This window comes from Pantoea sp. USMM079 (assembly GCF_037153115.1).
Taxonomy (GTDB): Bacteria; Pseudomonadota; Gammaproteobacteria; order Enterobacterales; family Enterobacteriaceae; genus Pantoea; species Pantoea communis.
This window is the reverse complement of the sequence record NZ_JBBCKX010000002.1, coordinates 345,373-402,365: the sequence shown is the minus strand read 5'-3', so window position 1 is coordinate 402,365 and position 56,993 is coordinate 345,373. Positions and strand designations below refer to the sequence as shown.

Here is a 56,993-nt window from a genome sequence, read left to right as displayed (position 1 = left end):
GGAGGTATCTTTCTGCGAGTTAATAACACGTTGAATGAAGTAGCGCGGACGAGCGCGGACGTCGTTGTAAATTCGGCCGATGTATTCGCCGAGTAAGCCCATGCCGATAAACTGCGCGCCGACAAAAATAAACAGCACCGCAAATAGCATGAACACCCCGTCTCCGGCCCAGTCGGCACCGAGGAACAGACGCAACACAATCAGCACTAGTGAGAAGGCAAAACCGGCCAGAGCGATCAGGCTGCCGACGATACTCAGCAGGCGCAGTGGCGTGGTGGTCAGGCATGTCACCAGGTCGTACATCAGGTTAATCAGCTTCATAAAGCTGTACTTCGAGTCACCAAATTCGCGCTCTGCATGAGCGACAGGCAGCTCAATCGTGCGGCGCGCAAAGGTGTTCGCAAGGATAGGAATAAAGGTACTGCGCTCGTGACAGTTGAGCATGGCATCGACAATGTGACGGCGATAAGCACGTAACATGCAGCCATAGTCACCCATCGCTTTACCGGTGACGCGTTGAATCAGCTGGTTGATGGTGCGGGAAGCGCGGCGGCGGAACCAACTGTCCTGACGATTTTGACGCACAGTACCGACCACGTCATAACCCTGCTGCGCCGCTTTTACCAGATTGGGGATCTCTTCTGGCGGGTTCTGCAAATCCGCATCCAGTGTGATGATCAAGTCGCCTGACACATGGTTAAAACCGGCCATGATTGCCGAGTGCTGCCCATAGTTGCGGTTCAGCAGTACGCCAACCACGTGGCTACCTGGCATATCAGCGGCATCGGCGATCATCTCACCTGAGCGGTCGCTGCTGCCGTCATCCACCAGCAAAATTTCGTAATCCAGATTCAGCACAGCACAAGCCGCATCGGTGCGACGCACCAACTCTGGCAGGCTCTCCTCTTCGTTATAAACCGGGATCACCACGGAGACTTTACGAATGTCTTTTTCTTCGAGCATGTCAATCAAACTCCAGCGATATGACGTAATGCGCCGATCACGCGGCTGACGTCTTCATCGCGCATATCAGGGAACAGCGGTATTGAGCAGATGCGATCGCTATTCCATTGCGTGTTTGGCAAGGAAAGTTGCGGATAACGTTCGCGGTAATACTTGTGGGTATGCGCAGCACGGAAATGCAGTCCGGTACCAATATCCTGTGCTTTCAAAGTTTCCATTAGTGCATCGCGGCTTATACCGCATGTGGCTTCATCGGCGCGGATGATAAACAGATGCCAGGCATGTTGATGCGACCACTCAGGTTGAGCGAGCGGCAAGAAAGGTGTATCCGCCAGCTCGGACAGATAACGCTGTGCAATCTCAGCACGACGCGTGTTAATGGCAGTCAGCTTGTTTAACTGCACCAGCGCAATCGCCGCACTGATATCTGGCAAGTTGTATTTGAAACCCGGCATGATGACTTCAGCCTGCGGTTTGCGTCCGTGGGTATGGCGGTCATAGGCGTCCACACCTAAACCATGGAATTTCAGGCTGCGCATACGATCGGCAAGTTCAGCGTCATCGGTGACGATCAAACCGCCCTCTGCACAGGTCATATTCTTGATGGCATGGAAGGAGAAAATGGCCGTACCTTGCTGGCCAACGTGCTGATCTTTGTAGTAACAACCCGCAGCATGTGCAGCATCTTCTATGACTGCAATGCCGTGACGCTCGCCAATAGCGCGAATTGCATCAATATCCGCAGGTGCCCCCGCATAATGCACCGGAATAATGGCACGGGTGCGAGGCGTAATCGCTGCTTCAATTTGCTCAGGAGTGACCATCAGCGTATCGCGATCAATATCAATCATCACCGGGGTTGCGCCAAGCAACGTGATGATATTAATCGTCGACACCCACGTCAGCGAAGGGGTAATAACCTCATCACCGGGTTGAATATTTAACGCAAGAAGCGTGACGTGCATTCCAGCAGTCGCTGAGCTAACGGCAATCGCATGTTGATTACCCGTTAGCTGGCAAAAGGCTTGTTCCAGTTCCGCATTTTTAGGGCCAGTAGTGATCCAGCCAGATTCAAATACCGCTTTTACCGCTGCTAACTCTTCCTCGCCTAATGAGGGACGCGAGAATGGAAGAAAAGTCATAAGTTTACCTTACCGTTTCAAACCCAAAGTTGCCTGCAATAGGGCCAGTTGCAGTGTGCAATCATAAAGTTTCTCAACAACATCCAGTAACTTGCTGTTTAAACGTAGATTAAGCGGAACCAATTCGGTAGCACGAACTGTTAATTTTTAATCTGGCGCAAAAAACTTAAGCACACCTGTCATATTGCCTCGTAGAACAAAATACGGAGGAAAACTTAACGGAACATTAAATGACAGTAAGACAAGTTGAGTTATTTCTTAAATGTTGATGATCGGTAGAGGAATCTGGCGGGGAATGTCCTCACGATATGAATATTCATCAATTTTTCATCAAATATTCAAAATGGTTTAATCAACGCAAGGCGGCAGAAAAGAGGATTAGGAAGTTTCTATTTAAATCAATGATAAACATAACGATAAAAAATTAACCTATACTGTTCTTAAGGTTAAATTAATATTCAAATCTTACTCTATGTTGGGAAATCTAACGGCATATAAATGGAGGAGGATACGCAATGAATACAGGAGCCGACAGACTCGCTCAGGCAGCGCTGCGCCGCCATCATATCGGGGTGAAAACCAAAGGATTGCGATTCCGCGGTGATTTGTATGTGTTTCGCTACAACGCAGGCCATTATGACGTGTTTCTCAATAATGACCGCGTGATGTCACTGGCCACCAGCAATGTGCAAGAAGCCATTCAAATGTTCAAACAGCAGTCCTCTCTCTGACTGCTGTTCTCAAGCGCTACGCTCTTCGTCTTTCGGTGTGTGCATCCAAAGCCGCTTCAAATTCTGCTGAACTCCAGCCCGCCTCTTCACATATCAATATCATCACGCACTTCTATATACGGTTGAATCGTTGAAACCGCTCTGAAATCGGAGTGAAAGCTGATGAAACTGCCGGTTCAAACTCGCTCCTTTATCCATTCAAGCGTAGCGTCTCTTACCTCATGCAAAGGGATCGCCGAGGTCAATCATGGAGTGGATGTTGTGGATAGTCGTTTGGATGTGTGGGGCAAGCGTCGGAAGTTTTATCAATGTTGTGGTGTACCGTCTTCCCAGACAATGGCAGCACCCGGAAGAGCGGATGAGTTTGTGGCGACCCGCTTCACACTGCCCGAAATGCAAACAGGCGCTGCGCTGGCGGGATTTGTTGCCCGTGATCAGCTGGCTGCTTTTACAAGGAAGATGTCGGAATTGTCACGCTGCAATCAGTGCGCGTTACCCCGTGATAGAATTTTTCAGCGCATCTGTCAGCCTGATCCTCGTCTTATCGTTTCCTGCCGATGGACTTTTCGTAATCACACTTCTGCTGTTCTGGGCGCTGCTAACCCTATCGCTAATTGATATTGACCATTATTTGTTGCCAGATGTGATCACCCTGCCATTGCTGTGGTTTGGGCTATTATTAAAAGCAGTTAGATGGCTATCAGGCTCACTCAATGATGCCGTGTTTGGGGCGATAATAGGTTATAGCGCACTTTGGGTAATCAGCCATTTATATCAATGCCTTAGTGGTAAATTAGCACTGGGCATGGGAGACGCAAAGTTAGTGGCAGCATTAGGCGCATGGCTGGGTTGGGCCCTTTTACCCTCAGTGCTTTTACTGGCTTGTAGCGGCGCAATTTGCGCACTATTTTTCGCCAAAATTTGCTGGCAACGTGACCTCTCTCAACCCCTTGCTTTCGGTCCCTGGATTGCTCTGGCGGGCATAAGTCTTTTTATTAACACGATTATTTAATAACCACTTCATCTGCTGGCGCTAAAATAGCCGGCCAATTAGTGGCCAACGCCCTGATTCCTATATGAAAAGAATAAACAAATCTAAACAAAATAAATCATTGTGATGTACGTCAAAAGGCTCTATATTGGCCGCGTTTTTTAAACCACTGATACTTTTTTGTTCAACTAGTCAATCGGCCAGCCATCACGAGCCCCGGTTGAAGGAGAGATATGATGACGGATAAAGTCCGTATTGATAATTTTGGTGCCAACGCATTCAATGGAAACAACGACGCTTTCTTAGCCCGTCAGGCTGAGTTTGAATCAAACGTCAGGAGCTACCCGCGCAAGTTGCCTTTAGCGATTGCCAAAGCCAACGGCGTGTGGATCACAGATGTCGAGAATAAACAATATCTTGACTGCCTGGCTGGCGCAGGGACGCTGGCACTTGGTCATAACCATCCTGATGTTCTGCAGAGCATCCAAAATGTCATTACCAGCGGCTTGCCGTTACATACTCTTGATCTGACAACACCTCTGAAAGATCAATTCTCAGAATCTCTGCTCTCGCTGCTGCCTGGCCAGGGTAAAGAATATTGCCTGCAGTTCACCGGTCCTTCCGGTGCGGATGCGGTTGAAGCAGCACTGAAGCTGGCGAAGAAAGTCACTGGCCGTAGCGGCGTGATCAGCTTCTCTGGTGGTTACCATGGTATGACTCATGGTGCGCTGGCTGTGACTGGCAACCTGTCACCGAAAGAAGCCGTTAACGGCATGATGCCAGAAGTGCAGTTCATGCCTTACCCGCATCTGTATCGTTGCCCACTGGGTCTCGGCGGTGAAGCGGGTGTGAAAGCCCTGACTTACTACTTCGAAAACCTGATCAACGACGTGGAAAGCGGCGTGCGCAAGCCTGCAGCCGTTATCCTGGAAGCCGTTCAGGGTGAAGGCGGTGTGAACCCTGCTCCGGTCGAGTGGCTGCAGCGCATCCGTAAAGTCACTCAGGAACACGGTATTCTGCTGATTCTTGATGAAGTTCAGGCAGGCTTTGCCCGTACCGGCAAATTCTTTGCCTTCGAACACGCAGGCATTGAGCCAGACATTATCGTGATGTCTAAAGCAGTAGGCGGTGGTCTGCCACTGGCTGTTCTGGGTATCAAAAAGCAGTTCGACGCCTGGTCTCCAGGTCACCACACCGGTACCTTCCGCGGCAACCAGCTGGCGATGGCAACCGGTCTGGCCACCTTGAAAGTCCTGACCGAGCAGAACATCGCCGGTAAAGTGGCTGAACAAGGTGAATGGCTGAAAGCACAGCTGGCTGAGATGCAGAAACGCTTCCCGGTTATCGGCCACATCCGCGGTCTGGGCATGATGATCGGTATCGAGATCGTTAAACCAAACGAAGCGGCTGACCATATGGGTAGCCTGCCGGCTGATGGTGAACTTTCTGCACTGCTGCAGAAGAAGTGCTTCGAAGCAGGTCTGATTCTGGAGCGTGGCGGTCGTCACGGTGCAGTACTGCGTCTGTTGCCGTCACTGCTGATCACCAACGAAGAGCTGGCGATTTTCCTGGATAAATTTGAGCAGGCGCTGATTGGCGCTGGCGTCAAACCTGTTTGATTGGAAGAGTAAATGTCTGAAGTAAACCCGATTCTGGCCGCCTCTGCACAAAGCATTGAGGCGTACCAGCAGGCGATTGCCCAAAGCAGCGCCGCGGTTGTGCAGTGGCTGCAACAGCCTGAGATGTATCAAGGCAAAAGCGTTGCCGAACTGCGCGAGCGTATCACGCTCGACTTCAATCCAAACGGCCTGGGTAACCAGGCCGCGATTGAACGCGCGATTGAGTATTTCCTGAAAGACAGCCTGTCAGTGCACCACCCACAATGTGTGGCGCACCTGCACTGCCCTAGCCTGGTCGTTAGCCAGGCTGCAGAAGTGTTGATCAACGCCACCAACCAGAGTATGGACTCATGGGATCAGAGCCCTTCTGCCACCATCATTGAGGTCAAACTGATCGAATGGTTGCGTGCACAGGTGGGTTACCCAGCAGGCGATGCTGGCGTGTTCACCAGTGGTGGCACACAAAGCAACCTGATGGGTCTGATGCTGGCGCGTGATGCGTTTTATCAGCGTCAAGGTCATTCAGTGCAGTTGGACGGCATCACTGGCGATCTGCGTAAGATCAAAGTGTTGTGTTCTGAGAACGCGCACTTCTCGGTACAGAAAAACATGGCGCTGCTTGGCCACGGCTACAATTCTGTGGTGCAGGTGAAGTCTGATCAGTTCGCACGCATGGACGTTAACGACCTGAAAGCCAAACTGGCGCAGGCCGAAGCCAATGGCGAGCAGATTCTGGCGATTGTCGCGACGGCTGGTACTACCGATGCGGGTGCGATTGATCCACTTCGCGAAATCGCGGGCATCGCGGCTGAGCACAACATTTGGATGCATGTCGATGCAGCCTGGGGCGGTGCACTGCTGCTGTCTGAAAAGTATCGTGACTACCTGGACGGCCTGGAGTTAGTGGATTCGGTGACTCTCGACTTCCACAAACAGTATTTCCAGACCATCAGCTGTGGCGCATTCCTGTTGAAAGACGAGCGTCACTATGAGCTGATGCGTTATCAGGCGGCTTACCTGAACTCTGAGTTCGATGAAGAAGCCGGTGTTCCTAACCTGGTTTCAAAATCTCTACAGACCACGCGTCGTTTCGATGCATTGAAACTGTGGATGGGTCTGGAAGCGTTGGGCCAGAAACAGTATGCCGCGATCATCGACCACGGTGTGACGCTGGCACAGGAAGTGGCGAAGTTTGTTGCGTCAGAACCACGCCTTGAGCTGGTGATGCAACCACAGCTGGCAAGCGTACTGTTCCGCTACCGTCCAGAGCAACTGACCGATACCGCGCAGATTGCTCTGTTCAACCAGCGCATCGGCGATGCTCTGCTGGATTCAGGCCGCGCTAACGTTGGCGTGACTGAAAACCAGGGCGTTACCTGCCTGAAACTGACGCTGCTGAATCCAACCGTGACGCTGGAAGACATCAAAGTCCTGCTGGCGCTGGTGGAGAAAACCGCGAATCAGTTGCTGAACGCGTAATTTCGCTTCAAACGAAAAGCCGATAACTGGCAACAGTCATCGGCTTTTTTATTGCCTGTCGATTGCCCAGCCCGTTCATTTTTGCTCACTCATCCCTCTCGAATAACAACCCATTTGGTTGATTGGCAGATAACGTTAGCACGATCAATGACGGTGCAAGTTGCACCGTCATAAGGCTCGTTCACGTGGAAAACTGCCTATCAGGTGTTGAAACACTCTCATTTACCCTCTGGCACGGTAATTGCTTATTACTGTCTACCGCATCCTGCACGTCAGGAACAGGCGCCGTAGTCTGGTAAGCGGTTTGTGGCACTCTGCCACTCCAATACATCGAATTCAGGCGAAGAAGCCCCACCGGCAATGCTGTCGGCGGGGCTTTTTTTATTGGAGTAAAATTATGAGCAAGTTAAAAGCGTGGTTTCAGGGACCTCAAGACATCACCGAAGCGGAAGCCGTGGAAGATTATGCCGTTGGGCGTGTTCCCTCCCACTATCGCTGGCCGATCCCGGCCATCATTTTAGTGTTACTGGGAAACTCGACCGCCATGTTTTGGTTCAGCCTCGGCGCGGATATGAGCTATCAGGTCGGCTGGCCGCTGCTGCTGTTACCTATCGCCTATATGGTGGTGTTTGCCACCATAATCGGTTCCTGCATTATGAAAATGGCCAGTAAAGAGGGCCTGTCGCTCAATCTGATGACGCGAGGCCTGGGCTTCGGATATATGGGGTCGGCTTTTACCTCGCTAATCTATGCCATCAACTTCATCTTTTACTTCTTGTTCGAAGGCACCATCGTGTCGCATGCCATTGCGAACTACGCGGGCGTCCCGGTTAACTCCTTCACGGGTATTGCGATTTTTGCATTAATGGGATTGGCGGCAATCTGGTTTGTGTGGAAAGGCATGTCGTCAATGCAGTTCCTGCAAACCTGGGGCGTGCCGATCTTCATCTTGCTGTTCGGTTTCTGCATCTGGCAACTCACGCACCATTATCCGTCTGTGGGCTTCAGTAGCTGGCAGCCTAAAGCTGAAGTCGACAGCAATGCGCTGTGGCTGGTGATGAACATGGCCAATGGACAGATTGTGTTTCAGGGCCTGATGGCCACCGATTATGGCCGCTTCGCTCGTCCTGGTATCAGCCATAAAGGCACGGCGACCATTATGCTGGGGATGCTGATTCCGATTGTGGTGGTGATGCTGTTCGGCGCCTTTATGGCCTATACCCTGATGCCACACATTCAGGGAGAGGATGTCTGGTCACTGGCATTAGATCCAGGCTTCGTCTTCCCGCTGATTATTGGGCTGACCGGCGTGCTGTTTGCTGTGATTACACAGATTCGTATTAACGTGCTGAACCTCTACTCCGGATCCATCGCATTGTCGAATACCATGGATATGGCGTTTAACTATCGTCCAGGCCGTCAATGGTGGATGCTGCTGGTCTGGCTGCTCGGCGTGGTGTTCTACGTCTGCAACATTCTGCAGTACACCGGCACTTTCCTGTCGATTACCGGCATTCTGACCAATACCTGGGTGTTCATTATCCTCGCTGACTATTATGTCTGCCGCAAAGTGTTGCACCTTGCGCCGTCTGATTTTGTCGAATTCCGCAAAGAGTATCTGTGGATGTGGAACCCCAGCGGCGTCATTGCCCTTTGCGTTGCGGTGGCCATTGGTGCCGCTGGCGTACTCGGTGTTTATCCTATGGTGTACGCGTCGTTCATCGCCATGCTGGTGGGGCCTCTGCTGCACGTTGCAATCAGCGTCGCTACGCGCGGTCGCTATTACTTCAAGACGTTCCCGCAAGATATGCAGACCAACTGGAAACCTTCTGATGCCTATCAGGGACCAAAGCCCGTCTTCAATCCATTGCTGAGTAAGGAGGCTGAATAATGAACGTTAAGGTTGCCACAATTCAGTTTGAACCCACGCAATTTCGCAAAGATGAAAACGTCACTCATCTGCTGCAACTTGCCAGCCAGGCGGCCCGTGATGGCGCGCGATTGATTGTCATGCCGGAAATGGCTACCACCGGTTATTGCTGGCAGGATCGTGCGGAAGTTGCACCTTTTGTAGAAACCGCTGATGGCGTGACCAGTCAGGCTTTCGCTGCTATCGCACGGGAGTTCCAATGTTATCTGGTGTTTGGTATGCCGGAGCGTGACCCTGTCACAGAAATCTATTACAACAGTGCTGTTTTAGTCGGCCCGCAAGGTGTGATTGGCGTTCATCGCAAAACCCACCCTTATATTTCTGAACCCAAGTGGGCTGCCAACGGTGATGCCGGGCATCAGGTCTTTGCCACCGAAATTGGTAATATCGCCTTGCTGATTTGCATGGATATCCATTTTATCGAAACCGCTCGCCTGGCGGCGTTAGGCGGCGCGCAAATTATCTGTCATATCAGTAACTGGTTGGCTGAACGGACACCCGCGCCCTACTGGTTAAATCGCGGTTGGGAGAATGGCTGCGCCTTAATTGAAAGTAATCGTTGGGGCTGGGAGCGCGGCGTACAGTTCAGCGGCGGCAGCTGTATCGTTGACCAGAATGGCATCGTTCTGGCTAGCCGTGATAGCGGCGATGGCGTGATAGCAGCCGAGTTAACGCTGTCTGCGGAGAATCCTTCACTGCGCAAACGACGCCCTGAGCTGTATCAGCGCCTGATGACCAATACCTTTATGTGGAATCCGCAGGATTTCTTTGGCTTGTACGGCGGCGATCCCCTGCCTGCCGCCAAAGATTCACGTATCGCTGTAGCGCAGTTTCATCCGGCCAATAACATTGCTGAAAATCTTTCGGTGATCCGTCATTGGGCCGAACAGGCAAAATCACGCGGTGCTGAACTGCTGATTTTGCCAGAACGAGCGCTGACAGGGGGCGAAGGTAAGAATAATGCGCTTACGCTAAACGATGCGCCAATTCAGAGCCTGCTGAAACTGGCGATTGAACTGGATATCGCGTTGTTAACTGGATTTGCCGAGTGCGAAGGTCAGCAATTTTATAACAGTGCGCTGCTGGTAAGCAGCGCGGGGTTGAACGCGCACTATCGACAAATTCACCTTAGCGAAAACGATAAGCAATGGGCCAGTGCAGGCAATCAATGGGTGACCTGCGATCTACCCTGTGGACGCGTGGGAATTCTGCTGGGTGAAGATTTGCTGGTACCAGAGGCAGCACGCATTCTGGCACTGGAAGGGTGCGACATCATCGCCTGTCCCGCCCTGCTCAACACGCCGATCCCGCTGGCGCATACGGGGACGGAGATCCCGCACGCCTGGCCGATTCCGCGCGGTGCCGACCCGTATCACTGGCTATTACCTCGCGTACGCGCGGGCGAGAATAATGTCTGGCTGGCCTTTGCCAACTGGACGCCAGCGACCGGCATGAGTTTTGGGCTGAGCGGTGTGTTTGGCCCGGATACGTTTGCGTTTCCACGTACCGAAATCAAAGTGCCGGGCACGGATGGCTTGGCGGTGCTGGATATGACTACCGGGTCAGCGGAAACCGCATATCCTAATCATGTAGTGAGACGAAAGGATTTGGTATTGATGCGCCAGCCGCACTATTACACCCCACTGGTCATGCCGTCCAGCCAGTAAACACAAGGAGCGGCCTGTTATGACTGTCGTGGTCTTCAACGGTGCAACAGTCGCTCTTATTAAAGCTGATGTAAGTCGTTATGTTCTGGCGGCCACCCTGCCGCCAGAACAGGAAAGACGTTTAATCACCAGGAGACTCTATGTCTGCCACACCCCCGCCAAAGAGTGTCATTCCGATTGGCATCCTTTACTCCGTATCCGGCGATTATGCCGTGATCGGCCGCGAAATGCTCAACGGCATCCTGCTGGCGATTGAAGAGATCAACGCCAACCCTGATTATCACTTCACCCTCGCGCCAGTGGTGCGTGACCCTGGCGGTTCGCTGGATAAATATTATGACGACTGCCACGACTTACTTTATCGCCACGGTGTACGTCATGTGATTGGTTGCTACACGTCAGCGGCCCGCAAAACCATTCTCCCGCTCATCGAATCTGCCAACGCTCTGCTGTGGCACTCCGCACGCTATGAAGGTTTTGAAAGCAGTAACAGCGTAATTTATCTGGGGGCGACGCCCAATCAGCATGTGTTGCCGCTTCTGAACTGGCTGTTGCAGCAGCAGGATGTCGCGATGTATCACGTGGGGTCGAATTACGTCTGGTCATGGGAGATGGATCGCATCACGCGTGAAGCGGTCATCCCGGCTGGTGGCAAAGTATTAGCCAGCAAGTTACTGCCGCTCGGTGAAGAGAATGTCGATGAGCTGATTACCGATATTATCGCGCAGCGGCCCAGGGTGCTACTCAACACCATGGTGGGAAAAAGTGCGTACAGTTTCTACCGTGCCTGGCATCGGGCCAGCCAACAGCAGCCCTGGCTCAACGACGTCTTAAAGTTAAGCCTGACGCTGTGCGAGCCGGAAGTGAACATGATTGGCGCAGAAGCTCTTGAAGGATATCTGGTCTCAGCGAGTTGGTTTCAGTCCATCGACAGTGCCGCCAACCACGATTTTTTACGCTGCTACCGCCAGCGTTTTGGCGAAGACGTGTCCCCCTCCGTTGACAGCCAAAGTGCCTGGTTGGCGGGACACCTGCTGGCGCGCGCTATCAACCGTCAAGGTGATGCTGACGTTGAGGCCGTGCGTGCTGCCGTGCTTAAAGATGAGATGGATTCCCCCGCCGGACCGATCCGAATTGATGCCGATAATAATCACAGCTGGCTGACGCCGCATCTGGCGCGCTGTCATGATGGCAAGCTAGAAAGTTTTTGGCAGGCACCACAACCGGTAAAGCCTGATCCCTGGTTAGCCTGGACCGATCTCGATAATCTGAATCAGGATGGAGAGCGCACATGAGCCGAAAAAACGTGCAAATGCGCGGACTCAAAGTGTGCGTGATGGGCTGTGCGGATCGTGATAATCATCACCTGGAGCAACAATTTTCCCGTATGGGCATTCGGGGAGAATTTTTCCCGGCCTTCCCAGATGAAGAGCAGCTCGTCGGGCAACAGTTACTGGTGTTCGATGGCGACAACCCAGCGCTGTTTCATCCCACCAACAAATTGCCCTGGCCGCCCTTACCTAAAATTGCGCTCACCGCGATGGAAACACCTTCGCGACTGCAGTGGATCACTGAGCAGAAAATTGACAGCTATATGCGTAAACCGGTGCGCTTCGACGGCGTGATGACTGCCTTCACGCTGGCGCTTGAGAGTGCAGCGCGTTTTGCCCAACTGGAACAACAACTTAAGCGTCAGGAGGAACGTCTGCGCGCGCGCAGGTACCTGTTCTCCGCGCAAATACAGGTGATGCAAGCGTTTCAGTTAGGGGAAGATGATGCTTACAACCTACTACGTCTTGCGGCCATGGCGCAGCATATGACGATTGAGAATCTCAGCTGCGAATTTTTGAACAACAAAACATCCTGGCTAAATCTGCTTAAAGCACTAGCATTTGAAAAACGCTAACGTTGTATTTTCACAAATTGGGAAGAGTGTGAAATAGAATGAAAATTGTGATTTTTCTGACGATTCTAATCGCTGGCCTATTGCTTATACCCGATAGTCTGGTCGGCCAATCAGTGAGCGCACACGGTGATGGTGAAGCCGCGATGGATCAATACGATTTCACCCTACTGTTGATTAAGGCAGCCATTTCTGCACTCATTGCCCTGGCGGTATTGCAGATTATGCGCCGGGTGCGCTGATTCAACAGACACACCTCCCTGTGCGGCACGCTGAACTATTGAGGAATTCGCGCGATCACCTTGATTTCAAAATCAAACCCCGCCAACCAGTTGACCCCCACTGCCGTCCAGTTTGGGTACAGCGCTTCACCAAAATGCCGTAAACGTACCTCATTCACGATGGCAAATTGGTTTTCAGGATCGGTATGAAAACTGGTGACATCCACCACATCACCCAGCGTACATCCCGCTGCTTTCAGCACGGCCTGCAGGTTTTCAAACGCCAGATTAACCTGACCTGCAAAATCAGGTTCCGCAGAACCGTCCTCCCGACTTCCTACCTGCCCCGAAACAAATAACAGGTCTCCGGAACGTATTGCGGCAGAATATTGGTTAATTTCATACAGCGCCTGACGTCCCGCTGGAAAAATGGCATTGCGTTTGTTCATAATCGCACTCCTGATGGAAAAAAAGGGTGAAACCGGGTAGCTAAGCCGGTTATCGCTTTAACATACGCCGCGTATGTATTAATATGGATAACATACGCATCGTATGTCAATGCAAATTTTGGGAGTTGCTATGGCAGCCAAACGGCGAACAGAACAGGTAGAAGAAACGCGGGCAAAATTGATTGAGGCTGCTCGAAGGGCCTTCGCAGAGAAAGGATATAACGCCGCATCAATGGATGATTTGACCGCTGAAGCAGGGCTGACGCGGGGAGCGCTTTATCACAATTTCGGCGATAAAAAGGGCCTATTACAAGCCGTTATCGACCAGATCGACGCAGAGATTTTGGTGCAGATGCATGCCGCTGGGCAGCAGTTTGAATCAAAGTGGCATGCCTTTCTGGCAGAAGCGATAACCTACATTGAGATGTCACTGGAGCCAGAGGTGCAACGCATCATGCTGCTTGATGGTCCCGCTGTGCTCGGCGATCCTTCACAGTGGCCCAATCAGACTGCCTGTCTGCGCACCACTGCAGACAGGCTCTCTGCACTGATTGCAGAGGGCACGGTGAAGCCGATGGATACTGAAGCGGCCGCACATTTAGTCAATGGCGCCGCATTAAATGCCGCGCTGTGGATTGTCGCCTCCAGCGAACCGGTAGCTGCGCTTCCGCGCGCGGTTGATGCGTTTCGCGTATTGATGTCCGGACTGCTGGTTAACCCGCCTGCTGCTGCGCATTGAGTTCGCGCACATAGTCGAGGAAGGCTTGTAACGGTGCCGGGATCAGCCGGCGATCGTTATAGTAGAGCCACAGACCGGAAAATCTCTGCCACCACTCAGGTAAAATCGGCTGCAAACTACCGTCATTCAAGGCGGGTTTGATCCAGTCTTCGAACAAATAAACCACTCCCACGCCTGCAACAGCAGCAGAAACCGTGAGATCCATTGCCGCGCCAATACTGCAAATCAATGGACCTTTCGGCTGTAAGCGCACGACCTCATCCCCATTTTCGAACTCCCAATCGGCAATGACACCCGTCGCGTAGCGACCATACAAGCAGCGGTGCTTCATTAAATCGCGGGGGTGTTGCGGCATGCCATGCTTCGCCAGATAGCCAGGCGCAGCGGCGGCAGCAAAACGTTGGCTGCGCGGACCAATTGGCAATGCCACCATATCCTGTTCAAGGTGGTCATCGTAACGAATACCGGCATCACAGCCATCGCGGAAAATATCCTGCACGTTGCTCTCCGCCACGACCTCCAACTGAATGGCGGGATAGCGCTCAAGGAAGCCAGGCACGATGGAGGGCAGCACCAACCGGGCAGCGCTAACGGGGACATTCAAACGCAGTGTCCCTCCCGGCGTATTACGAAAATTATTCAGTGCATCCAGAGCAGCATCAACTTCGTTCATCGCTGGCATCAAGCGCGACATTAACGCTCTGCCCGCTTCGGTGAGCACCACGGTGCGTGTGGTGCGGTTAAATAACCGAACGCCTAGTTGTTCTTCCGCTCGTCTTACGGCGTCACTTAAACGAGAAGGATTGCTTCCCGTCATGCGGGCGGCTTCACGAAATCCGCCCGCTTTTGCCACGGCCACCACCGCATGTAGCAGTGCAATATCCAATGCCATTGTTCGCCATTCCGCACACTGTGTCCTGATTTCACCGGATAGTTGCACAGCCATGCGTCGATTACAATCTGTACACACATCGACGAAGGAGGTTTCCATGTCTCACAACGCAAATACCTATACTTTGGGTGATCGTCAGGTTAAACGCCTCGGTTATGGCGCCATGCAGCTGGCCGGCAAAGGCGTGTTTGGGCCGCCAGCCGATGAGAATCGGGCATTACAGGTACTACGTGATGCGGTGGCTGGTGGCGTGAATCATATCGATACCAGCGACTTTTATGGCCCGCACATTACTAACCAACTGATAAAGAGAGCTCTGCATCCCTATTCCGACGATCTGGTGATCGTCACCAAAGTCGGTGCTCGTCGTGATGCGAAAGGAGGCTGGTTGCCCGCTTTCTCGCCCGATGAGTTGACTCAGGCGGTAGAAGACAATCTGCGCCATCTTGGTCTGGAGGTGATGGAAGTCGTGAATCTGCGTTCGATGCTCGACGTGCACGCACCTGCAGAAGGCTCACTGGAACCGCAGGTCGAAGCGATGATCAAGCTTAAAGAGCGCGGACTGGTTAAGCATATTGGTCTGAGCAACGTAACGGCCAAACAAGTGGAAGATGCGCAGAAAATGACGCCCATCGCCTGTGTGCAGAATCTCTACAATCTGGCAAATCGCCAGGATGAAGCGTTGGTCGATCAACTGGCTGCGCAGGGCATTCCTTATGTGCCGTTCTTCCCATTGGGTGGTTTCTCACCGCTGCAATCCGAGCAGCTTACCGCCGTGGCCGAAGAGTTGAATGCCACTACATTGCAGGTTGCCCTGGCCTGGTTACTTCAGCGTTCGCCAAATATTCTGTTGATTCCTGGCACATCATCACCAGAACATCTCCAGCAGAATCTCGCCAGTGGCGATCTGGTGTTGAGTGCCGATGTCGTGCAGCGTTTAAACGGCATCGCTTAGTCTTGAATGACGCGGCCCCCGGGCCGCCTATCGCCAGGATTACAGCCGTACACGTCTACGAACGCGCTAAAATCCCGCTCTCCACCAGACATGCCTTCAATACACCAAACGCATCCTGACACTGACGTTCATCCACGCAGGCATAACCCAGCAGCAAGCCCCGTCGCTCTTGCTGGTGCATGTAATATTGCGACAACGGTCTAACCTTCACACCGCGCCGCAGCGCCAGTGCGGCAATCGCCACATCATCACATCCAGCCGGTAAGTTCACCACCAGATGCAAGCCCGCCTCATGATTGACGCGCGGCATAAAATCAGCGCCAAGATAGCGCTCAATCAGACCCGCTAAAAAGCGACGACGCTGGCTGTAGAGTTTGCGCATACGGCGGATATGCGCCATGTAATGCCCTTTCTGGATAAATTCCGCCAGCGCCCGCTGCACCAGCAGATGCCCGCCACGATAGAGTTCCGCCGCCGCAACGCGCAAAGGTTGAGCCAGCGCTTTTGGCACCACCAGATAACCCAGTCGCAGTGCTGGATAGAGCGTTTTGCTGAACGTGCCCATGTAAATCACCGGTGCATCGGGCTCAAAACCTTGCAGCGAGGGAAATGGCTGCCCCGCGAAGCGAAACTCACTGTCGTAGTCATCCTCTATCAACCAGGTTTTATGTTTGCTGGCTAAATCCAGCAACTGCTTACGTCTTTCAAGGCTGAGATGAACGCCCAATGGGTATTGGTGTGACGGTGTCACAAATATCACTTTTGGCGCCCGACTGCGCGGCGGTAAGTCAGGAATAATGCCCTGATCATCGACCGGCATGGCCTGTATTTTCAACCCATTGATGCGTAAAAGATTACGGGTTCCCCAGTAGCCAGGCTCTTCAATCCACGCGGTATCACCCGGATCGCAGAGTACGCGCGTGACCAGATCAACCGCCTGATGGATGCCTTCGGTGATGATGATTTGATCCGCATCCGCACGCACCGATCGGGCCACGCTGAGATAGTCCGCCAGTGCCTGTCGCAATAGCGGACAGCCGCCATTGCTGCTGTAAATTAGTCGATCAATATCAGGCTCGCGATTTAATCGCGCCTGAATCTGGCTAAAGAGTTTGTGCGGAAACTGCGTCACGTCCGGTGCGCCTGGCACAAACGCGCCCCATTGATAAGGCGAGGCGTTGGCATGGCCCAACAGCGATGCACCGCGTTTAGAAATCGCCGCCGTTTTCACGCTCAGCGGCAGCGTCAGGTCATCGCCGCGCGGGCTGTTTAAACACCCTTCAGGCAGCGTTTCGGCGATCCAGGTTCCGCTGCCGGTGCGCGCGGTAACATAGCCCTGTGACATCAAATTTTCATAAACGTTAAGTACGGTATTACGTGACACCGATAATTCCCGTGCCATATCGCGCGTGGCCGGTAATCGCGTGGCGCGTGGAAAAATCCCCTCAACAATCGCCGCCTGCATACACGCCAACAGACGCTGCTGCAACGTTCCTTCCGGCATAAACTGCAAACGTTCTAATACATGATCGGCGTACAAACTCCGCAATTGGCTCCATCCTTTTCTATAAAAGTGGCTCTGGCAACAAACCTTAGCGCAGGGATAAATAAGCGTGTTTGTCGTGATTTGTAAAGACGCTTATCGCTAAGGAAAGGTTATGGAAGGTAAAAACAGCCAGCTGCAGCAACGCAAAGATGACGCACTCCCACGTGGCACCGGTAATCTTTGCCAGTGGTATGTCGATCAGGCAGAGAATGCGACGTTGCGTGACGTTGAAGGCAACAGCTGGATTGATTTCGCTGGTGGTATCGCGGTGCTCAACACCGGCCACCGTCATCCGCGCATCGTGAAAGCCATCGCGGAACAGTTAGAAAAATTCACCCATACCGCGTTCCAGGTGACGCCTTACGAGAGCTATGTCGGCCTGGCAGAGCGCATCAACAGCGTGGTGCCCATAGCCGGTAAAGCCAAAACCGCCTTTTTCTCAACCGGTGCTGAAGCGGTTGAGAATGCCGTTAAAGTTGCGCGCGCCGCCACACGCCGTCACGGCATTATCACCTTCGGTAACGCGTTCCATGGTCGTACGTTTATGACGATGGCGATGACCGGCAAAGTGGCCCCCTATAAGCGTGACTTTGGCCCGATGCCTGCTTCCGTGTGGCACGCTCGTTACCCCAACAACGTGACCGGTATCAGCGTTGATGATGCTTTGGCGAGCCTGCAAGACATCTTCACTCAGGACATCGCGCCGCAAGACGTGGCAGCCATTGTGCTGGAGCCAGTACAAGGCGAAGGCGGTTTCCACATCGCCCCTGCTGAGTTCTTCGTTCGCCTGCGCCAACTGGCCGATCAACACGGCATTCTGCTGATTGCCGACGAAGTGCAAACCGGCTTTGGTCGTACTGGCAAGCTGTTTGCCATGGACCATTACACCGTTAAACCAGACTTGATCACTATGGCGAAAAGTCTGGCGGGCGGCATGCCGTTGTCTGCGGTGAGTGGTCGCGCAGAGATCATGGATGCGCCTGGCCCCGGTGGATTGGGTGGCACTTACGCCGGAAACCCGCTGGCGATTGCCGCCGCGCATGCGGTGCTGGACATTATTGCTGAAGAACTACTGTGTGAGCGCTCAGTGAAACTGGGTGCGCAACTGGTCGAATTCCTCAATGAGGCACGTCGCCACTGCTCTGCGATTACCGATATCCGCGCATTAGGTTCGATGGTCGCGGTGGAGTTTGCCGAGGCGCAAACCGCTCAGGCCATCCAGCAACACGCCATGGCGCGCGGTTTACTGTTGTTGACCTGTGGTCCGCAGGGCAACGTGATTCGCTTCCTTTATCCGCTCACTATTCCGGATGCGCAATTCAGCCAGGCGCTGGAGATTCTCAGCCACGTGCTGAGCGCGCACCAGGATTCGTAGGCCCCCAGCTTAGCCAGCCCGTATGCGGGCTGGTCATCCACCTGCTGCAGCCAGGCTGTGTCAAATCACAGCCCGAGAGACAATCTGGAGAAAACAATGAGTTCACAGAATGCCGATGCGCTTGCGCAAGGCTTAAAGCCGCGTCATGTCCGCATGTTATCCATTGCCGGTGTGATAGGTGCCGGACTGTTTGTCGGTTCCGGTCATGCTATCGCCGAAGCAGGCCCCGCCGTGTTACTGGCCTACATCGCAGCCGGTGCGCTGGTGGTGCTGATTATGCGCATGTTAGCGGAAATGGCCGTTGCCTCACCGGACTCCGGCTCTTTCTCCACCTATGCAGATAAATCACTGGGACGCTGGGCCGGATTTACCATTGGCTGGCTCTACTGGTGGTTTTGGGTGCTGGTCATTCCGCTTGAAGCCAATGCCGCAGGCACGATATTGCACAGTTGGTTCCCGCAGATTGCCGTGTGGGAATATACCCTGGCGATCACCACGTTTCTGACGGTCAGCAACCTGTTCAGCGTGAAGAATTACGGTGAGTTCGAATTCTGGTTTGCGCTGCTGAAAGTGGTCGCCATTGTCGCCTTCCTGATTGTCGGCAGCCTGGCGATATTCGGCCTGATGCCCGGTAGCAGCACACAAGGCATTTCCCATCTCTATGACACGCACGGGTTTATGCCAAACGGCATCGGTGCCGTACTGGCTGCCATTCTGACCACCATGTTCTCCTTTATGGGAACGGAAATCGTCACCATCGCGGCAGCGGAATCACGTGAACCGAAAAAGCAGATAACGCAGGCCACCAACTCCGTGATCTGGCGTATTGCGCTGTTTTATTTGCTGTCGATCTTCATTGTTATCGCGCTGGTGCCGTGGAATACCCCATCGCTGATGAAAGCCGGTTCGTATCAAACGGCGATGGAGATGATGAATATTCCTTACGCACGGCAAATCGTCGATGTAGTGGTGTTGATCGCGGTGTGCAGCTGTCTTAACTCTGCGCTTTATACAGCTTCACGTATGCTTTACTCGCTTTCCCGTCGTCAGGATGCACCCGCCGCTGCATCAAAAACCACGCGCAGCGGTACGCCCTGGGTTGCAGTCATCGCCTCAACTGCCGCTGCATTTCTCGCGGTGATCGCCAATTATCTGGCACCCGCAGCGGTATTTGAGTTCCTGCTAGCCAGTTCCGGCGCGATTGCGTTACTGGTTTACCTGGTGATAGCGGCCTCGCATCTGGTGTTGCGCAAAAAGCGCGAGGCACGGGGTGAGATCTTAAGTTATCGCATGTGGCTGTTCCCAGGCTTAACCTGGGCAACCATGGTGTTCATCGTGGGAGTGTTGGTCTCAATGCTGTTTATGCCGGCGCATCGCTCTGAGATCATTGCCACCGGTCTACTCACGTTGGCGGTGTTGATCACCAGCCGCATCGTGCATCGTAAGCGCGCTTTGCGTGAGCGCGAGGCGTTAGTGGCAGTGCGATCATAATGCCAGAAATTTCCGGGCTGGGAGGCCCGGAAGCCTTACTCATATTGCACATCGATACTGATCGACTCTTCCGGCACGTTAATCACCACAACGCATTTATTCCACACCGGCTTGCCTTCGGTCATATCGTGCTCAACGAAGTAGTGTTGGAAATCTTTCAATGCTTCAGTTAAATCACCAATTGCCTGTGCATCCGGTTCAAACCAGTCTGGCTCGCCGTTTTCATCCAGATAATCGAACTGGTATTCACCGCCCTCGTCATCGGCAAACAGTTCAGCTTTTACGATTAATTCGCGTGCACCTTGCGGTCCACAGCTGAAAACAATCATCGCGATGCGGCGGTAAAGGTCTTCATAGGTCATGGCAGTGTATTCCTGTTTTTGGTGAGTTCCCGTGGGCAGCGTTCGTCATGGATGGCATAACAACGTTACCGAGGGCTCTTATTGACTTTAAGGCTGATGAGAAGAGAATGAGGCTCTTCGAACAGTAAATTGAAAAAAATGGAGTTTATCATAGCCTGTTCCGCGCGTTTCCCCCGTATAGCTACCGTGAAAAAAATGGCCACGCTATTGGCTGCGCTGCTTTTAGCCAGCTGCAGTTCCGAGCCGCCTAAATCACTGGTCACCCCGTTCCCGACAGTGACACCGAAACCACATCCTGTTCAGCCCGTTGCCAGCGCAGAACCGGTGCGTGGTGTGTGGCTCACCACGGTGTCGCGCCTTGACTGGCCACCCATAGCCTCAGTGAATGCCTGCCCGGCAAATCGCATCAGCCAGCAACAAAAGGCGCTGACCGATAAGCTGGATAAACTCAAAAGTCTCGGTATTAATACCGTCTTCTTCCAGGTGAAACCTGACGGCACGGCACTGTGGCGTTCTAAAATCTTACCCTGGTCAGATATGATGACCGGAAAGATTGGGGAAGATCCCGGTTACGATCCGCTGCAGTTTATGCTGGATGAAGCACACAAACGCGGTATCAAAGTGCATGCGTGGTTTAACCCTTATCGCGTTTCCACCAACGTGAAACCCTCGACGGTGGCAGAACTCAACAACACACTCTCCCTGCATCCAGCCAGCGTTTTTGTGCTCCATCGTGACTGGATCCGCACCGCAGGTGATCGCTTTGTGCTGGACCCAGGCATTCCTGATGCCCGCGACTGGATTACCAGCATCGTGGCGGAGGTGGTTGCAAATTATGATATCGATGGCGTGCAGTTTGATGACTATTTCTATGCGGAATCGCCCGGCTCAACGCTGAATGACAGCACCACCTTCCGCCAGTATGGTCAGGGATATGCCTCAAAAGCGGACTGGCGTCGTCACAATACCCAGCAGCTGATTGAACAAGTGTCCCGCACCATTAAGCAGTTAAAACCGCATGTCGAATTCGGCGTCAGCCCTGCCGGCGTTTGGCGCAACCTGTCACACGATCCTGCGGGATCAGACACGCGCGGCGCGGCGGCCTACGACGAAGCTTACGCCGATACACGCAAATGGGTGCAGATGGGCCTGTTAGATTACATCGCGCCACAGATCTACTGGCCATTTTCACGCCAGGCTGCACGTTATGATGTGCTCGCGAACTGGTGGGCCAATGTAGTCAAACCCACGCACACCCGGCTCTATATCGGTGTAGCGCTTTATAAAGTCGGTGAAATCTCCAAAATGGAGCCAGACTGGACCATTAATGGTGGTGTGCCGGAACTGAAAAAACAGCTCGACCTTAATGACTCTGTGCCACAAATTAACGGCACTATTCTGTTCCGCGAAAACTACCTTAACCAACCGCAAACTCAGCAGGCGGTGAATTATTTACGCAGCCGTTGGGGAAGTTAAGTTTCAAAACAACGCCGGGAGTTTCTGCTCTCTCGGCGTTGTTAACGATGTAGTGCTCTAACATTGATTAATAAAACCGATTTTTATTCGCACAGACCAGAGCTTTGATATTTTCATTCTGAATCATTATTCTTCTGTTATATACGTGGCACTCTTGCAACACCTGAATTAACGTTTCCATACTGTCAATATTAGAACTTAAATTCAGGTACATTGCGTTATTCATTTCATACGCACACACAATCGATTTTAGCCTTTGCACTAATGCTCCGTCTCTGATAAAAGCATGCAAAACGGGTGATATCCAATACGCTAACTCAACGATATCCGCAATTTTCTCTTCCAGACAACGTATTACTGAAGATCGATCAATAAAACAGGCATCTTTCCAGATTGGTTCGTTATGCGCTACGCGATTTCTTAATACCCTGACGGCTTCCACTCTACGACGAATAATATCACGTTGTTTAAACTGCCTGTTTTTACCTGTTACCATCGGCATTTTCTTGAACGCAGTGGCGAAACCCTTTGGCCAAAGATATCCCTTACTGGCATCGCCATCATAAAAACTCTTATCAAGAATATGCTCCCATACACTGAAATCAGTCTGAGAAATAATCTGATCCAGGGTCGGGGTGGCGAATGTATCTTTGCCTAATTTTTTCTGCAGCATCTTCCGTGCGTTTCTTTCAGCTTTTACTATGCCACTCTCAAAACTTTTAACTTTAGCAGACTTAACCAGTTTATCTTTACCATCACATTTAACATCAGAGTTTATCTCACAACTCAAACTGTAGGGGATGACGTTAAACCAATGTACATTATGTTCAGTTGTAATATATTTCTTACCTGCTTCGTTTATGGCATTACGTAAAGCGACTTCAATCAATTGTATCAGACTACAAAAAGCACCTGACAATTCAAGATTCCAGCTATACAGACCAAATAACTCCGCATCATCAGCAATAGTAAATGTGGAACGATAGCTTGATAGGCGAGCAGAAGAGGTTAGCTTTACCATATCGGTAAAATCAAAATTTTTAGGCATGTGATGCTTTATCCAATTTCCATATCGTGGAAGACGTTATACCGCTGATGTCTATTCGGCGATATTGCAATCTTTAATTTATGCGATTAGAATTCCATTTGTAGCTAGTCTGACGTTCTTCTCCCGACTCGTACGGTGCCAGATCCAAGACATGAAGCGCAAGAATCAATGCCCCAGCCAAGCTGGGGCTTCTTGTTTCCAGGATGTAATCAACGTCAGCGCGACTGTTCAACTCCCGCCAAAGCCTCTTCGCTCTGCATCAATGCAAAAAACGATTCCAACTCGCGCAGCATCATCGATGCGGCAATCGACAATTGACGCTGTGGCGCCACACACAACGACAACGTGAAGGGTTTCAATACCGTGTCGATTAGCGGAATGAACTTCAATTCTCCCCGGCGATACTCGTCAACAATATCCAGCCAGCACATCAAACTGATGCCTACCCCATCACGGACCAGCGAGCGCAGCATATGAATGTTATTGGTTCGGCCAACTTCATTCAGGCGAATACCGGAACTGTTTACCAGCGCTTCCAGCGGATCGGCCAACATCAGGGGCGCGGCAGGAACGATAAACGGCCAGGATTCACAGTGGCTGAAGCGGATAGATTCCAGATTTGCCAGCGGATGTTGACTGCTCACCACAATTCCAAGCCGTAAATCAGCAAAGGACTTTACCAACAGCTCACGCGAACTTTGCGGGTTCAACATGATGCCGAAATCTGCATCTCCGGCGGTTAGCGCATTGGCAATATGGATATTGCTCATGGTGGTGAGTGTGAAGGAAATGCCGGGGTACTCTTCGCGAATCCGTTGCAGGATTGATGAAAAAAAGCCGCGATTTATCGCATCAATAGTGGCGATATGCACATGCCCGTGGCGGAGCCCGCGCAAATCATCCAGCTGGGTACAAACCCGACCAAACTCCCGCTGCCAGTTTTTCGCCGCATTGAGCAAAATCTCTCCCGCTGCCGTCATACGTAATCCTGATGGATGGCGTTCAAACAGCGGCATATCCAACTGCTCCTCAACGCGAAGGATCTGTCGATCAATGGATGAGGCTGAAACGTGCAACACCTCCGAAGCCTTGCGCAGTGAACCCTGGCGCGCCACTTCGGTGAAATACAGTAAAAAACGGGAGAAGGCGAACATAGTGGGTGCTCTCTTTTTTGCAACACATCATGCGAATTAAACAGATGGACGCTTACACGATGGCAAAATAATAATCGCAGCCAGGATAAAAACAAGGGTATGCGCGGCTTTAGCGCTGTGACATCTCTGTTCAGACAGGCTGATTATGAAATCAACACACCTGGCTGTCACCGTCATCGCAAAGCAGTCAAACGGTGCTGGCAACGTATTACTCACGCTGGGCAGTGCTAACGACCAGACGCTCCCGCATTTTACGCCGGGCGCACATATCGATGTGCATCTGCCCATCGGCGGTACTCGCCAATACTCGCTTTGCTCGACTGCTCACGCAGCGCATTATGAAATTTGTGTACGCCTCGATCCCGCTTCTAAAGGCGGTTCGCAGTGGCTGCATCATCAGTTGCACATCGGCGATGTGCTGACCATTTCGGCTCCTCGTAATCATTTCCCATTGCCACATGCCCCGCGCACCCTGCTTTTTGCGGCAGGCATCGGCTTAACACCGCTGTTAGTGATGGCGGAAGCGCTAGCTGTGCAGAAGGCTGATTTTGTGCTGCACCTTTATCTAAAGCGGCAGGATGAGCTGGCTTTTGCTCCACGTTTGGCACTTCTCGGCGACCGCGTGGTGATCCATTACAGTGATGAGGGTGACAGTCTTCGCACTCATCACCCTGCAGAGCTGGGTACACCGGAAAAGGGTGCATTGGTGGCCTGTGGCCCAGCGGGTTTTATGTCCCACCTGCAAAGCCTGGCGCTGGAATATGGCTGGCGCAGTGAGCAGATGTACAGTGAGCGGTTCAAACCGGACATGGCCCCACACCTTGCAGGCGACAGCTTTGAAATTGAGATCGCCTCCTCTGGGGCTCGTTTCACCGTCGGCCAGGCGCAAAGCATCGCTGAAGTATTGGAAAGTGCGGGCGTGGAAATTGAACTCTCTTGTGAACAAGGCATGTGTGGAGCCTGTATTACCGGCGTGTTGTCAGGTGAACCGGACCACCGTGATGAGGTGTTAAGCCAAAAAGAGCGCGCGGCCAATGATTGCATCGTGCTGTGCTGTTCACGCGCGCACTCGTCCGTCCTGGTGCTGGATTTATGAAAGTCTACACAGGTGTAACCGGGGCACGATTACCCCGCTGGCTATTAGCCGACAACTGGCCGATGCATAACGGTGCGCCACAGTTCGCCACCTTGCATTTCTCCTCTGAAGGTCTGCAATGCGAGCCTCAACAGGGTGCGCATCACGACTATTTATCGCTGCATGGCGCTTTGGTGCTGCCCGCGTTCATCGAACCCCATGCGCATCTGGATAAAACCTTCACCATTCAGCGCAGTCCGGCACTGCAACCGGGCTTGCTGGCCGCTATTACCGCAATGCATCAGGACCGCGAGCACTGGAGCCATGACGATCTGCTGCAACGCGCCCGGCGGGCATTAGACTGGGCAGCGGAAAGTGGCGTTAGCCAGTTGCGCACCCATATTGACTGGTTTACTCCCGATGCACCGCTCGCCTGGCAGGTCATCGGCGATCTCGATCATCCACTGTGCCGAATTGAACGTGTGGCGCTGGCGCCCCTCAGTTTCTTCACCAATGCCGCAGATGCCCAACACATTGCGGCACAGGTTGCCGTGAGCGGGCCAAGTGCACTGCTGGGCGGATTTATTCACAGCAGCAACTGGGATGCGCAAGCCTTTACCCATTTGATGCAGGCTGCCGAGCAGTGGCAGTTGGATATTGACCTGCACATTGATGAAGAGCTGAATGCGGATGCGCAAGGTATGCGCTGGCTCGCGAACTATCTGGAGCATCACCCTTTTAGTGGAAATATCACCTGCAGCCATAGCTGCGCGCTGACGCAACAGGACGATGCGTTGCAGATACTCGACCAGCTATCCCAGCAGCGTGTGACGCTGATCGCCCTGCCTATGACCAATTTATTGCTGCAAGACGCGGTACCCGGCCGCACGCCGCGCCAGCGTGGATTAACGCTGGTGAAAGAGGCGAGCGCGCGAGGCATTCCCGTGCTGCTGGGCGCGGACAACGTGCAGGACGCCTTTTGCCCCGTAGGCAGTTACGACCCGCTGGATACGTTGTTCAGCGGCCTGTTAAGCCTGCAACTGGGCGCTGCATTCGATGAAGCTTCCCAACTTATCTGCCATCCGCAGGCATTCAAGCAAAACGATTTAGTGATCTTTCCGCAGGCCGACGTCGCCAGCTGGCCGTTGCGTCAGCGTCAGCGCTATCGGTTAAAACAGGGTGTGCGTTATGGAGACGAGAGCAATGGCGCTTGATGAGGGAGCGGGAAAACCGCTGGCAAAATATGCCGCGTGGCGACGCGTGGGCGACTTTATCTTTCTCTCCGGCATTATTCCGGTGAACCCGCAGACTGCCACCATCGTGCGCGGTTACGGCGATATCCCGGAAGCTGCTCAACGATTACTTGGACGTACCGGTGAATTTTCGACGGATATTAAAGAAGGTCCGATTCTGGCACAGAGCTGGTACGTACTGGAAAGTATCCGCACCACCATTGAAAGCGCCGGCGGCCAGATGAGCGATGTATTTAAGCTGGTGCAGTACTTCCGCAATCTCGATCATTTTCCCCATTACAGTCGGGTGCGAAAGCAGTTTTTCCCCGATGAACCGCCGGTCTCCACCGTGGTGCAAGTCAGTGAAATGCTGCCGAGTCCGGACGTTTTAATCGAAGTTGAAGCCACGGCGTGGTTGCCGCAATAACACGAGGAATCTGTATGTTGCATGGTTACATCCCGGCAAACCGCTTTTTGCCGTATCTGAGCTGGACTGACATTGCCTCGCTGGACGATAAAGCCAACACGGTAATTGTGCTGCCAACCGGTGCTATTGAACAGCACGGTCCGCATCTGCCGTGCGCGGTGGACAGCGTGATTTCCTCTGGCGTGGTCGGTCACGCGATGGCGCGTTTACCGGCCGCGATACCGGCTTACGCTATTCCGCCCATCACTTATGGCAAATCCGATGAGCACCTGCACTTTCCCGGCACGCTAACGCTAACCGGTGAAACCTTGCTGCACACTATTTTGGAAATCGGCGAGTCACTGTATCGAGCCGGTTTTCGTAAGTTTTTAATGGTAAATGGTCATGGCGGCCAACCACAGCCATTGCAAATGGCGGCGCGCGAACTGCGCCTGCGTCATGGCGATATGATCATCATTATGCAGGACACCTTCAAAGTCCCGAACTGCGCCGAAAGCTTTATGGATGACAAAGAACGGCAAATGGCGATGCACGCCGGACACGCCGAAACCGCACTGATGCTGGCGCTGGCACCCGATACCGTCCAGATGAGCAAAGCGGTGGCGAATTATCCGCCTGAATTCCCCTGCCCGACGCTTTCAACTAATAAGCCGATGGCGGCGTGGGCTTCTTATGATTTTGGTCCAAGCGGTGTGATTGGCGATCCGTTGCCTTCCACCCCTGAGCAAGGCGCGGCCATTCTTGATTCTCTCGCCGAAAGCTGGGCGCAGGTGATCACTGAAGTGCACCAGATGGTCTGGGTGACACGCGCCGAACCGGCGTGGGGCACAGGCCAATGGCAGGGCAAGGTATTAGATCACAACGACGCTGCATCACTATTACAACCGCGCTAAACGGGGATCGACGATGATGAAAAAAATGAGCATGGTAGCCGCACTTTCACTGGCGCTGTCGGCCCAGATCATGGCGGCTGAACCCTTTACCTTTATGACCAACTGGTATGCCCAGGCGGAACATGGCGGCTTCTATCAGGCGCAGGCACAGAATCTGTATAAAGACGCTGGCCTGGACGTCACGATCAAAATGGGCGGCCCACAGGTGCACACCATGCAGTTGATGGCGGCGGGTCAGGCGGACTGTATCATCAGCGATAATATGCAAGCGCTGGAATCGTGGCAGCAAGGGGTTGAAGCCGTGCCCGTCGCCACCACCTTCCAGCATTCAGCCATCGCATTTCTCACCCATCCCGATGTGAAAGATAAAGCCGATCTGCAGGGCAAAACCTTCCTGCTCGCTGCAGAAGCCTATACCTCTTACTGGCCATGGGCACAAAGCGCGCTGAACCTGAAAAATGCCCGCGTGCGTCCATACACCTTCAGTATTCAGCCGTTCCTTGCGGATAAAACGCTGGTGCAGCAAGGGTATATCACCTCCGAGCCGTTTGCGGTGCAGAAAGCCAATGCCCAGGCCAACGTCTATCCAATCAGTGACTGGGGCTATCCACCGTACGGCAACAGCATTGTTTGCATGAAATCGACCATCGAGAAGCGCCCACAAGCTGTTGCCGCGTTCGTTAAAGCCTCGATGCAAGGCTGGAAAAATTATCTGCAGGATCCCAGCGCAGGCAATGTGCTGATCAAGAAAGAAAACCCGCAGATGAGCGATCAACAGATTGCCTTTGGTATCGCCCAGATGAAGAAATACCAGATGGTGACCGGCGGTGATGCGCAAACCGGAGGGATTGGCATTATTACCGAACCACGTCTCAAACAGACCTGGCAGCTGCTGGTGGACAACAAGCTAATCGATCCGGCTAAAGTCCCGTTTGAAGGTAGCTATACCTTGCAGTTCATTAAAGACGTCAAGGTCATGCCATGAACACCGCCAGCAAATTAACGCTGAGAAATGCTGATGCGCAACCGGTGCCGCTGCCTGCGGCACCCCCAGCGATTGAGGTGCTTTCAGCGGAGAAGATTTACCCCAATGGCACGCGTGCACTGCTGCCCGTGGATCTCACCATTCGTCAGGGTGAATTTGTCTCGCTGCTGGGGCCCTCCGGCTGTGGCAAAAGTACCCTTTTGAAAATGATCGCTGGGTTGATTGATCCGACAGACGGCAAGCTGATGCTATTCCGCCGCGATCGTCGTGAAAATCAGCGTGATCTTCCGCTCTCTTTCGTTTTCCAGGAAGCCACGCTGATGCCGTGGAGCACAGTGCATAAAAATGTGCGCCTGCCGCTGGATTTAGCCAACGTGCCACGCGCTGAAGCGGATACGCGTGTGCAAGAGATTCTCGAACTGGTGGGACTGGGCCAGTTTGGTCACGTTCTGCCGCGCGAGCTTTCGGGCGGCATGCAGATGCGCGTGTCGATTGCGCGCGGTCTGGTTACGCGCCCCAAAGTGCTGTTAATGGATGAACCCTTTGGTGCGCTGGATGAGATTACGCGCAACAAACTCGACAGTGACCTGCTAGATTTGTGGCAGGAACAGAAACTCACCGTGGTGTTCGTGACTCACTCGATTCAGGAAGCGGTGTTCCTTTCGCAAAGGGTGATCATGATGGCGGCACGTCCAGGGCGCGTGGTGGATGACATTCGCATTGAAACCACTCAGCCGCGCGACGATGAATTCCGCGTCAGCCAGCCGTTCACGCATTATGCGCAACAGTTACAACGTGGCTTGCTGGCAGCCAGTCAGGAGAGCAAATAATGAAACCACTCTCCGCCAGTTTAAAATTCCAGCAGTGGCTATTCCCGGCGATTGTCGCGGTTGTCATGCTGCTGTTATGGCAATTTCTGGTGACCACCTTTAAGGTGCCGACCTTTCTGGTACCTTCACCGATGGTGGTCGCGCAAAGTCTGGTGCAAAACTTTCCAACGTTGTTCATGTCTTTGCTCTATACCCTGAAGATCACCGTGATCTCCTTTGTGGTTGCGATTGTCATCGGCTCAATCATTGCCTTTCTGCTGGTGCAGAACCGCTTTATTGAAACGGCGTTGTTTCCCTATATCGTTTTTCTGCAAGTCACGCCGATTGTCGCCATTGCACCGTTGATCATCATCTGGGTCAAAGACACCACGCTGTCGTTGGTGGTGTGCGCCACACTGATGGCAGTGTTCCCGATCATTTCTAACACCACGCAGGGCTTACGAAGCGTTTCGCCCGGTTTGTTGAGCTATTTCAAACTCAACCATGCATCACGCATGCAAATTCTGCTGCGTCTGCGCATTCCTTCGGCGCTGCCCTACTTCTTCGGCGCATTACGCATCTCCAGCGGTTTGTCGTTGATTGGTGCCGTGGTGGCAGAGTTTGTCGCGGGCACCGGTGGCACCGATACCGGGCTGGCTTACCAGATTCTGCAGGCCGGTTATCAGCTTAATATTCCGCTGATGTTTGCCGCATTGCTGCTGATCTCTCTGGCTGGATTCCTGTTGTTCGCCTTGATGTCGTGGCTGACACGTCGGGTGCTGGCCGCCTGGCACGAGAGCGAGTTGAGTCCTGGTTAATCGACGTGGCGGCTGATGATTGCCGTTGCACATCGCTCTGATTTACATCAGGCGCGGCCTTCAGGCCGCCCTCCCCAAAATATGCATAGGATGTCCACATGTCTGATTCCGATCGCCAGTCTGCACTGGCGGCGCTGGTCGCGGCGTTGCCTGAACTTGACTGGATTAAAGAAGCACCCAAGGTTAAACGTCTGTCACGTGATTTCCACTGGTTCAGTCCGGTGCTGAAGCCGCAGTTGGAGGAGAAATTTGCGGAACTGGCGGTGCGCCCGCGCGATGAGACCGAACTCGCTGCGGTCGTCGCCGCCTGCGCCAAAGCCCGCGTACCGCTTAATTTGCGCGGAGGTGGCACCGGTAACTACGGACAACTGATCCCACTGGATGGCGGTGTGATGGTGGATATGACGCGGCTCAATGCCGTCACGGCGATGGGCAGAGGCACGGTGCGAGCACAGGCAGGCATTCGTCTTGGGGATTTGGAAACCTATACTCGCCCGCATGGCTGGGAGTTACGCTGCATGCCGTCCACATGGAAACTGGCTACGCTGGGTGGATTGTTTGGTGGAGGATTTGGCGGTGTAGGATCGGTCAATTACGGGCCGTTAGCCGCGCCGGGCAACGTGCTGTCAGTGCGCATGATGACCATGGAGGAAACGCCACGCATCATCAGCTTGCAGGCACCGGATGCGCTGCTGCTGCATCATGCTTATGGGAGCAATGGCATTGTGCTGGAGATCGAACTGGCGCTGGCCTCGCGCCACGACTGGGTTGAGCGTCTTGATACCTTCACCACTTTCGCTGCTGCGATGGCTTTCGCCGATGCGCTGGCGCGTTCACCGGGTCTGGTGAAACGCCAGATAGCGGTGTTTGCTGCACAAGTGATGGATTACTTCAGCGATTTGTCCGATGCCGAAATCAGCGGCATGCACGGCGTGATTTCAGTGGTGGGCTGCGAAAGTGATGTCCTGTTGCCCGCAATACTGGCGCAGCATGCGGGACACAATGCCCTGCGCTATGCAGAGGGTGAAAACAGCGGTCATTCACTGATTGAATATTGCTGGAACCACACCACGTTGCAGGCGCTCAAAATCGATAAATCCCTGACCTATCTGCAAACTGCGTATGCGGCTGAAAATTACCACCAGCAGGCGCTGATGATGGAATCACAATTATCGAGTGAAGTGATGTCTCATATTGAGTTTCTGCGTGATATGAACGGCACACTCACCTGCAGTGGATTGCCGCTAGTGCGTTACAGCACGGAGGAGCGCTTAAATGAGATTATGGATATTTACCGCAGCCAGGGTATTAAAATAAATAATCCGCATGTGATTCATATTGAAGATGGCAAACAAGGCATGGTCCGCGCCGATGTAGTCGCGATGAAACGCGCCTGCGATCCGCATAATTTATTAAATCCCGGGAAGCTACGAGGCTGGGAAGTGCGTGAAACGCTACCGGACGTGCATATCCAGGGCGTGAATTGATTCCCTGAATTAAATGATAAAAGCTGATCATCCTATGGTCAGCTTTATTTTTCTTTTAAACAAATCGCGTTAAATATAGGGTTCTGTTGCACTATTTAATGGAATGCTCCATTCATCACCATTAACCCGAACTTTCAAATAACGCCGGGTACGCCATTTGCCTGACTCGTACTCTTCGGGCTTACCCAGAATAAGCGTCCCGTTCAACAGCAACTCTTTATCGTTGTTGTAGCCTATCCCCACTTTTTCATTGCCAATCCAGTGTTGTTCGAAAGCCACCACAGGTGCGGCGTCCAGTTTTTTCGCATCAGCATCTGAACAGGCGGTATAGCTTTTACGGAAGATGAAACACAATCCCGCTTTATACCGATCCTTGCCGTTCGTTTCCACCTGCGCGGTAGCAAAACCGGTGTATTGCGCCAATTTAACGTAGAGCTTCGTACGGGTGGCACCGCCTTCAATGTGCACTTTCGTCACCGGGCAGGAACCTTCGCCATACCAACTGCCAATGGTATTGGCATCGTTGCGCGCTTGAAGGTAAATATTGGCAACTCCTTCTGGCGTTCGTCCAGAGTACTGAGTTTGCGTGGCGCTTTGCGATAATATTTGCGATGTCCCCACCACACGCACGTGTATCTGAGTCCCTTCATCGGAGAAATTAAATTCGCCAATGTAGAACCATTTCTCTTTATCGCTACGGTTATCCATATGGTGTTGCGAGGTAATATAATCGTAGTTTAGCGAGCCCTGAATGATGGCACCCCAATCCGATATTTCCATGACTCCGCGGTCACCCTCCGCCAGCAGTGACCAGGGTTCGATACCTGCGGTACTGTAATCAAACCCGGCGCTTTGATTATGAATACTTTTCTGAATGATCAACGCGCGGCAATAGCCCAATTTTAACGGATTAGTCGTTGATTCAATGGCCAACCCCTCTATCACCCACTGACCATTAGTTAAATCTCCGGCGAATTCTGAATGTTCAATCCAGCCATTACGAATAAAGGATTGGGTGCAGCGCGGTAAATCCAACACCGGCTTTAGGGTATTTTCTTGCAAATTGAAGTTGGATAATTCAATGGCCGTGCTGTGGTCCCAGGCACCGGCTGCACGATCGGACCAGCGCGCATACACAATGCTGTCCTGACAGCCTCTTGAATAAAACTGATCAATCTTACAATCCAGCGTATCGATCAGATCCAGTGCTCGTCCGCCCAGATAGCGAAACTCCATACTGCTCACGCGCAGAAACTGCCCGCCAGTAATAATGTTGGCGTAAAAACCGACTTTATTAAATGCGGTACCGCCGTCTCCGCCGTTATTAGAGCTCATGCCTTTCACCACAATGCCCGAAATCTCTGCATAGCGCGCATTCACTTTGAAAAAATGGAGTCCTCGTGGCTGGGTCTCCCAATTGAAAACCAACGTGGTTGTCGGAAAGTAGCCAAAATTGACATTGGCACCCGAGACTTTAAAACGGTTGATCTCTTTATCTGAGATGTCGAAAGTTGACATGCAAAACACCCCGGCCGTAAAGCGGATGCCGGCTGCGGGCAGCACGCGCTGCGACCAGGTAAACATGCGCCTTACAGCCGTAATACAATCGGTCTTGCCATCGGCAATCGCACCAAAATCCAGCACCGTGACAGTGCTGTAGTCCTGTATGACACGCTTCCAGCGCTTTTTGCCGGCAGTGATAAAAACAATCCCACCATCGTCTTCACTGGTGGTGTCGGTGGAGTCATAAACAAACACCCCTCCGCCCATTTTGCTGCCTTTGGTGTACTCCAGCACCGAAGCGATTTCCCCGGCGGATGTCGGTTCAGTAGCACGTAATTCATCAATGGTTTTTAACTGCACAACGGTACCCGTTGCGGCGTTGACGGCATTTTGCGGCGAGGTGTTATTGGACGTACTTACCATGGTGGACCCCTTAAATATTAAGAGAAAATAACTGCACCCATGGAGTATAAGTAGCTGATAGTTAATATGTTGATGCGGACCAGCTTAATCAGAGGAATTCCATAGCAGACAAGAACAGGTGACGAATCAAGATGATGATTGATGGAGTAAAGCGTAACGGCAACGCCGAATTTTACAGAATAATCGCAGTCCATTTATGGCTTGAGTCGGTAGCAAAAACATTATTTTCTGGGCAAGATTCTAAGTTGATACCTTAAGCCACTTACTGATTCATTCGCTTATCAGTGAAACAACAGTAAAGAAACCCTTGCGCCAGCAAAGGCTTTCTTGCTGGCGCAGCAGATCAAAACGTCGCGTTTACCCCGACATTCCAGGTCACCTGATGGTAATCGCTGTTACTGGCGACGGTGGACACGCCAGCAAAGGCATTGACCGTATCGCCTAATGGCACGTTAGCTCCGACCGCCAAATCCAGCCAGTTTTTATCACCCGCTTCAACCGTGCGCTCAAACGAGGTCTGGGTGGATTTCAAACCAGCACGTACGGTTGAATCCGTGTCACCAAACTGATGGTTATAACTGACCTGAGCCCACGGATTGACCACCCACTGTCGGCTATCGACGCGCCAGCCAATTGAACCGATCTGTGAGTGAAGCGTTTGATCAGAGAAACGCATCGAGGTGCTGCTATTGCCATTTTCCTCATAGCCACCCACGCGACCATAATCCAACGCATAGCTGACTACCGGGCCGGTTGTGATATGGTTCCCCAAGGGTAAATCCCAGCCGGTTTGAACCCGCATGCCCAGTAATTTACCGCTGCTGTTGCCTTGTTCAGTCCGGGTGGCAGGGCCGATGTTGATGTTACGCTCGATACTGTCGAAATCGAGATCGGCATAATGGAGATCGGCGTTGATCCAGCCTTGATCGAATAAGGTGAGCTGACTGTAGAGCGCCACCAGATTACCGCGCAGCTTGTAGTCATAGTTTGATGAGGGATCCATGCGCTGATTGCTGTTTGAGAACAACAAACCCGTTTGCCAGTTATCGGTCAATTGATAGCCGATCCCCAACGTCAGATTAGTGGTGTTTGCATCACCGTCGCTCCAGTCATTACCTTGATAATCAACGTGCTGCCCGGCGTAGCCACCAAACACCGTGAACTGTCCCGCGCTGGCCGGTTGCTGGCGCTGCTGTTGCAAATGCCCATCCAGCGTATTATGCATGTCGCGCGCCATCAGCAGCGTGGATTGCGACAGTGCCGCGACCTGTGCAGGAGCATCGAGAATCGATTGAATATAATCTGCCAGCATAGCGTGCACTGCCGGGCTGGGATGCAGGCGATCGGCAAACAGATACGCTTGTGCGCTACTAAAACCCGCATCAGAGGAGTGGCATTCATCTGCAGAGGTGCCCACCGGACAGGCAATGCCGATGGTGTTGGTCAAACCATAACGTCCAGGGTTCGCAACCACCTCACTAAACAGTCCAGCGATATCTACCCGAACGATGTTGCCCTTCAACGCGGCCAACTGGACCTCTTCCTGCTGGTTGTAGCCATCGGACAAGGCTGTCACCTGAGTACTGAGTGCTTGCCAGGCGTCGTAAAGCTGTTGAGCCAATACTGCACGCGCCGTGGGGTCGCCCGAAATTTGTCCGGCGGCGGCTGTAAAGGCCTCTTTCACCGCCTGTTGACGGGCGGCAGCATCCGGTGTGGCAGCGTTATCGAGCGACTGAAAAGCCGCGACCATGGCTGATGTTCCAAACGTACTCAAGACGATCTGCACCATGTAGGGCGTCAGCCCCAATTGCGGAACATTGGGCACGATGACCGCTCCCGCGCCCGCATCCAGTAGCGTTTTGACCTGGGAAGCCGCAGAAATTGCGCTGTTGCTAATGGTTTCACGTGCGGTGAGCGGATTGGTGACGGCGGCGGCAATATCATTTGCACCGACCCAATGAATGTACAAGCCGTTGCTGTCAGCGCGTCCACCGGTGGATTGCAGATAGGTCGCCAGCTGGTCCTGGGTGTTCAAATCAGGATCCAAAGCAGGTACCGCAACAGCACCACCTTGGGCATAGTTACTGCCACCCAAATCTGAAGGCTGTAGATTTTCACCCAGATGCGCAGCCAAAATTTCATCGTACAGCGGATGCTGCGCGCCGTCGGCGGTAAAACGCCCAACATTGCCACCGTCGCTCAGGCTATCGCCAAATACCGTTAAACTGTCCCACGCCTCAGCGTCAGGTGTTGCCAGCAGGGTACTTATGGTCGCTATCGCGACAAGGGAAAGTGCGGATTTGCGTTTTTTCATCATCCACTCCGTGATGAGTCAGACGCTTTGTGCCTGACGCGTAAAAAATGTGACTTGCGCATGACACTGCAGCAACACAAGTCAATAAGGTCGCATCAAGGATGCGAAAAGGACGTTAAGGAGATAACAAGGACGTTTAAGGTGTAGTCAGTCAGGGAAGGTAATACCAGTTTGCATACATAAGATTACTGCGAGTATTTATAGGAATTTAACCTCGCTCACACTACCGCACGTCTCTCATGAAGGAAGCACTGATCTATAGTTATGGGTTGCCGGGCAAGGATCCGGCAACCGCAATTTGCGCCACATCTCTGGATATGGAGTCAGTAAATGAGTGATTGTAAAGAGCAGCATCACCAACATCATGACCATCAACATGGTGCGCACTGTGGTCATACCGCGATTCGCCATGAAGGACATATCGATTACTTGCACGACGGCCATCTTCATCATCCACACGGAGATCATGTTGATGAACATGTATTACCGGTGAATGCGCACAATCCCGATCAATGCACGCCAGACCACCATTGCAGTGGTCATGAACCAGGACATGTTCATGGGCCCGGATGTGGGCATGAAGCCGTACCGCATGGCGACCATGTGGACTACCTGGTTGATGGGCATCTGCATCATCCACACGGTGATCATTGCGATAACCATGGGCCGGTTGAAATTATAGAATCCGCTAAGTCGCTGCCCTGATGCTATCCTCAGAGCCGTGGAGCGCCACTCACGGCTCTTATCAGGAAGAGAATGCCCCGTACTGCTGCCACAGCCGTTGCAATTTAAGCACTACATCATTAACGACCTGGTGCCTTCTCGCTCCCGGCGCCCACAGTGCCACCAGAGTGATATTGAGTCCCTGATGCCCCACCTCAGTTGGCAAAACTTGCACCTGATGCCATTTCTGCGCCTGAAAATGCGTTGGTAGAAATCCCCAACCTTGCCCCTGCTCCATCAGAGACTGCAACATGGTTCGCTCGTTCACAAACAGTGACTGTCCCGAAATTTGCAGACGGTGCGTGATTTGTTCATCAGCATGCGCATGCATTACCAATTGCGGTTCCAGGGCGAGGTTTAGCAACGTCAGAGGTGAAGCTTGATGATTAAACAATGCTGTCGCCGCATAAAAGTTCAGTTCAATGGCACCTAACGCGCTCCACTCCATCTCATTACCTAACGAACGATTCACTGCCTGACAAATTGCCAGGTCGGCCTTGCCCAATTTTAGGGCACTCTCAGCTTCGAAACGCGAAGCACACCAGAGACTTAATTGCACCTGCGCCCTGCTGCACTCACTGATGAAAGCCTGCAAAAATAACTGCGGGACAAAAGGGTCATACACCAGCGTGATTTGCTGCGTGCGCGACTCCGGCAAGGTCTGCGCGAAAGCTTCAAATGCATGTGCCTGACGTACCAGCAAATGCGCCTGACGATGTAACTGCTCCCCCCTGGATGTCAGCACCAATTTGCGCCCTTCACGCTCAAACAACGAGTAGCCAAGGGCATCCTCCAGGTAATCGATGAGATCGCGCACGGTGGTGCGATCTTTCCTCAGTTTCTCTGCTGCACGGGAAACCGTGCCGAACTCTGCAATCGCCGCAAAGGCTTCAATTTGTGAAAAGGAATAGCGCAGCGCATTCATCTGAAATCCTATGTCTAACATTTGGGGGGAATTTCCCCCATGGGGTGATTTTAACCTCGCCCCATAGATTTCTATACTCGCCGCACTCTTAACTGCACTACAAAGGCACTTTTCATGCAACGTCACACCGTGATTAAACCCCTGCTGTTTTCTCTCTCATTAGCTGTGAGTAGCTATGCAACTGCTGCGACAGAGTGCGATGGCGTGGCACTCACGCCCTGCCCTGCACCCTTTGATCATCAGTTACCTGACCCTCACCAGATGCTGAGCTGGAGTCAAAAAGATCGAGTAGTCGGTTTCCGTAATGATTACCGAAATTATGCGGGAGATGTGTTTCATCATGGGCAAGCGAAGCCACTGGCGCGTGCCAATAACCTGTTAGTCGATGCGCAGTATCAGGTTAATGGCCACACCTATCACCTCGCTGATTACTTAAAACGTGAAAATGTCGCGGGCATGCTGGTGCTGAAAAACGGCAAAGTCGCCTACAAATATTTTGCCGAAGGTAATACCGACACCACCCTGTGGACCTCGCGCTCAGTGGGTAAATCGGTGGTGTCTACACTGGTGGGCATCGCCATCAAGCAGGGAAAAATTCATTCACTGGATGACAACATCACTGTATATGAACCCGAACTGAAAGGAACCGCATGGGATGGCGTAACCCTTAAACAGCTCATCCAGCACACTTCCGGCGTGGCATGGAATGAGGATTACACCAATCCGAAATCTGACTTTGCGCAGTTGACCCAGTGCGAAGCGCAAGCTGGCGCCTATGCCTGTGTGCGTAATATCGTCTCTCATCTGAAACGCGCGCATCCTGCGGGTGAACAGTGGTCTTACTCTTCCGGTGGCGCATGGTTGTTGGGGGATGTGCTGGAACGGGCAACTGGCATGTCATTGGCGGCTTACCTGCAGCAAACCCTATGGCAACCCAATGGCATGGCCAGTGATGGCGTCTGGCATGCTTACCAATCAGGAAAGCATGACGTGGGTGCTCATGGTTTCAACGCCACGCTGGAAGATTGGGGTCGCTTTGGTGAATTTATCCTCAACGAAGGTCGCCTGCCCGATGGTAAGCAAATCTTGCCTGACAATTGGGTGAATGACGCAGCTACCTGGACACAGGCAAAAGACTCTGTCAGTGCGGCCCATCCGGAGGGTATTTACGGTTATCAATGGTGGAATAATGCTATCCCCGCCAATGCACAACATGTCGTGCCCACTGCAGCAGAGGGGCTGAAGCACTCACTCTGGGCTCTGGGCATTTATGGGCAAATCATTATGGTTAACCGTGCAGAAAACCTGGTCATCGTACAATGGTCAACCTGGCCTCAGGCTGAACCCTCCTTCAGCGCGCAGCCACTCGAAGCGGCTCTGATGTACAGCGCGATTGCACAACAGTTGCATTAAGCCGCATTTATTCGCGCCATACAGGGGTGTGGCGCGATAAATTGCTTGTGGGTATGAGTTTACTTTTCCTCTCATTTGTCGGTTTGGGATTGCCACCCGTACTGGGAAAACTCAAGGACATGACCCATAGTTATCATTCAGGTTTACTGGTGGTCGCGGTGGCACTGATTGTCGGTGGCGTGATTGGCATTATCGTCTCGCGACCGCCAAATGCTCGGTTGAAAACCCTTGCTTATCCGCAGTCTGGCAAGTGAAACGCTTTTTCATGCATTTTAGTTAAATGTTCTGGAAAGCACGCCGATAATTAAGATACCTTTATCAAAGCGGACCGCACCCGGTCCGTTTATCTCAACATCAGGCAGCGATAACTCAATACCCCCAGCCTGCGTACGCGCAGAGAAACACATTCGCGAGATTAAGTGTTCGGCTGTGGAAATTCAGCGGAGCGGCAAGAAGCTGCACGCATTATGTTCAATGACATAATATCGCCTGAGGTCACACATGTTTGGGGTGAAGAAATCCAGCCTTTCTCTGCCATTTTATAAAAGTGGCGATGTACTCAAAGATATCAATGCAATCAAACAACATGTGGCATGGATTGAGTTTTCGCCCAGCGGGGAAATCCTCAGTGCCAACCCGCTCTTTCTGGAAGTCACCGGCTACAGTCTGCATGAGATTCAGGGACAACATCACCGCATTTTCTGCAGCCCGACTTACAGCCAGTCATCAGAGTACTTTGCTTTTTGGCAGACGCTGGCTTCCGGCGAATCCGTCACTGGAATCTTTGAGCGCTTTAATAAACAACGCCAACGTTTCTACCTGAGCGCAACGTATTTCCCGGTGAGCGATGATAAGGGCAAAGTCTATAAGGTGATTAAAGTCGCCAGTGATATCACTGCCCGACATGAAGAACTCGAGCATAAAGAGGCAGTGATCACCGCCCTCGACCGCTCTATGGCCGTCATTGAATTCACGCCCGATGGTCATATTTTGACAGCCAACGCGAATTTCCTGACACACATGGGTTACGAGCTCAAAACGATTGTCGGTCAGCATCATCGCTTGTTCTGTTTCGATAACTTTTATCGGGAAAATCCCGAGTTCTGGCGCAAAATCGCTAAGGGACAACACTTTGTCGGGCGCTTTGAGCGGAAGACCGCCGCAGGCGAACGTATCTGGCTGGAGGCGAGCTACAATCCGGTGTTTGATGCCGACGGCAAAGTGTACAAGGTGATCAAAATTGCTTCCGATATCACCACGCGGGTTGAAGCGGCAAAACGGGTCGCTGATATTGCCCTCACCACCTCAGAACAAACTTCGCAAATAACGGATAACGCCAACGAAGTGCTGGATGAAACCATCCGCAACTCCGGTCTGGTGGCAGTGCAGGTCAATGCCGCCACCGATATTGGCACCCAGTTAAATGCCTCGGCGAAAAGCATCAACGAAGTGGTGGAAACCATCAACCTGATAGCTTCACAAACCAATATCCTGGCGTTAAATGCCGCAATTGAAGCCGCGCGCGCGGGTGAAGCGGGGCGTGGATTTAGTGTGGTAGCGGATGAAGTGCGGCGTCTGGCGGCTTCCACCTCCAGCGCAACCAAAAAGATCACTCAAGTCGTGGAGCACAACGCCATGCTGATTCATCAGATGGAGCAACAGTTAGGCGAAGTGAAACAGTTCGTGGTGACCGAGCAGGATAAAATCAGCGTGCTGTCACGCAGCCTGCGAGAAATAAACAGTGGTGTGCATGAGTTTGTGAATGTCATTCATCGACTGGATGTTTAGGTTATCACCCACCAGCGATGCTCAGGCGGCCTGAAGGCCGCCTTTCACTTTTAACGATGCCACGATCGGTCAGTACCTGGCAGGCTTTTACATCATCTGCGGTTCGCGAATCGCATTACCTTTGGCAAAGCGCGCCAGACTGTAAGGTTCAGCATCCGTAAACAACGGCTGGTTATTCACCATCTGCGCACACAATAAGCCCGCACCTGGACCGATGCCGAAACCGTGGCCGCTGAAGCCAGAGGCAATAAACAGGCCCGGCACATTATCCATCTCATCAATCACCGGTACCAGATCAGGCGTGGTGTCGATCCAGCCCCCCCAGGCATGATCCACTTTGATCCCGGCAAGTTCCGGGTAAAACTGAACCAGCAGTTGCATCGCTTCCTGTACAATCGACGGATCGCCGGCGGGATCGAGCACACGGATCTTTTCAAATGGCGATAAGCTCTGATTCGACCAGGAACCCGCGGCTTCCGGACCATTAAAGAAAGAGCCGTTAATGCGCACTTTGAGTTTTTTGGCAATTTTGCTGCGATACATCGGATAAAACTTGGTGGCATAGCGGATATTTTGCGGAGCCAGGTCGATCTGCCCACGACCGGAGAGTGCCACGGTGTAACTGCCATCCTGACGACGGCGAATGCATAATCCGCCGATGCTCAGACACCCTTTAATCACTTCCGGCGCCACCGTGGTTTTAAACGCCGTACCCAAGATATTGGCGCTCGGCAGTTCAACACCATACTGTTTGCAGAAACGTGAACTCCAGGCACCGCCACAGCAGATCACCCGGTTCGCTTTCACTAAGCCGCGTTCGGTCCACACACCGGTGACGCGCCCGCCACTGATATCCAATCCACGCACCGCGCAGTTTTGATGTACTGAAGCACCCAGATTTTTAGCACCCGTGGCGATGGCCGGTGCGGCCATGGAGGGTTCAGCACGCGCATCGCTCGGTGACCACACGCCGCCCACCCATTGGGCCTGTTCACCAATGCGCTCGCGCGTCTCTTTGCCCGTCAATAAGTGGCTAACAAAGCCGATTTGTTTCGCCTGCTTGCCCCAGGCTTCCCAGCGCGCCACATCCGCTTCACTCAGCGTGCCGTAGGTGATTCCCTGGCGGCTAAAGCCAAGATCGAGTCCGATTTCGCCGCTCAACGCTTCCCAACGCTGCAAACTGCGTATCGCCATCGGCAGCTCATACAGATCGCGATTCTGCTGGCGGACCCAGCCCCAGTTGCGTCCCGACTGCTCACCGCCAATCACGCCCTTTTCAAACAGCGCCACGGAAACGCCCTGCTTTGCCAGTTCATAACTGACGGAAGTACCAATAATCCCGCCGCCGATGACGATGACATCCACCGCGCTGGGGAAAGTTTCACTGTCTGCTACGGTATTCACGTTGATGCGCATGATGTTCAATCCTGACCTTTATAAATGTTGCTCAGAGGAAATATGCATGATCCACAACACAGTGGCGTCACTGGACGTCGGGTTAAAAATGTTGTGCGGGAGATGGCTCTGAAATTGAAAACTGTCACCGGGTGTCAAAAGCACGGTGTCACCGTCAATCTCCAGCGTCAGTTCACCCGCCATCACTAAGCCTGCTTTTTCCCCCTTCCCCATTAACATCTCAGCGGACTGCACGCCAGCCGGGATATTGATGAACATGAACTGCAAATCATGGTCGCCCGAGGGGGAAAGCATCTGTTTTGAAATGCCCTGTTTACCCACGTTAAAGTGCGGGCGTTCCGCTGCGCGCCGGACATAATGCTCAGCACCACGAGTGTGAGCTTCGGCCTCTTCCAGAAAGGCCGAAAGGGGGACTTTTAAGACCAGACGCAGTTGTTCCAGCACACGCACTGTCGGATTCGTCAGATTGCGTTCGATCTGACTGATCGCGCCAGCGGAGACATTTGCCAGCAGCGCCAGTTCAGTAATGGTCATATTCCGCGCCTTGCGCACCCGTTTTACGCGGGAGCCGATATCCGCTTCCTGCGCGCCTGACTCCCCTTTGATGATCGGTTCTTTTTTCATCGGCTGAATTCCATTCGCATCCCTGTGAGCTGAGCTTAAGGGTGTTATCAATCAGGGCATGCCCCATTTGGTTTTAATCGTCTGCAACGTGCCATCCTCTTTCATGCTGGTTAACGCGCTATTGATCTGCGCCATTAACGCATCGTTGCCTTTCTTCACGCCAAACGCCATGGGGGAAACATGCTCCGGTTTATAACCGTCCACTACATGCATGCCTTTTAGTCCACCGGCTTTTTCCTGCGCTTTTAATATCGGATAGTCATTTAATCCGGCCGCCACGCGACCCAGTGACAAATCTCGCGTCATATCCGCAGGGCTGTCGTAGACCTTCACTTCTTTCGCAATACCGCTGGCCATCAGGCTTTGGGTATAATCGGTACCGGCCATGGTGCCTACCACTTCACCCTTAAGATCCTGCCAGGAGTTATACGCTTTTTTATTGTCATCCCGCACGATCAATCCCGCGCCAAAAGCCGTCACCGGCTGAGAGAACGTAATACGTTTCGCACGCTCTTCAGTCGGTGTCATTCCCGCCACTATCATGTCAATCTTTCCGGCAATAACAGATTGTATCAGCGTGGAAAAAGGGATTGCGCTGTATTGGATGTCCAAATGCTCACGTTTAGCCACTTCTGCGGCCACATCCGGCATAAAACCCTCAATCTTGCCCGTTTGGGTATTGAGAAAGGTAGTGGGTGCACTCGATGGCGGTGAACCCGCGGTTAACACCGCTGCACTGGCATTGAAACTCAACGCAGCCGTAAGGCCGAGGATCATCAACGGGGAACGAATGGCAGACATGGCTCACTCCTGGGTGCAATGAAAGGGATAATGCTCTTTTTCACTATAATGAAAATTGCACACCTGCTGTCAACGATTTATTTAATGAAAATGCGCCAACTCACAAATTAACAATAAAGCCTTTGATTTCACTAAATATCACACCTATAGCTTGTTCGTATGAGCGTAATAAGTAAATGCTATCTCTGTCATGAGAGTAAAGATTGACAGCGATTTGCTATCAACGATATTCATTATAATGAATTTATCGCCTGATTTTAGGGTGACACTACAAGCCAGGAGAACAAAATGGACTGGAGCAGCATCCACCAGTATCTGCCCTTTTTATTGAAAGGGGCTGAAATGACGATCTATATCACCCTTTTGTCTCTGATAATCAGTACGCCATTAGGGTTGATTTTTGCCGCAGCCAAAATGTGTCCGTGGAAAATCATTTCATGGCCGATCGCCACCATCATTAATATCACGCGTGGTCTGCCGATGATTGTGGTGCTGTTTTATATCTACTTTGTCTTCCCGGATATTGGCATCACCCTCACCTCGTTTCAGGCCAGTGTTATTGGTATCGCCTTTTGCTTTTCCACTTACATCGCAGAAATATTTCGTTCCGGCATTGAATCGGTTGATCGCGGGCAGCTTGAAGCCGCGCGATCAATGGGCATGAGTTATGGCAAAGCCATGCGCCGCGTGGTGCTGCCTCAGGCTTTCCATGTTGCCTTACCCCCGTTCAGCAATACGCTCGTGATGATGCTCAAGGACTCTGCGCTAGCCTCGACCATTGCGGTGACGGAAATGACACGTCAGGGCCAGCTGATTGCTGCCTCAACCTTCGATAACACCACGGTGTACACGCTGGTGGCACTGCTGTATCTGGTGCTTTGCCTGCCGCTGCTGGCACTCACCAAGAAGCTGGAAAAACGTCAGATGAAAGGGGCTTAAGATGATTGAAATTCATGAGGTACACAAAAAATTCGGCCCCATTGAGGTGCTGAAAGGCGTGAGTTTCAAGGTCAGCGAAGGTGAAGTGGTTTGCCTGATTGGCCCTTCGGGTTCAGGTAAATCAACCATACTGCGCTGCATCAACGGCCTTGAAACCTATGAAGGCGGCGATATCACCGTACTGGGCCAGCGCGTCAACAACAAGCACAAGAGCATTAACGACCTGCGGCGTCAGATTGGCATGGTGTTTCAGCGTTTCAACCTTTTCCCGCATCGCAGCGTGCTGGAAAACGTGATGGAGGGTCCGATTCACGTCAACGGTGAACCTCGCAACGTGGCGGAAAAGCGCGCCAAAGACTTACTGGCAATGGTAGGTCTGGCTGAGAAAATCAACGCATGGCCAGCCCAGTTATCTGGCGGACAGCAACAGCGCGTGGCGATTGCCCGCACGCTGGCCCTTCAGCCCAAAGCGATCTTATTTGATGAGCCCACCTCCGCGCTTGATCCCGAATTAGTGGGTGAAGTGCTGCAGGTCATGCGCAATCTCGCCCGTGAAGGGATGACCATGATCGTGGTCACCCATGAGATGCAGTTCGCGCGTGAAGTGGCCGATCGCGTCTGCTTCCTGCACAGTGGACAGATTGTAGAACAAGGTCCCGCTGACAACCTCCTTTTACGACCGCAAGAAGCGCGCACGCAAGATTTCCTGCGCCGTGTTCTGGGTAATACCGTGGCGCAGCCATGCTCATGCTGCCAAACGCTGAGTTAGGCGGCGCTCTCACCCCCTTTCAAAGTGCAGGCAGGCGTCGCCTGGAACCGACTCAGATGACTGATCGGGGGTGAATGGACGCCGCCCCCCACTTGCAGCGTGAAGCATGGTGAGGAAACAAAAGTTTCTGCCAAAGCCGTGCGAATAATCATTCAAATATGTTATTCGCACGGCAATAAGTCCCCTCAGGTTTTACTGCAATCGCTTAATCTGAATTGAGTTTTTCCCCAATGCACTTTGCCATTGTGGTGAGTGCTATTTGTCACTGCTTACAGGAAAAAGAACTGATGAAAGTGCAAAAAATTGAACAGCCGGCGTTAATTGAAACAATGGAACCCTGGGGCAGCGTGGAAGGCTTACCGGGCAGCGGCACTATTGCGCTTTCCGGTATCCAGAAAGTGATTCCCGGCAAAGAAGATATCGATACAGGTATATTTGAATGCGCAGCAGGTTCCTATCGTCGCTCAGTGAAACAGGCTGAAATCATGCATTTTCTTAACGGCACAGGTTCATTTACTCCTGATGGCGAAGCAACCCTAAATTTTAAACCGGGTGATTCCTTTTTCTTCGAAGCCAATACTGAAGGGACCTGGGTAATTGAAAACACGATGCGTAAACTGTATGTGATTTTTGATGCCAGCTAATTTATTTCCGCATTTATAAATGGCGCGTTAATTCGCGCCTTTTTTATATCCTTGCTGTGACATCCCGGTGCATTTTTTTCGCCTTGCACCAGTAAAACTCAGATCTTCTGCTTATTACTGCCCAGAAACGTCAATTAAATCAGGCATAAAAATAATGGCACGCGCCTTGCTATGAAATTGGTAGAGATGTTGGACCAATTAAGGCAGCGCTATGCAATCCCCTTTTGAGCTTCAACCGATAGCCACACCGCGCAGTGACACGCTGATTCTTGATGCACTCACGCGTTTTATGGCGCAATCCGGCGCGCAGCCGGGGAGTCGCTTACCGCCTGAACGCGAACTGGCGGAGAAACTCGGGGTGAGCCGCAACACCGTGCGTGAGGCGTTAAAACGCTGGGAAGCACTGGGCATCATTCTGCGTAAGAAAGGCAGCGGCACGTTTTTGCAGGCAGATGTCGGCATCAACGACAGCTTTCTCTCGCTGCGATTCAAAAATGACTCCGCCAATATGCTGCACGCGCTGGAGGTCCGTCGCATTATCGAATCAGAATCCTGTGTGCTCGCTGCACAGCGTGCAAGCGCCGAAGACCTGCTGGAAATCGAACAGCGATTGATTGAAATGGAGCGCGTGCATCTGGCGGTCGGCTCAGCCGGTGCCGAAGACTGGGCGTTTCACACCAGCATTTATCGCGCTTCAGGCAACCCCCTTCTGCTGCAAATGCTCAACGGCATCTACGACAGCATGCACGCCTTTTTTGAATCGCCACCGGAGCAGGCACTGTTTGCCGACTCCTTCCCGTTACACCGCGATCTCTTCAATGCCATTTGCCAGCGGGATGGTGAAGCCGCGCGCGCCATTTGCCATCAAATTCTCGATATCACTGAACGCGACATGAAGGATGTCATCAATGCCAAACGATAAACCGGTCTCGCAACAAACACTTTTGTCCCATGATTTACGCCATGAAAAAGGCGCGGTCACCCCGCCGATCTACCAATCGTCACTGTTCACCTTCAGCGATTACGACAGCATGATTGCCCGCTTCCGTGGCGAAAGCGATCAACCGCTCTATTCGCGCGTCGATAATCCCACGGTCCGAGCGCTGCAGGAGAAAGTTGCCGCACTGGAAGGGGGCGAGGCTTGCCTGGCGTTCGGCAGCGGCATGGCCGCCATCAGCAATGCCATTCTCAGCGTGCTGCAACCCGGCGCAAAAGTGGTGTGTGTTAATCACGTCTATCCCGATACGTATCGCTTCCTGCGTGGCTTCTGCCAGCGTTTTGGTATCACCACCGAGTTCGTCGATGGTGATGATGAAGAGGCAATTCGTGCCGCGCTGCCGGGTGCCAGCCTGCTCTACCTGGAAAGTCCGGTGAGTTGGGTGATGAGCGAGTTGGACCTGAATAAACTGGCCACGCTGGCGCGTGATGCTGGTGCGGTCACCATTATCGATAACAGCTGGGCGTCGCCGATTTTCCAGCAGCCGTTACTGTGTGGGATCGACATCGTGGTGCACTCGGCATCGAAATACATCAGCGGGCACAGTGATGTGGTGGCCGGCCTGGTCATTGCCAGTCAACAGCACATCGGCAATATCGCACGCCACATCAGCCCCTTCCTCGGCGGCAAGCTATCGGCGCATGAAGCCTCATTGCTGATACGTGGTCTGCGCACGCTCCCCTTGCGCATGAAGCAGCATCACCAAAGCGGCATGGAACTGGCGCAAAAGTTGAGTGCTCATCCACAGGTTACGGCAGTGTGCCATCCCGGTTTGTCCCCCAAATCCTGGTCATCGCTGCGCGGCTACAGTGGTCTGTTTGCGTTTGAAGTGACCGAACAAATCGATATCCCCGCCTTCTGCAACGCCTTGCACTATTTCCATATGGGGGTGAGTTGGGGTGGATTCGAAAGTCTGGTGATGCCCGCCATCTCAGTCATCAATCAAGCCAGCGAATTTAACTCAGCCGTTGATTTCGGCGTCTCGCCACGTTTGATCCGCATCTCGATTGGTCTGGAAGAGACCGAAGACCTCTGGAACGACCTGCAACAGGCGCTGGCTACCGCAACCCGCGCATAATCACTCACTCCCAGGAGAAGCTGCAATGACGACTCGTTTTGCGATTAACGCACTGGTTTTAGCCATTGGATTGGGTTCAGCACTCAGCAGTATGGCGGCAAAATTAACCGTGGTGGAAGTGATTACCAGCCCGCCCCGCACTGAACTGTTGCAGAAGATGCTGACCGAATACAAAACCCAGCATCCCGGCACGGAAATTGAGCTGATCTCGCTGCCGTGGGGTCAGGCGTTTGAAAAATTAGGCACCATGTTGCAAAGCGGACAAGTGCCCGATGTGGTGGAAATGCCAGATACCTGGCAAGGGCTGTATGCCAGCAACAACATGCTGGAAGATCTGGAACCACGTCTCAAAAGTTGGGATGGCACCGCCCAGTTAACCGATAAAACGCTGGCGATGGCGCGTGCCGCCAATGGCAAAGCCACCATGATCCCTTACGGCTTCTACCTGCGCGCCCTGTTCTGGAATAAGAAACTGTTCCAGCAGGCCGGATTGAGTGAGCCGCCAAAAACCATGGATGAGTTTGCCAGCGATGCTAAACGCATCAGCCAGTTGGGTAACGGCATCAGCGGCTACTGTATGCGCGGCGGCGTCGGCGGCACCAATGCCTGGATGATGTTTATGGCGGCAATGAACGGCTCACCGGATTTCTTCGATAAATCCGGCAACAGTACTCTGACTCAGCCAGGGGCGATCAAAGGGGCGCAGTTGCTGGTCGACATGTACAAACAAGGCGGCGCGCCAAAAGACAGTGTGAACTGGGGCTTTAACGAAATCGTCTCCGGTTTCTATTCCGGCAAGTGCGCCATGCTCGATCAGGACCCCGATGCGCTGATTGCGATTAAAAACAGCATGGCCGCCGATGATTTTGCCGTTGCACCGATGCCTGTCGGGCCGTCGGGTAAAGCTTTCCCTACCATTGGTTATACCGGCTGGGCGATGTTTAAACAGGGCAAACAAAAAGATCTCGCCTGGCCACTCATGACCTTCCTGAGTAATAAGACCAACAACCTCGCATGGGCAAAATTTGTTGGCACCCTGCCGATTTATAAAGGTGCAGAGCAGGATCCTTTCTATCAAACACCGCAGTTTGCCGGCTGGTTTAAAGAGTTAAACGATCCGAACTATGTGCCTTTGACCATGCCGACACACCTGAAAGGCTGGGGTTACTTTAACTCGGTGATTGTGAAAGAGAGCAGCCAGGAAACCCTGCTGGGTGAAAACGACACCGAAGACATGGTGAAAGACTGGGCTAAATATTTGACCAAAGAGCAGAAAAGCTGGCTCGCCACGCAGTAATCACCGATCGCGCGGAGAACAATGATGATGTTAGAAACCTCACTTGACACCCGCTCGCCGCGCCCGCGCTACACGCGCTGGCTGCGGCTGGCTGAGCCGTGGTTTTATCTTTCGCCGGGACTGTTGCTGATCGCCTTGTTTATTTTTGTGCCGATGGCGATCGGCATTTCCTACGCGTTTCAGAGCATAAATCTGCTCAATCCGATGGATAGCGGGTGGGTGGGCTGGGATAACTTTGCCGAAATGTTTGACGATCGGCGCTTTTTTAAAGCACTCGGTCACACGCTGAACTGGACGCTCAGCTCACTGCTGTTGCAGTTTATCTTCGGTCTGGCGTTAGCGCTGTTGCTCAACCGCGAATTTCGTTTTCGTCGCTGGGTGCAGGCGCTGGTGTTTCTGCCCTGGGCGGTGCCCGCCTTTCTATCCGGCCTGACCTGGTCCTGGCTGCTTAACCCGGTGGTCGGCCCGTTACCACAGTGGCTGAGCGATCTCGGGTTACTGAGCGAGCCATACAATATCTTGTCCGATCCTCAGTTGGCCATGTGGGGACCGATCATTGCTAACGTCTGGTTTGGTATTCCGTTTTTTGCCATTACCCTGCTGGCCGCTTTGCAATCCATCCCGAAAGATCTGTATGAAGCGGCTTCGATTGACGGTGCCAGCGGCTGGCAACAATTCTGTCGCGTCACGCTGCCCTTCCTGGCACCGATGATCGCCATCACCGTGATGCTACGTACCATCTGGATCGCCAACTTCGCCGATCTGATCGTGGTGATGACCGACGGTGGCCCCGCCGGATCCACCTCGATTTTGTCCAGCTACATCTTCACCACCGCCTATCGCAAACTCGATTTTGGCTATGCCTCGGCAATGGCGGTGTTTCTGTTACTGCTGATGACCTGCTACGCGCTGGTTCTGCTGCGCATTCGTCATCAACTGTTGAAATAAGGAGGCGAAATGAAACTGTTACCCATGATTGGCCATCGCCTGAGTATTGGCCTCTACCTGCTGTTTGCCCTGTTTCCGCTCTACTGGATCATCAAGATTTCAGTCACACCGGATCAGCTGCTGTTCAGCCAGGGCGTGACACTGTTGCCGGGCGGCTTCACTTTAGGCCACTTTCAAAAAGTGCTCACCGACAGTGATTTCCCCACCTTCTTCAGCAATAGTCTGATCGTCTCTTTCAGCACCGCTTTCCTGACCACGCTGCTTGCTGCTGGTGCCGGCTATGCATTTTCACGTTTTCACTTTCGCGGCAAGATGGTGATGGCGGCGCTGCTGTTGTTCACGCAGATGTTCCCCTTGGTGATGATCATCGCCCCAATTTATCGCGTGATGGCCCCGCTCGGCCTGACCAACAGTCTTCTGGGTCTGGTGCTGATTTACACCGCCTTTAACGTCCCGTTTGCCACCTTTTTGATGCAGTCATTCTTTGATGCCATTCCCAAAGATCTGGAAGAGTCTGCGATGCTTGAGGGCTGCACACGTTTTCAGGCGCTGTATCGGGTACTGGTTCCGCTGACGTTACCGGGAATGGCGGCAACGCTCGGCTTCGTGTTTACCGCGGCATGGAGCGAACTGCTGTTCTCGCTGATGCTGATCAACAAAAACGAAGTGATGACCTTCCCGGTGGGTTTACTCAGCTTCGTCTCCAAATTTGCCGTTTCATGGGGTGAAATGATGGCAGCCGCCGTAATGGCGCTGATTCCTGCCTGTCTGTTCTTTGCCTTTATTCAACGATATCTGGTTCAGGGTCTGACCGCTGGCGCGGTTAAGGGGTAAACATGGCAGAAATTACACTGGCGCAGATCGACAAACGCTACGGCAATGTTGAAGTCCTGCGCGATATCAACCTCACGATTAACGATGGTGAGTTCGTGGTGTTGGTCGGGCCGTCCGGCTGTGGCAAATCCACCTTACTGCGCACCATTGCGGGTCTGGAACTGGCGAGCAGCGGCGATCTCCGCATCGGAAAACGACTGATGAATGATGTCGCCCCGAAAGATCGTGATATCTCAATGGTGTTTCAGAGTTATGCGCTCTACCCGCACCTGACGGTGGCACGCAACATGGGCTTTAGCCTCGAAATCCAGAAACGTCCGCGTGCGGAGATTGAGGAGAAAGTGAAGCGAGCGGCGGATATCCTTAATCTTTCACATCTTCTGGATCGTCGTCCCAAAGAACTGTCCGGCGGCCAGCGCCAGCGTGTGGCGATGGGACGCGCGATCGTGCGCCAGCCGCAGGTCTTTCTGTTTGATGAACCGCTCTCCAATCTGGATGCACAACTGCGCGGCAAGATGCGCGTCGAGATTAAACGCCTGCATCAGCAGATGAACAACACTATCGTGTATGTCACGCATGATCAGGTTGAGGCGATGACGCTGGCCGACCGGATTGTGGTGCTGAACCACGGAGTTATCCAACAAGTCGGCACACCACTGGAACTGTATGACACGCCAGCCAACAAGTTTGTCGCCAGCTTTATCGGCTCACCGTCCATGAACTTTATCAATGGCGTTGTCACCCCGAATGGCGTGCGCATCGGCGACAGCGCGCTGTTGCCCGCTAACCCGGCATGGGCCAATCAGCCTGAAGGTCGTGAAGTCATTTATGGCATCAGACCTGAAAACATCGCACTGGCTTCAGCAGGTTCTCCACACGCGCTGCCACTGGAGGTTTCTCTCGTCGAACCCACCGGTTTATCCGAGCTCATCCACGGCAACTTATTCGGGCATGAGGTGATGCTGTTTACCACCCAACGTTCCGGTGCCGCAGCAGGCGATATGATTGCCGTTGAAGTGGATTATGCGCGTGCGATGCTGTTCGATGCCGCGTCACAAAAGCGTTTGTAACCGCCGCCGTGTTGCTTTAGCGGCAATGCGGCGTTGCCAGGATACCTTTACCCGGCAACGCGCACTAGTGATAGCCTTGAAGCGAGAACATTCGCGAACGAAACAGGGTTAAGGAGCGTTATGAGCATTATCAATCCCGCCGGTTTGAAGGCGCGCAGCTATTACAATCACGTCAAAATTCGTCCTGGGACGCCGGTATTCCCGACCGGGCAAGTTGCGTGGGATGAAGAAGGAAACGTGGTCGGCGTTGGGGATATGCAGCAGCAGGTCGAGCAGGTATATGCCAATATCGATCGCCTCCTGGAGGGGTTGGGGGCACAGCGTGACTGGATTGTGCGCACCACCACTTATGTCACCGACCTGGCGCTGGTGCCGCATATTCATCCGGTACGCCAGCGCTTCTTTGAAGGACTTGAGTTACCTGCCAGCACGCTGTTTCAGATCTCTGCGCTCGCCGAACCGGAATTGCTGTTGGAAATTGATGTGGTGATTATGTTGCCCTGAACATAACGGGAGGCACTTGCCCTCCCGTTCATTAAGTTACAGCGCAGAGAGTTGATGGAACCCCCGGTCGTGATACAACAGCGGTTGCCCATCACTATTGGGGTGCGCCACGTGGGTCACCTCGCCAAGAAATATCGCGTGCGTATGCCAGTCAACGGTATTGACCCGTTTGCAGCTAAACGCCACCAGTGCATCCGCCGCCACTGGCGAACCTTCAGCATCCTGATGCCATTCACCGGTCGCAAACCGTTCAGCGCGGCGTGCTGCATTACTGAAAATATCCACTAATCCCAGCGCATCAGCCGCCAATACGTTGACGCAAAAATGGCCGCTACGCTGAATCAGTTCAAACATCGAAGCATTGCGATTGACGCATACCAATAGCGTGGGGGGTTCAGCGCTGACCGACGTCACCGCCGTGGCGATCATCCCGCCCGACTGTTGTTGATCAGCGCTGGTAATCAGGCAGACGCCCGCCGCCAGTTGGCGCATACCGCCGCGATAGGCCTCGGCGATGTCCGGCATCAGAAGTGAATCTGTCATTCTACACCTGCTGCAAATCGACCGACGATGCGGCCTTCAATCGGATGATGGGGATCGACCGGCCCGAGGCTGGTGCCTTTACCCGGTGATACCAGACGGTCGCAGAACATTTCATCTTCTTCGGACCACGGACAATCCAGCGCGGCAATGCCCTCACGCCACTGTTCAAAAGTACGCGGTCCCACCAGCGTGCTGGTCACCAACTGATTGCGCATCACCCATTGTTGCGCGAAGTGCGCGGGTTGGCGTCCGGTGCGTTCGGCATAAGTCGCTAACTCACTGGCCATCTGCAATGATTCCGGACGCCATTCGGCTTCCAGCATGCGCGGATCGGCGCGCCCGGCACGGCTGGTGCTGTCCGGGGCTTCGCCTACCCTATATTTTCCGGTAAGAATGCCGCGTGCCAGCGGGCTGTAACACACGGTTCCAACGCCAAAATAGGCGGCTGAAGGTAGAATCTCCACTTCGGCTTCACGGTTCGCGAGGTTATACAGCGGCTGAGTGGCAACTGGCCCGACAATCCCCGCTTCACGTGCCAGACGCACGGTTTCCGCCAGACGCCAGGCTTTGAAATTCGACACGGCAAAGTAGCCGATCTTCCCTTCACGGATCAGGTCGGCAAAGGCCAGTACCATCTCTTCCAGCGGCGCGGCGAAATCTGCTTTGTGCATGTAGAGCACGTCAATGTAATCGGTACCCAGACGCGTCAGAGAACCGTGCACCGCCTCGCGAATCCATTTGCGTGACATACCGCGCTGATTCGGGCCATCGCCCATCGGATTGCCCACTTTCGTCGCCAGCACCCAACGATGGCGATCGGCAGCAATGGCTCGACCCACCACGCGTTCTGACTCGCCTTTGTTGTACATATCAGCGGTGTCGATGAAGTTGACCCCGCTGGCATTGGCATCGGCGATAATGCGCTGGGCTATGGCTTCATCGGTGGCTCCACCAAACATCATGGAACCGAGGCAAATTTCGGACACTTTTAGCCCGCTGCGCCCGAGATAACGGTATTGCATGCAAACATCCTCAATAGTGAGTGCTGTTCAGTGAAGTGCGGCCCTGGAGCCGCCCATTTATGCGGGGATCACTGCCGTGGTGGCGATCTCAACCAGAAACTCCGGTCGTACCATCTCCAGCTTGACGCAGAACCGTGCGGGTAAAATCGCCGGGAAATAGCTGACGTAGATCTCATTGAACCTGTGGTAATCCTCCAGATTGCGCAGGAAGATCTGGTTCATCACCACGTGATCCATACTGCTGCCTGCCGATTCCAGCACCACTTTGATACTGTCAAGCACGCGGCGTGTTTGCACCTCAATATCGCCCACCCCCACCAGGCCACCATCAATGGGGTCGGTGGACAACATGCCGGCCACATACACGTGGTTGCCTGCTTTAATACCCCAGTTCAGGTGATTAAGACCCGTTGCGGTTTTGCCGATAATCCAGCCTTCTGGATTGATTGCCTGATTCATCTGTCACTCCTGTTAGTTGAAAATGCACTAGCGCCCGTTGCCGCGCAGGAACGGACGCCCTAAATCACCCGGTGCCGCACCTGCCTTGCCCATCATGATCCAGGCGATCAGTGCAACAGCAAAGGGCATCGCCATCAGTAGCGAGGGCGCAATGTTGACGCCCAAATATTGCCCCTGGAACTGCAGGGCTTCGAGCAGGCCCAGCACCATCGCGACCAGCAGCACGCGCAGTGGCATCCAGCGCGCAAAGAGGGTAATGGCGATGGCCAGATAGCCGCGACCGGCGGTCATGTTGTCAACGAAGGTGCCACCGGACGCGACGATACACAGATACGCGCCGCCCAGCCCGGCCATCAGACCGGTAAACAAGGTGGCGCTAAAACGAATACGCAGCACCGAGTGCCCGGCCGCATCGGCGGCCAGCGCATTTTCCCCGACGGCACGCAGCAGCAAGCCAGCACGGCTGAAGCGCAACACGCCCCACAGCACCAGCGCCACCAGCACCGCCAGATAAAACACCGGGCTTTGGGAAAACAGCGCGCGTCCCACCACCGGAAGATCGGACAATCCCGGCAGTTTCAGCATCGATACCGCACGCATTGAACCTGCTGGCGGTGCACCGCTGAGCCACAACTGACGCATCAGCGAAGTCGCCCCAATGGCAAACAGGTTAAAGCCAATACCCATCACGATTTGGTTAGCCCGCGCGATCACCGTGCCCAATGCCAGCAGCAGCGCCGCCACGCATCCGCCGAGCATGCCCACGCCTAGCGCAAGCACGGGCGAACCGCTCCACATCAGCCCCAGCGCGGAACTCGCCGCGCCAAACAGCATTAATCCTTCTAGCCCGATGGTGAACACACCGGCGCGCTCAGAGATCGTTTCCCCTAATGCCGCCAGCAGCACCGGGACACACAGTCGCAAGCCGCCAGCCAGAAACAGCGCCAGCGTTACAGTGTTGAATTCCATACCGGTCTCCCTTTCACTAACATCACGCCACTTAACACCGCCAGAATCAGAATTGGCATGCCGCCGAGCACATCCGCCAGCGCGGCCGGAATCGAGAAGGTGCTTTGCAGCGCCAGCGCCGCACTGTTAATCGCCCCGAAATAGAGGGAGACGATCACCGCCCCAATCGGCTGTAATCCGGCAAGAAATGACACCGCCAGTCCTTCGAAGCCCAGCCCGGAGGAGAAGCCATCAATCAGGCGATACTGCACGCCGAGGACTTCAAAAGTGCCCGCCAGCCCACTCACCGCACCCGAAATCGCCATGCTTGAGAGCACGGTTTTGACGGCTGACTGCCCCTGCAATTTCACAAAGCGCGGGCTCTGTCCGCTGGCCCGCAGCTTGAGACCAAACGCGGTGTGATTGAGCATTACCCACACCGCCAGCGCGATCAGCAGTGCGAGGAAGACGCCGGCGTGCAATCGCGCCCCTTCAATCAGTGGCTGAAACACCCCATCGGCGGGAATTTGCGCGGACATATTGAAGTTGGAACCCAGCGGACGCATCGGCCCCTGCACCAGATATTTCAGCGTGTAGATGGCGATAAAATTCATCATCAGGGTGACGATAATTTCATCCACGCCGCGCCACACTTTCAGCAGTGCCGGAATTGCGCCCCAAAGGGCTCCACACAGTGCACCGCTCAGGATGGCGAAGGGAAGCAGCGCGGGCCCCAGGTCACCGAAGGCGAGGAATGGCAGCATGGCGCCAATCGCCCCCATCTGCAGTTGCCCTTCACCGCCGAGGTTGAACATGCCTCCCCGAATGGCGATTAACGCCCCCAGCGCGACCAGCAGGCGCGGCGTCATAAATACCAGCGTGTCGGACAGCGCGCGTACTGAACCAAACGCGCCGTCAAAGGCGGTGCTCATCGCCCCCTGCATCGGCACGCCGAGCGCGGTGATGAGCGCCAGCCCGATAATCAGCGATCCGATAAAAGCACTCAACGTGACCCACAGCGAACGTGAAGCGCTCAGCTGCGCTAATGCCCGACGCAATCCGGCGCGGGTCTCGGTTAAGCCGCTTAATGATTCAGACATGGACTTCTCCTGCACCTTGTAAAGAGAGACTACGGCCCGATGTCATCAGCGT

Annotated in this window: 56 protein-coding genes and 1 pseudogene (2 of these 57 only partly in view); 36 read left to right on the top strand and 21 right to left on the bottom strand. The window is 53.2% G+C overall.

Annotated features, from left to right (window positions below; all coding sequences use genetic code 11):
* Positions 1-963, bottom strand: the 5' portion of a protein-coding gene (gene arnC / locus WFP70_RS06420) for an undecaprenyl-phosphate 4-deoxy-4-formamido-L-arabinose transferase (protein WP_337023002.1). The gene continues 24 nt to the left of window position 1, outside the view; only the first 963 of its 987 coding nucleotides appear in the window; it begins with the start codon at positions 961-963; its stop codon lies off the left edge, out of view.
* A gap of 5 nt (positions 964-968) precedes the next feature.
* Positions 969-2,105, bottom strand: a complete 1,137-nt coding sequence (gene arnB, locus WFP70_RS06415; protein ID WP_337023001.1) for a UDP-4-amino-4-deoxy-L-arabinose aminotransferase — start codon at positions 2,103-2,105, stop codon at positions 969-971.
* Positions 2,106-2,620: 515 nt separating this feature from the next.
* On the opposite strand from arnB, the gene WFP70_RS06410 reads away from it, so the two are divergent.
* From WFP70_RS06410 to WFP70_RS06370, 9 genes are all read left to right on the top strand, one after another.
* A complete protein-coding gene (locus WFP70_RS06410) occupies positions 2,621-2,836 on the top strand; it encodes a hypothetical protein (protein ID WP_337023000.1) in 216 nt (71 codons plus the stop codon).
* A 247-nt stretch (positions 2,837-3,083) separates the two neighbouring features.
* The gene (locus WFP70_RS06405) at positions 3,084-3,848 is read left to right on the top strand and encodes a prepilin peptidase (protein ID WP_337022999.1); all 765 of its coding nucleotides are present in this window, start codon (positions 3,084-3,086) and stop codon (positions 3,846-3,848) included.
* A 215-nt stretch (positions 3,849-4,063) separates the two neighbouring features.
* Positions 4,064-5,446 carry a diaminobutyrate--2-oxoglutarate transaminase gene (locus WFP70_RS06400; protein WP_034829839.1) on the top strand — a complete coding sequence of 461 codons (1,383 nt, stop codon included), beginning with the start codon at positions 4,064-4,066 and terminating at the stop codon, positions 5,444-5,446.
* Between the two features lie 12 nt (positions 5,447-5,458).
* The gene (locus WFP70_RS06395) at positions 5,459-6,925 is read left to right on the top strand and encodes a pyridoxal phosphate-dependent decarboxylase family protein (RefSeq protein WP_097117899.1); all 1,467 of its coding nucleotides are present in this window, start codon (positions 5,459-5,461) and stop codon (positions 6,923-6,925) included.
* A gap of 397 nt (positions 6,926-7,322) precedes the next feature.
* A complete protein-coding gene (locus WFP70_RS06390; protein WP_337022998.1) occupies positions 7,323-8,816 on the top strand; it encodes a purine-cytosine permease family protein in 1,494 nt (497 codons plus the stop codon).
* Positions 8,816-10,522, top strand: a complete 1,707-nt coding sequence (locus WFP70_RS06385; protein WP_337022997.1) for a nitrilase-related carbon-nitrogen hydrolase — start codon at positions 8,816-8,818, stop codon at positions 10,520-10,522. Before WFP70_RS06390 ends, WFP70_RS06385 begins: the two co-directional genes overlap by 1 nt.
* Positions 10,523-10,662: 140 nt before the next feature.
* Positions 10,663-11,817: a transporter substrate-binding domain-containing protein gene (locus tag WFP70_RS06380; RefSeq protein WP_337022996.1), complete on the top strand. Its 1,155-nt coding sequence runs from the start codon at positions 10,663-10,665 to the stop codon at positions 11,815-11,817.
* A complete protein-coding gene (locus tag WFP70_RS06375; protein WP_166934381.1) occupies positions 11,814-12,428 on the top strand; it encodes an ANTAR domain-containing response regulator in 615 nt (204 codons plus the stop codon). The genes WFP70_RS06380 and WFP70_RS06375 overlap by 4 nt, the downstream gene beginning before the upstream one ends.
* A gap of 38 nt (positions 12,429-12,466) precedes the next feature.
* Positions 12,467-12,667 carry a hypothetical protein gene (locus WFP70_RS06370; RefSeq protein WP_337022995.1) on the top strand — a complete coding sequence of 67 codons (201 nt, stop codon included), beginning with the start codon at positions 12,467-12,469 and terminating at the stop codon, positions 12,665-12,667.
* 35 nt (positions 12,668-12,702) lie between these two features.
* Here WFP70_RS06370 and WFP70_RS06365 read toward each other — a convergent pair whose 3' ends face one another.
* Entirely contained in the window at positions 12,703-13,095 is a 393-nt protein-coding gene (locus tag WFP70_RS06365) for a RidA family protein (RefSeq protein ID WP_337022994.1), read from the bottom strand.
* Positions 13,096-13,225: 130 nt separating this feature from the next.
* Between WFP70_RS06365 and WFP70_RS06360 the strand changes: the two genes are divergently transcribed.
* Positions 13,226-13,834, top strand: a complete 609-nt coding sequence (locus tag WFP70_RS06360) for a TetR/AcrR family transcriptional regulator (protein WP_337022993.1) — start codon at positions 13,226-13,228, stop codon at positions 13,832-13,834.
* On the opposite strand, the gene WFP70_RS06355 is transcribed toward WFP70_RS06360, so the two are convergent.
* The gene (locus tag WFP70_RS06355; protein WP_337022992.1) at positions 13,809-14,726 is read right to left on the bottom strand and encodes a LysR substrate-binding domain-containing protein; all 918 of its coding nucleotides are present in this window, start codon (positions 14,724-14,726) and stop codon (positions 13,809-13,811) included. The two genes, WFP70_RS06360 and WFP70_RS06355, sit on opposite strands and share 26 nt — an antisense overlap.
* A 97-nt stretch (positions 14,727-14,823) precedes the next feature.
* On the opposite strand from WFP70_RS06355, the gene WFP70_RS06350 reads away from it, so the two are divergent.
* The gene (locus WFP70_RS06350) at positions 14,824-15,681 is read left to right on the top strand and encodes an aldo/keto reductase family oxidoreductase (protein ID WP_337022991.1); all 858 of its coding nucleotides are present in this window, start codon (positions 14,824-14,826) and stop codon (positions 15,679-15,681) included.
* Positions 15,682-15,736: 55 nt separating this feature from the next.
* Here the strand turns inward: WFP70_RS06350 and pdxR are convergent, their stop codons facing one another.
* Positions 15,737-17,230, bottom strand: coding sequence for a MocR-like pyridoxine biosynthesis transcription factor PdxR (gene pdxR, locus WFP70_RS06345; protein WP_337022990.1), 1,494 nt, complete (start codon positions 17,228-17,230; stop codon positions 15,737-15,739).
* 109 nt (positions 17,231-17,339) lie between these two features.
* On the opposite strand from pdxR, the gene gabT reads away from it, so the two are divergent.
* Positions 17,340-18,602 carry a 4-aminobutyrate--2-oxoglutarate transaminase gene (gene gabT, locus WFP70_RS06340; protein WP_337022989.1) on the top strand — a complete coding sequence of 421 codons (1,263 nt, stop codon included), beginning with the start codon at positions 17,340-17,342 and terminating at the stop codon, positions 18,600-18,602.
* Between the two features lie 96 nt (positions 18,603-18,698).
* Entirely contained in the window at positions 18,699-20,093 is a 1,395-nt protein-coding gene (gabP, locus tag WFP70_RS06335; RefSeq protein WP_034829828.1) for a GABA permease, read from the top strand.
* A gap of 35 nt (positions 20,094-20,128) precedes the next feature.
* On the opposite strand, the gene WFP70_RS06330 is transcribed toward gabP, so the two are convergent.
* Entirely contained in the window at positions 20,129-20,455 is a 327-nt protein-coding gene (locus WFP70_RS06330) for a hypothetical protein (RefSeq protein ID WP_045815361.1), read from the bottom strand.
* A 138-nt stretch (positions 20,456-20,593) separates the two neighbouring features.
* On the opposite strand from WFP70_RS06330, the gene WFP70_RS06325 reads away from it, so the two are divergent.
* On the top strand, positions 20,594-21,931 hold the full coding sequence (locus tag WFP70_RS06325; RefSeq protein ID WP_337022988.1) for a glycoside hydrolase family 10 protein: 1,338 nt from the start codon (positions 20,594-20,596) through the stop codon (positions 21,929-21,931).
* A 67-nt stretch (positions 21,932-21,998) separates the two neighbouring features.
* Here the strand turns inward: WFP70_RS06325 and WFP70_RS06320 are convergent, their stop codons facing one another.
* Together WFP70_RS06320 and WFP70_RS06315 are read right to left on the bottom strand one after the other, a co-directional pair.
* Positions 21,999-22,979, bottom strand: coding sequence for an Abi family protein (locus WFP70_RS06320; protein ID WP_337022987.1), 981 nt, complete (start codon positions 22,977-22,979; stop codon positions 21,999-22,001).
* Between the two features lie 215 nt (positions 22,980-23,194).
* On the bottom strand, positions 23,195-24,133 hold the full coding sequence (locus WFP70_RS06315; RefSeq protein WP_160867642.1) for a LysR family transcriptional regulator: 939 nt from the start codon (positions 24,131-24,133) through the stop codon (positions 23,195-23,197).
* A gap of 145 nt (positions 24,134-24,278) precedes the next feature.
* Between WFP70_RS06315 and WFP70_RS06310 the strand changes: the two genes are divergently transcribed.
* The 8 genes from WFP70_RS06310 to WFP70_RS06275 all read left to right on the top strand — a co-directional run bounded on the left by WFP70_RS06310 (position 24,279) and on the right by WFP70_RS06275 (position 31,859).
* A complete protein-coding gene (locus tag WFP70_RS06310; protein ID WP_337022986.1) occupies positions 24,279-25,229 on the top strand; it encodes a PDR/VanB family oxidoreductase in 951 nt (316 codons plus the stop codon).
* The gene (locus tag WFP70_RS06305) at positions 25,226-26,422 is read left to right on the top strand and encodes an amidohydrolase family protein (protein WP_337022985.1); all 1,197 of its coding nucleotides are present in this window, start codon (positions 25,226-25,228) and stop codon (positions 26,420-26,422) included. Before WFP70_RS06310 ends, WFP70_RS06305 begins: the two co-directional genes overlap by 4 nt.
* Positions 26,412-26,867, top strand: a complete 456-nt coding sequence (locus WFP70_RS06300) for a RidA family protein (RefSeq protein WP_337023044.1) — start codon at positions 26,412-26,414, stop codon at positions 26,865-26,867. The genes WFP70_RS06305 and WFP70_RS06300 overlap by 11 nt, the downstream gene beginning before the upstream one ends.
* 14 nt (positions 26,868-26,881) lie before the next feature.
* Positions 26,882-27,760 carry a creatininase family protein gene (locus tag WFP70_RS06295; protein ID WP_337022984.1) on the top strand — a complete coding sequence of 293 codons (879 nt, stop codon included), beginning with the start codon at positions 26,882-26,884 and terminating at the stop codon, positions 27,758-27,760.
* A gap of 13 nt (positions 27,761-27,773) precedes the next feature.
* Positions 27,774-28,745 (top strand): ABC transporter substrate-binding protein, encoded by a 972-nt coding sequence (locus WFP70_RS06290; protein ID WP_182058709.1) that lies wholly within the window; start codon positions 27,774-27,776, stop codon positions 28,743-28,745.
* On the top strand, positions 28,742-29,575 hold the full coding sequence (locus WFP70_RS06285) for an ABC transporter ATP-binding protein (RefSeq protein ID WP_337022983.1): 834 nt from the start codon (positions 28,742-28,744) through the stop codon (positions 29,573-29,575). Before WFP70_RS06290 ends, WFP70_RS06285 begins: the two co-directional genes overlap by 4 nt.
* Positions 29,575-30,372, top strand: coding sequence for an ABC transporter permease (locus tag WFP70_RS06280; protein WP_337022982.1), 798 nt, complete (start codon positions 29,575-29,577; stop codon positions 30,370-30,372). Before WFP70_RS06285 ends, WFP70_RS06280 begins: the two co-directional genes overlap by 1 nt.
* Before the next feature lie 98 nt (positions 30,373-30,470).
* Positions 30,471-31,859: an FAD-binding oxidoreductase gene (locus tag WFP70_RS06275; protein WP_337022981.1), complete on the top strand. Its 1,389-nt coding sequence runs from the start codon at positions 30,471-30,473 to the stop codon at positions 31,857-31,859.
* A gap of 69 nt (positions 31,860-31,928) precedes the next feature.
* On the opposite strand, the gene WFP70_RS06270 is transcribed toward WFP70_RS06275, so the two are convergent.
* From WFP70_RS06270 to WFP70_RS06260, 3 genes are all read right to left on the bottom strand, one after another.
* Positions 31,929-33,722, bottom strand: a complete 1,794-nt coding sequence (locus tag WFP70_RS06270) for a hypothetical protein (protein WP_337022980.1) — start codon at positions 33,720-33,722, stop codon at positions 31,929-31,931.
* 406 nt (positions 33,723-34,128) lie between these two features.
* Positions 34,129-36,099 (bottom strand): autotransporter outer membrane beta-barrel domain-containing protein, encoded by a 1,971-nt coding sequence (locus WFP70_RS06265; protein WP_337022979.1) that lies wholly within the window; start codon positions 36,097-36,099, stop codon positions 34,129-34,131.
* A gap of 262 nt (positions 36,100-36,361) precedes the next feature.
* The gene (locus tag WFP70_RS06260; protein WP_313375965.1) at positions 36,362-36,556 is read right to left on the bottom strand and encodes a hypothetical protein; all 195 of its coding nucleotides are present in this window, start codon (positions 36,554-36,556) and stop codon (positions 36,362-36,364) included.
* A gap of 36 nt (positions 36,557-36,592) precedes the next feature.
* Here WFP70_RS06260 and WFP70_RS06255 point away from each other — a divergent pair, with 36 nt between their 5' ends.
* Positions 36,593-36,781, top strand: a complete 189-nt coding sequence (locus tag WFP70_RS06255; RefSeq protein WP_202404561.1) for a hypothetical protein — start codon at positions 36,593-36,595, stop codon at positions 36,779-36,781.
* 63 nt (positions 36,782-36,844) lie between these two features.
* On the opposite strand, the gene WFP70_RS06250 is transcribed toward WFP70_RS06255, so the two are convergent.
* The gene (locus WFP70_RS06250) at positions 36,845-37,747 is read right to left on the bottom strand and encodes a LysR family transcriptional regulator (RefSeq protein ID WP_337023043.1); all 903 of its coding nucleotides are present in this window, start codon (positions 37,745-37,747) and stop codon (positions 36,845-36,847) included.
* A gap of 114 nt (positions 37,748-37,861) precedes the next feature.
* On the opposite strand from WFP70_RS06250, the gene WFP70_RS06245 reads away from it, so the two are divergent.
* The 3 genes and pseudogenes from WFP70_RS06245 to WFP70_RS06235 all read left to right on the top strand — a co-directional run bounded on the left by WFP70_RS06245 (position 37,862) and on the right by WFP70_RS06235 (position 40,948).
* Positions 37,862-39,160: a serine hydrolase domain-containing protein gene (locus tag WFP70_RS06245; RefSeq protein WP_337022978.1), complete on the top strand. Its 1,299-nt coding sequence runs from the start codon at positions 37,862-37,864 to the stop codon at positions 39,158-39,160.
* A gap of 71 nt (positions 39,161-39,231) precedes the next feature.
* Positions 39,232-39,414, top strand: a pseudogene (locus tag WFP70_RS06240) (MFS transporter); the annotation flags it as partial.
* Between the two features lie 247 nt (positions 39,415-39,661).
* Positions 39,662-40,948 (top strand): methyl-accepting chemotaxis protein, encoded by a 1,287-nt coding sequence (locus WFP70_RS06235; RefSeq protein ID WP_337022977.1) that lies wholly within the window; start codon positions 39,662-39,664, stop codon positions 40,946-40,948.
* 87 nt (positions 40,949-41,035) lie between these two features.
* Here the strand turns inward: WFP70_RS06235 and WFP70_RS06230 are convergent, their stop codons facing one another.
* Genes WFP70_RS06230 through WFP70_RS06220 form a run of 3 tightly spaced genes read right to left on the bottom strand, consistent with a single transcriptional unit; the run spans position 41,036 to position 43,789 of the window.
* Positions 41,036-42,364 (bottom strand): NAD(P)/FAD-dependent oxidoreductase, encoded by a 1,329-nt coding sequence (locus WFP70_RS06230; RefSeq protein ID WP_337022976.1) that lies wholly within the window; start codon positions 42,362-42,364, stop codon positions 41,036-41,038.
* 18 nt (positions 42,365-42,382) lie between these two features.
* Complete coding sequence (locus WFP70_RS06225; protein WP_160867656.1) at positions 42,383-42,988, bottom strand: cupin domain-containing protein; 606 nt, start codon at positions 42,986-42,988, stop codon at positions 42,383-42,385.
* A gap of 51 nt (positions 42,989-43,039) precedes the next feature.
* Positions 43,040-43,789: an ABC transporter substrate-binding protein gene (locus tag WFP70_RS06220; protein WP_045833160.1), complete on the bottom strand. Its 750-nt coding sequence runs from the start codon at positions 43,787-43,789 to the stop codon at positions 43,040-43,042.
* A gap of 288 nt (positions 43,790-44,077) precedes the next feature.
* Here WFP70_RS06220 and WFP70_RS06215 point away from each other — a divergent pair, with 288 nt between their 5' ends.
* The 10 genes from WFP70_RS06215 to WFP70_RS06170 all read left to right on the top strand — a co-directional run bounded on the left by WFP70_RS06215 (position 44,078) and on the right by WFP70_RS06170 (position 52,869).
* Positions 44,078-44,728 (top strand): amino acid ABC transporter permease, encoded by a 651-nt coding sequence (locus WFP70_RS06215; protein WP_058961056.1) that lies wholly within the window; start codon positions 44,078-44,080, stop codon positions 44,726-44,728.
* A gap of 1 nt (position 44,729) precedes the next feature.
* Positions 44,730-45,497 carry an amino acid ABC transporter ATP-binding protein gene (locus WFP70_RS06210; RefSeq protein ID WP_337022975.1) on the top strand — a complete coding sequence of 256 codons (768 nt, stop codon included), beginning with the start codon at positions 44,730-44,732 and terminating at the stop codon, positions 45,495-45,497.
* A gap of 287 nt (positions 45,498-45,784) precedes the next feature.
* Complete coding sequence (locus WFP70_RS06205; protein ID WP_045815471.1) at positions 45,785-46,141, top strand: cupin domain-containing protein; 357 nt, start codon at positions 45,785-45,787, stop codon at positions 46,139-46,141.
* 211 nt (positions 46,142-46,352) lie between these two features.
* A complete protein-coding gene (locus WFP70_RS06200; protein ID WP_337022974.1) occupies positions 46,353-47,063 on the top strand; it encodes a FadR/GntR family transcriptional regulator in 711 nt (236 codons plus the stop codon).
* Positions 47,050-48,216 (top strand): PLP-dependent transferase, encoded by a 1,167-nt coding sequence (locus WFP70_RS06195; RefSeq protein ID WP_160867659.1) that lies wholly within the window; start codon positions 47,050-47,052, stop codon positions 48,214-48,216. The genes WFP70_RS06200 and WFP70_RS06195 overlap by 14 nt, the downstream gene beginning before the upstream one ends.
* 25 nt (positions 48,217-48,241) lie before the next feature.
* Positions 48,242-49,513, top strand: a complete 1,272-nt coding sequence (locus WFP70_RS06190) for an ABC transporter substrate-binding protein (RefSeq protein ID WP_337022973.1) — start codon at positions 48,242-48,244, stop codon at positions 49,511-49,513.
* Between the two features lie 21 nt (positions 49,514-49,534).
* Positions 49,535-50,461, top strand: coding sequence for a carbohydrate ABC transporter permease (locus WFP70_RS06185; RefSeq protein ID WP_337022972.1), 927 nt, complete (start codon positions 49,535-49,537; stop codon positions 50,459-50,461).
* A 9-nt stretch (positions 50,462-50,470) separates the two neighbouring features.
* Positions 50,471-51,295, top strand: coding sequence for a carbohydrate ABC transporter permease (locus WFP70_RS06180; RefSeq protein ID WP_337022971.1), 825 nt, complete (start codon positions 50,471-50,473; stop codon positions 51,293-51,295).
* A gap of 2 nt (positions 51,296-51,297) precedes the next feature.
* Positions 51,298-52,365, top strand: a complete 1,068-nt coding sequence (locus WFP70_RS06175; protein WP_182058310.1) for an ABC transporter ATP-binding protein — start codon at positions 51,298-51,300, stop codon at positions 52,363-52,365.
* Positions 52,366-52,485: 120 nt separating this feature from the next.
* Complete coding sequence (locus WFP70_RS06170) at positions 52,486-52,869, top strand: RidA family protein (RefSeq protein WP_058961064.1); 384 nt, start codon at positions 52,486-52,488, stop codon at positions 52,867-52,869.
* Positions 52,870-52,905: 36 nt separating this feature from the next.
* Here the strand turns inward: WFP70_RS06170 and WFP70_RS06165 are convergent, their stop codons facing one another.
* The 6 genes in view from WFP70_RS06165 to WFP70_RS06140 are tightly spaced (at most 57 nt apart) and all read right to left on the bottom strand, a layout consistent with a single transcriptional unit that may run on beyond the window.
* A complete protein-coding gene (locus WFP70_RS06165) occupies positions 52,906-53,412 on the bottom strand; it encodes a flavin reductase family protein (RefSeq protein ID WP_337022970.1) in 507 nt (168 codons plus the stop codon).
* Positions 53,409-54,434: an aldo/keto reductase gene (locus WFP70_RS06160; protein ID WP_337022969.1), complete on the bottom strand. Its 1,026-nt coding sequence runs from the start codon at positions 54,432-54,434 to the stop codon at positions 53,409-53,411. The genes WFP70_RS06165 and WFP70_RS06160 overlap by 4 nt, the downstream gene beginning before the upstream one ends.
* A gap of 57 nt (positions 54,435-54,491) precedes the next feature.
* Positions 54,492-54,893, bottom strand: a complete 402-nt coding sequence (locus tag WFP70_RS06155; protein WP_337022968.1) for a RidA family protein — start codon at positions 54,891-54,893, stop codon at positions 54,492-54,494.
* A 27-nt stretch (positions 54,894-54,920) separates the two neighbouring features.
* Positions 54,921-55,862, bottom strand: a complete 942-nt coding sequence (locus tag WFP70_RS06150; RefSeq protein WP_337022967.1) for an ABC transporter permease — start codon at positions 55,860-55,862, stop codon at positions 54,921-54,923.
* Positions 55,844-56,941, bottom strand: a complete 1,098-nt coding sequence (locus WFP70_RS06145) for an ABC transporter permease (RefSeq protein WP_337022966.1) — start codon at positions 56,939-56,941, stop codon at positions 55,844-55,846. The genes WFP70_RS06150 and WFP70_RS06145 overlap by 19 nt, the downstream gene beginning before the upstream one ends.
* Positions 56,934-56,993: the end of an ABC transporter ATP-binding protein gene (locus tag WFP70_RS06140; RefSeq protein ID WP_337022965.1), read on the bottom strand. The gene runs 1,449 nt beyond the window's last position; the window shows 60 of its 1,509 coding nt (coding positions 1,450-1,509); the start codon falls outside the window, past its right edge; its stop codon occupies positions 56,934-56,936. Before WFP70_RS06140 ends, WFP70_RS06145 begins: the two co-directional genes overlap by 8 nt.

Bases quoted from the DNA above. Each gene is read 5' to 3' on its own strand.
- WFP70_RS06265 (WP_337022979.1), bottom strand. From the start codon at position 36,099: ATGAAAAAACGCAAATCCGCACTTTCCCTTGTCGCGATAGCGACCATA.
- WFP70_RS06200 (WP_337022974.1), top strand. From the start codon at position 46,353: ATGCAATCCCCTTTTGAGCTTCAACCGATAGCCACACCGCGCAGTGAC.
- WFP70_RS06410 (WP_337023000.1), top strand. From the start codon at position 2,621: ATGAATACAGGAGCCGACAGACTCGCTCAGGCAGCGCTGCGCCGCCAT.
- WFP70_RS06285 (WP_337022983.1), top strand. From the start codon at position 28,742: ATGAACACCGCCAGCAAATTAACGCTGAGAAATGCTGATGCGCAACCG.
- WFP70_RS06360 (WP_337022993.1), top strand. From the start codon at position 13,226: ATGGCAGCCAAACGGCGAACAGAACAGGTAGAAGAAACGCGGGCAAAA.
- WFP70_RS06290 (WP_182058709.1), top strand. From the start codon at position 27,774: ATGATGAAAAAAATGAGCATGGTAGCCGCACTTTCACTGGCGCTGTCG.
- WFP70_RS06195 (WP_160867659.1), top strand. From the start codon at position 47,050: ATGCCAAACGATAAACCGGTCTCGCAACAAACACTTTTGTCCCATGAT.
- WFP70_RS06300 (WP_337023044.1), top strand. From the start codon at position 26,412: ATGGCGCTTGATGAGGGAGCGGGAAAACCGCTGGCAAAATATGCCGCG.
- WFP70_RS06375 (WP_166934381.1), top strand. From the start codon at position 11,814: ATGAGCCGAAAAAACGTGCAAATGCGCGGACTCAAAGTGTGCGTGATG.
- WFP70_RS06275 (WP_337022981.1), top strand. From the start codon at position 30,471: ATGTCTGATTCCGATCGCCAGTCTGCACTGGCGGCGCTGGTCGCGGCG.
- WFP70_RS06350 (WP_337022991.1), top strand. From the start codon at position 14,824: ATGTCTCACAACGCAAATACCTATACTTTGGGTGATCGTCAGGTTAAA.
- WFP70_RS06225 (WP_160867656.1), bottom strand. From the start codon at position 42,988: ATGAAAAAAGAACCGATCATCAAAGGGGAGTCAGGCGCGCAGGAAGCG.
- WFP70_RS06190 (WP_337022973.1), top strand. From the start codon at position 48,242: ATGACGACTCGTTTTGCGATTAACGCACTGGTTTTAGCCATTGGATTG.
- WFP70_RS06390 (WP_337022998.1), top strand. From the start codon at position 7,323: ATGAGCAAGTTAAAAGCGTGGTTTCAGGGACCTCAAGACATCACCGAA.
- gabP (WP_034829828.1), top strand. From the start codon at position 18,699: ATGAGTTCACAGAATGCCGATGCGCTTGCGCAAGGCTTAAAGCCGCGT.
- WFP70_RS06245 (WP_337022978.1), top strand. From the start codon at position 37,862: ATGCAACGTCACACCGTGATTAAACCCCTGCTGTTTTCTCTCTCATTA.
- WFP70_RS06330 (WP_045815361.1), bottom strand. From the start codon at position 20,455: ATGACCTATGAAGACCTTTACCGCCGCATCGCGATGATTGTTTTCAGC.
- WFP70_RS06370 (WP_337022995.1), top strand. From the start codon at position 12,467: ATGAAAATTGTGATTTTTCTGACGATTCTAATCGCTGGCCTATTGCTT.
- WFP70_RS06215 (WP_058961056.1), top strand. From the start codon at position 44,078: ATGGACTGGAGCAGCATCCACCAGTATCTGCCCTTTTTATTGAAAGGG.
- WFP70_RS06395 (WP_097117899.1), top strand. From the start codon at position 5,459: ATGTCTGAAGTAAACCCGATTCTGGCCGCCTCTGCACAAAGCATTGAG.
- WFP70_RS06210 (WP_337022975.1), top strand. From the start codon at position 44,730: ATGATTGAAATTCATGAGGTACACAAAAAATTCGGCCCCATTGAGGTG.
- WFP70_RS06185 (WP_337022972.1), top strand. From the start codon at position 49,535: ATGATGATGTTAGAAACCTCACTTGACACCCGCTCGCCGCGCCCGCGC.
- arnB (WP_337023001.1), bottom strand. From the start codon at position 2,105: ATGACTTTTCTTCCATTCTCGCGTCCCTCATTAGGCGAGGAAGAGTTA.
- WFP70_RS06160 (WP_337022969.1), bottom strand. From the start codon at position 54,434: ATGCAATACCGTTATCTCGGGCGCAGCGGGCTAAAAGTGTCCGAAATT.
- WFP70_RS06220 (WP_045833160.1), bottom strand. From the start codon at position 43,789: ATGTCTGCCATTCGTTCCCCGTTGATGATCCTCGGCCTTACGGCTGCG.
- WFP70_RS06280 (WP_337022982.1), top strand. From the start codon at position 29,575: ATGAAACCACTCTCCGCCAGTTTAAAATTCCAGCAGTGGCTATTCCCG.
- gabT (WP_337022989.1), top strand. From the start codon at position 17,340: ATGGAAGGTAAAAACAGCCAGCTGCAGCAACGCAAAGATGACGCACTC.
- WFP70_RS06205 (WP_045815471.1), top strand. From the start codon at position 45,785: ATGAAAGTGCAAAAAATTGAACAGCCGGCGTTAATTGAAACAATGGAA.
- WFP70_RS06165 (WP_337022970.1), bottom strand. From the start codon at position 53,412: ATGACAGATTCACTTCTGATGCCGGACATCGCCGAGGCCTATCGCGGC.
- WFP70_RS06295 (WP_337022984.1), top strand. From the start codon at position 26,882: ATGTTGCATGGTTACATCCCGGCAAACCGCTTTTTGCCGTATCTGAGC.
- WFP70_RS06365 (WP_337022994.1), bottom strand. From the start codon at position 13,095: ATGAACAAACGCAATGCCATTTTTCCAGCGGGACGTCAGGCGCTGTAT.
- WFP70_RS06170 (WP_058961064.1), top strand. From the start codon at position 52,486: ATGAGCATTATCAATCCCGCCGGTTTGAAGGCGCGCAGCTATTACAAT.
- WFP70_RS06250 (WP_337023043.1), bottom strand. From the start codon at position 37,747: ATGAATGCGCTGCGCTATTCCTTTTCACAAATTGAAGCCTTTGCGGCG.
- WFP70_RS06175 (WP_182058310.1), top strand. From the start codon at position 51,298: ATGGCAGAAATTACACTGGCGCAGATCGACAAACGCTACGGCAATGTT.
- WFP70_RS06315 (WP_160867642.1), bottom strand. From the start codon at position 24,133: ATGTTCGCCTTCTCCCGTTTTTTACTGTATTTCACCGAAGTGGCGCGC.
- WFP70_RS06385 (WP_337022997.1), top strand. From the start codon at position 8,816: ATGAACGTTAAGGTTGCCACAATTCAGTTTGAACCCACGCAATTTCGC.
- WFP70_RS06180 (WP_337022971.1), top strand. From the start codon at position 50,471: ATGAAACTGTTACCCATGATTGGCCATCGCCTGAGTATTGGCCTCTAC.
- WFP70_RS06150 (WP_337022967.1), bottom strand. From the start codon at position 55,862: ATGGAATTCAACACTGTAACGCTGGCGCTGTTTCTGGCTGGCGGCTTG.
- WFP70_RS06325 (WP_337022988.1), top strand. From the start codon at position 20,594: ATGGAGTTTATCATAGCCTGTTCCGCGCGTTTCCCCCGTATAGCTACC.
- WFP70_RS06310 (WP_337022986.1), top strand. From the start codon at position 24,279: ATGAAATCAACACACCTGGCTGTCACCGTCATCGCAAAGCAGTCAAAC.
- WFP70_RS06235 (WP_337022977.1), top strand. From the start codon at position 39,662: ATGTTTGGGGTGAAGAAATCCAGCCTTTCTCTGCCATTTTATAAAAGT.
- WFP70_RS06400 (WP_034829839.1), top strand. From the start codon at position 4,064: ATGACGGATAAAGTCCGTATTGATAATTTTGGTGCCAACGCATTCAAT.
- WFP70_RS06255 (WP_202404561.1), top strand. From the start codon at position 36,593: ATGCGCACAATCCCGATCAATGCACGCCAGACCACCATTGCAGTGGTC.
- WFP70_RS06230 (WP_337022976.1), bottom strand. From the start codon at position 42,364: ATGCGCATCAACGTGAATACCGTAGCAGACAGTGAAACTTTCCCCAGC.
- WFP70_RS06320 (WP_337022987.1), bottom strand. From the start codon at position 22,979: ATGCCTAAAAATTTTGATTTTACCGATATGGTAAAGCTAACCTCTTCT.
- WFP70_RS06305 (WP_337022985.1), top strand. From the start codon at position 25,226: ATGAAAGTCTACACAGGTGTAACCGGGGCACGATTACCCCGCTGGCTA.
- WFP70_RS06155 (WP_337022968.1), bottom strand. From the start codon at position 54,893: ATGAATCAGGCAATCAATCCAGAAGGCTGGATTATCGGCAAAACCGCA.
- WFP70_RS06355 (WP_337022992.1), bottom strand. From the start codon at position 14,726: ATGGCATTGGATATTGCACTGCTACATGCGGTGGTGGCCGTGGCAAAA.
- WFP70_RS06405 (WP_337022999.1), top strand. From the start codon at position 3,084: ATGGAGTGGATGTTGTGGATAGTCGTTTGGATGTGTGGGGCAAGCGTC.
- WFP70_RS06380 (WP_337022996.1), top strand. From the start codon at position 10,663: ATGTCTGCCACACCCCCGCCAAAGAGTGTCATTCCGATTGGCATCCTT.
- WFP70_RS06145 (WP_337022966.1), bottom strand. From the start codon at position 56,941: ATGTCTGAATCATTAAGCGGCTTAACCGAGACCCGCGCCGGATTGCGT.